The 57671-nt window shown below is 61.4% G+C and carries 51 protein-coding genes and 2 pseudogenes (2 of these 53 cut by a window edge); 36 read left to right on the forward strand and 17 right to left on the reverse strand.

The annotated features are described in order from the left end of the window. The 3 genes from ACFPN2_RS21640 to ACFPN2_RS21650 form a co-directional block, all read right to left on the reverse strand. Window positions 1-1517 carry the 5' portion of a protein kinase domain-containing protein gene (locus ACFPN2_RS21640; RefSeq protein ID WP_380600474.1) on the reverse strand. The gene continues 1048 nt to the left of window position 1, outside the view, so 1517 of the gene's 2565 nt are visible here — the first part of the coding sequence; the start codon lies at window positions 1515-1517; its stop codon lies off the left edge, out of view. Beyond that, window positions 1517-2158, reverse strand: a complete 642-nt coding sequence (locus ACFPN2_RS21645; protein ID WP_380600476.1) for a sigma-70 family RNA polymerase sigma factor — start codon at window positions 2156-2158, stop codon at window positions 1517-1519. The genes ACFPN2_RS21640 and ACFPN2_RS21645 overlap by 1 nt, the downstream gene beginning before the upstream one ends. 135 nt (window positions 2159-2293) lie before the next feature. Then, window positions 2294-3304 (reverse strand): aldolase/citrate lyase family protein, encoded by a 1011-nt coding sequence (locus ACFPN2_RS21650; RefSeq protein ID WP_380600478.1) that lies wholly within the window; start codon window positions 3302-3304, stop codon window positions 2294-2296. Between the two features lie 423 nt (window positions 3305-3727). On the opposite strand from ACFPN2_RS21650, the gene ACFPN2_RS21655 reads away from it, so the two are divergent. The 17 genes from ACFPN2_RS21655 to ACFPN2_RS21735 all read left to right on the forward strand — a co-directional run bounded on the left by ACFPN2_RS21655 (window position 3728) and on the right by ACFPN2_RS21735 (window position 25346). Beyond that, window positions 3728-6814: a TonB-dependent receptor plug domain-containing protein gene (locus ACFPN2_RS21655; protein WP_380600480.1), complete on the forward strand. Its 3087-nt coding sequence runs from the start codon at window positions 3728-3730 to the stop codon at window positions 6812-6814. Window positions 6815-6879: 65 nt separating this feature from the next. Continuing rightward, complete coding sequence (locus ACFPN2_RS21660; RefSeq protein WP_380600482.1) at window positions 6880-7848, forward strand: MBL fold metallo-hydrolase; 969 nt, start codon at window positions 6880-6882, stop codon at window positions 7846-7848. Window positions 7849-8104: 256 nt separating this feature from the next. Further along, entirely contained in the window at window positions 8105-9865 is a 1761-nt protein-coding gene (locus ACFPN2_RS21665) for a DUF1588 domain-containing protein (RefSeq protein WP_380600484.1), read from the forward strand. 24 nt (window positions 9866-9889) lie between these two features. After that, window positions 9890-11239 carry a DUF1552 domain-containing protein gene (locus ACFPN2_RS21670; RefSeq protein ID WP_380600486.1) on the forward strand — a complete coding sequence of 450 codons (1350 nt, stop codon included), beginning with the start codon at window positions 9890-9892 and terminating at the stop codon, window positions 11237-11239. A gap of 26 nt (window positions 11240-11265) precedes the next feature. Further along, complete coding sequence (locus ACFPN2_RS21675; RefSeq protein WP_380600488.1) at window positions 11266-12669, forward strand: COG4315 family predicted lipoprotein; 1404 nt, start codon at window positions 11266-11268, stop codon at window positions 12667-12669. Between the two features lie 26 nt (window positions 12670-12695). After that, on the forward strand, window positions 12696-13799 hold the full coding sequence (locus tag ACFPN2_RS21680) for a hypothetical protein (protein WP_380600490.1): 1104 nt from the start codon (window positions 12696-12698) through the stop codon (window positions 13797-13799). A gap of 161 nt (window positions 13800-13960) precedes the next feature. Beyond that, on the forward strand, window positions 13961-15238 hold the full coding sequence (locus tag ACFPN2_RS21685) for a thiamine pyrophosphate-dependent enzyme (protein ID WP_380600492.1): 1278 nt from the start codon (window positions 13961-13963) through the stop codon (window positions 15236-15238). A gap of 3 nt (window positions 15239-15241) precedes the next feature. After that, a complete protein-coding gene (locus tag ACFPN2_RS21690; protein ID WP_380600494.1) occupies window positions 15242-16255 on the forward strand; it encodes an alpha-ketoacid dehydrogenase subunit beta in 1014 nt (337 codons plus the stop codon). Window positions 16256-16259: 4 nt separating this feature from the next. Next, window positions 16260-17792 carry a dihydrolipoamide acetyltransferase family protein gene (locus tag ACFPN2_RS21695; protein WP_380600496.1) on the forward strand — a complete coding sequence of 511 codons (1533 nt, stop codon included), beginning with the start codon at window positions 16260-16262 and terminating at the stop codon, window positions 17790-17792. Window positions 17793-17796: 4 nt separating this feature from the next. Further along, on the forward strand, window positions 17797-19200 hold the full coding sequence (gene lpdA / locus ACFPN2_RS21700) for a dihydrolipoyl dehydrogenase (RefSeq protein WP_380600498.1): 1404 nt from the start codon (window positions 17797-17799) through the stop codon (window positions 19198-19200). A gap of 23 nt (window positions 19201-19223) precedes the next feature. Next, on the forward strand, window positions 19224-19697 hold the full coding sequence (locus ACFPN2_RS21705) for an Lrp/AsnC family transcriptional regulator (protein WP_380600500.1): 474 nt from the start codon (window positions 19224-19226) through the stop codon (window positions 19695-19697). A 273-nt stretch (window positions 19698-19970) separates the two neighbouring features. Next, window positions 19971-20441, forward strand: coding sequence for an Lrp/AsnC family transcriptional regulator (locus tag ACFPN2_RS21710; protein ID WP_116811970.1), 471 nt, complete (start codon window positions 19971-19973; stop codon window positions 20439-20441). Between the two features lie 229 nt (window positions 20442-20670). Continuing rightward, window positions 20671-21099, forward strand: coding sequence for a CHRD domain-containing protein (locus ACFPN2_RS21715; RefSeq protein WP_380600502.1), 429 nt, complete (start codon window positions 20671-20673; stop codon window positions 21097-21099). Between the two features lie 27 nt (window positions 21100-21126). After that, window positions 21127-22440, forward strand: coding sequence for a c-type cytochrome (locus tag ACFPN2_RS21720; RefSeq protein ID WP_380600504.1), 1314 nt, complete (start codon window positions 21127-21129; stop codon window positions 22438-22440). Window positions 22441-22536: 96 nt separating this feature from the next. Then, a complete protein-coding gene (locus tag ACFPN2_RS21725; RefSeq protein ID WP_380600506.1) occupies window positions 22537-24570 on the forward strand; it encodes a carbon starvation CstA family protein in 2034 nt (677 codons plus the stop codon). Beyond that, a complete protein-coding gene (locus ACFPN2_RS21730; protein ID WP_380600508.1) occupies window positions 24567-24797 on the forward strand; it encodes a hypothetical protein in 231 nt (76 codons plus the stop codon). Before ACFPN2_RS21725 ends, ACFPN2_RS21730 begins: the two co-directional genes overlap by 4 nt. Further along, a complete protein-coding gene (locus ACFPN2_RS21735) occupies window positions 24798-25346 on the forward strand; it encodes a hypothetical protein (RefSeq protein ID WP_380600510.1) in 549 nt (182 codons plus the stop codon). Here the strand turns inward: ACFPN2_RS21735 and ACFPN2_RS21740 are convergent, their stop codons facing one another. Beyond that, on the reverse strand, window positions 25347-26603 hold the full coding sequence (locus ACFPN2_RS21740; RefSeq protein WP_380600512.1) for a DUF418 domain-containing protein: 1257 nt from the start codon (window positions 26601-26603) through the stop codon (window positions 25347-25349). Window positions 26604-26608: 5 nt separating this feature from the next. Beyond that, window positions 26609-27781, reverse strand: a complete 1173-nt coding sequence (locus tag ACFPN2_RS21745) for an alpha/beta hydrolase (protein WP_380600514.1) — start codon at window positions 27779-27781, stop codon at window positions 26609-26611. A gap of 190 nt (window positions 27782-27971) precedes the next feature. Between ACFPN2_RS21745 and ACFPN2_RS21750 the strand changes: the two genes are divergently transcribed. The 4 genes from ACFPN2_RS21750 (at window position 27972) to ACFPN2_RS21765 (ending at window position 30698) form a co-directional block, all read left to right on the forward strand. Then, window positions 27972-28700: a PEP-CTERM sorting domain-containing protein gene (locus ACFPN2_RS21750; protein ID WP_380600516.1), complete on the forward strand. Its 729-nt coding sequence runs from the start codon at window positions 27972-27974 to the stop codon at window positions 28698-28700. 131 nt (window positions 28701-28831) lie between these two features. Next, window positions 28832-29479, forward strand: a complete 648-nt coding sequence (locus ACFPN2_RS21755) for a hypothetical protein (RefSeq protein WP_380600518.1) — start codon at window positions 28832-28834, stop codon at window positions 29477-29479. Between the two features lie 59 nt (window positions 29480-29538). Then, on the forward strand, window positions 29539-30216 hold the full coding sequence (locus tag ACFPN2_RS21760) for a hypothetical protein (protein WP_380600520.1): 678 nt from the start codon (window positions 29539-29541) through the stop codon (window positions 30214-30216). Between the two features lie 128 nt (window positions 30217-30344). Continuing rightward, entirely contained in the window at window positions 30345-30698 is a 354-nt protein-coding gene (locus ACFPN2_RS21765) for a DUF6152 family protein (protein ID WP_380600522.1), read from the forward strand. A gap of 193 nt (window positions 30699-30891) precedes the next feature. On the opposite strand, the gene ACFPN2_RS21770 is transcribed toward ACFPN2_RS21765, so the two are convergent. Next, window positions 30892-31140 (reverse strand): ribbon-helix-helix domain-containing protein, encoded by a 249-nt coding sequence (locus ACFPN2_RS21770; RefSeq protein ID WP_380600524.1) that lies wholly within the window; start codon window positions 31138-31140, stop codon window positions 30892-30894. Window positions 31141-31394: 254 nt separating this feature from the next. On the opposite strand from ACFPN2_RS21770, the gene ACFPN2_RS21775 reads away from it, so the two are divergent. Both ACFPN2_RS21775 and ACFPN2_RS21780 read left to right on the forward strand, forming a co-directional pair. Then, on the forward strand, window positions 31395-32825 hold the full coding sequence (locus tag ACFPN2_RS21775; protein ID WP_380600526.1) for an amidohydrolase family protein: 1431 nt from the start codon (window positions 31395-31397) through the stop codon (window positions 32823-32825). 142 nt (window positions 32826-32967) lie between these two features. Continuing rightward, window positions 32968-33720, forward strand: a complete 753-nt coding sequence (locus ACFPN2_RS21780) for a hypothetical protein (RefSeq protein ID WP_380600528.1) — start codon at window positions 32968-32970, stop codon at window positions 33718-33720. Between the two features lie 8 nt (window positions 33721-33728). Here ACFPN2_RS21780 and ACFPN2_RS21785 read toward each other — a convergent pair whose 3' ends face one another. The 3 genes from ACFPN2_RS21785 to ACFPN2_RS21795 all read right to left on the reverse strand — a co-directional run bounded on the left by ACFPN2_RS21785 (window position 33729) and on the right by ACFPN2_RS21795 (window position 38088). After that, entirely contained in the window at window positions 33729-34106 is a 378-nt protein-coding gene (locus tag ACFPN2_RS21785) for a hypothetical protein (protein ID WP_380600530.1), read from the reverse strand. A 68-nt stretch (window positions 34107-34174) separates the two neighbouring features. Then, entirely contained in the window at window positions 34175-34822 is a 648-nt protein-coding gene (locus ACFPN2_RS21790) for a response regulator (protein WP_380600532.1), read from the reverse strand. After that, entirely contained in the window at window positions 34819-38088 is a 3270-nt protein-coding gene (locus ACFPN2_RS21795) for a sensor histidine kinase (RefSeq protein WP_380600534.1), read from the reverse strand. The genes ACFPN2_RS21790 and ACFPN2_RS21795 overlap by 4 nt, the downstream gene beginning before the upstream one ends. Window positions 38089-38246: 158 nt before the next feature. Between ACFPN2_RS21795 and ACFPN2_RS21800 the strand changes: the two genes are divergently transcribed. The 4 genes from ACFPN2_RS21800 to ACFPN2_RS21815 are packed head-to-tail and all read left to right on the forward strand — an operon-like array spanning window position 38247 to window position 42551. Continuing rightward, on the forward strand, window positions 38247-39902 hold the full coding sequence (locus ACFPN2_RS21800; protein ID WP_380600536.1) for an SMP-30/gluconolactonase/LRE family protein: 1656 nt from the start codon (window positions 38247-38249) through the stop codon (window positions 39900-39902). Next, complete coding sequence (locus ACFPN2_RS21805; RefSeq protein ID WP_380600538.1) at window positions 39899-40750, forward strand: VOC family protein; 852 nt, start codon at window positions 39899-39901, stop codon at window positions 40748-40750. The genes ACFPN2_RS21800 and ACFPN2_RS21805 overlap by 4 nt, the downstream gene beginning before the upstream one ends. Beyond that, a complete protein-coding gene (locus tag ACFPN2_RS21810) occupies window positions 40747-42102 on the forward strand; it encodes an 8'-apo-carotenoid 13,14-cleaving dioxygenase (RefSeq protein WP_380600540.1) in 1356 nt (451 codons plus the stop codon). The genes ACFPN2_RS21805 and ACFPN2_RS21810 overlap by 4 nt, the downstream gene beginning before the upstream one ends. A gap of 20 nt (window positions 42103-42122) precedes the next feature. Further along, window positions 42123-42551, forward strand: coding sequence for a putative quinol monooxygenase (locus ACFPN2_RS21815; protein WP_380600542.1), 429 nt, complete (start codon window positions 42123-42125; stop codon window positions 42549-42551). Window positions 42552-42713: 162 nt separating this feature from the next. Here ACFPN2_RS21815 and ACFPN2_RS21820 read toward each other — a convergent pair. The 3 genes and pseudogenes from ACFPN2_RS21820 to ACFPN2_RS21830 form a co-directional block, all read right to left on the reverse strand. After that, window positions 42714-43190: pseudogene (locus ACFPN2_RS21820) on the reverse strand (NADP-dependent oxidoreductase); the annotation flags it as partial. A 71-nt stretch (window positions 43191-43261) separates the two neighbouring features. Further along, window positions 43262-43822: a PaaI family thioesterase gene (locus ACFPN2_RS21825; RefSeq protein WP_380600544.1), complete on the reverse strand. Its 561-nt coding sequence runs from the start codon at window positions 43820-43822 to the stop codon at window positions 43262-43264. Beyond that, a complete protein-coding gene (locus tag ACFPN2_RS21830; protein ID WP_380600889.1) occupies window positions 43819-44427 on the reverse strand; it encodes a TetR/AcrR family transcriptional regulator in 609 nt (202 codons plus the stop codon). The genes ACFPN2_RS21825 and ACFPN2_RS21830 overlap by 4 nt, the downstream gene beginning before the upstream one ends. A gap of 229 nt (window positions 44428-44656) precedes the next feature. On the opposite strand from ACFPN2_RS21830, the gene ACFPN2_RS21835 reads away from it, so the two are divergent. Further along, the gene (locus ACFPN2_RS21835) at window positions 44657-45445 is read left to right on the forward strand and encodes an SDR family NAD(P)-dependent oxidoreductase (RefSeq protein WP_380600546.1); all 789 of its coding nucleotides are present in this window, start codon (window positions 44657-44659) and stop codon (window positions 45443-45445) included. Between the two features lie 112 nt (window positions 45446-45557). Here the strand turns inward: ACFPN2_RS21835 and ACFPN2_RS21840 are convergent, their stop codons facing one another. Further along, window positions 45558-46031, reverse strand: coding sequence for an NUDIX hydrolase (locus tag ACFPN2_RS21840; protein WP_380600548.1), 474 nt, complete (start codon window positions 46029-46031; stop codon window positions 45558-45560). A 545-nt stretch (window positions 46032-46576) separates the two neighbouring features. On the opposite strand from ACFPN2_RS21840, the gene ACFPN2_RS21845 reads away from it, so the two are divergent. Beyond that, on the forward strand, window positions 46577-46963 hold the full coding sequence (locus ACFPN2_RS21845; protein ID WP_380600550.1) for a helix-turn-helix domain-containing protein: 387 nt from the start codon (window positions 46577-46579) through the stop codon (window positions 46961-46963). A 650-nt stretch (window positions 46964-47613) separates the two neighbouring features. On the opposite strand, the gene ACFPN2_RS21850 is transcribed toward ACFPN2_RS21845, so the two are convergent. The 4 genes from ACFPN2_RS21850 to ACFPN2_RS21865 form a co-directional block, all read right to left on the reverse strand. Further along, entirely contained in the window at window positions 47614-48045 is a 432-nt protein-coding gene (locus tag ACFPN2_RS21850; RefSeq protein WP_380600552.1) for a hypothetical protein, read from the reverse strand. Between the two features lie 156 nt (window positions 48046-48201). After that, window positions 48202-48729 (reverse strand): GNAT family N-acetyltransferase, encoded by a 528-nt coding sequence (locus ACFPN2_RS21855; RefSeq protein WP_380600554.1) that lies wholly within the window; start codon window positions 48727-48729, stop codon window positions 48202-48204. After that, entirely contained in the window at window positions 48730-49020 is a 291-nt protein-coding gene (locus ACFPN2_RS21860; protein WP_380600556.1) for a type II toxin-antitoxin system TacA family antitoxin, read from the reverse strand. Window positions 49021-49437: 417 nt separating this feature from the next. Further along, window positions 49438-49821, reverse strand: a complete 384-nt coding sequence (locus ACFPN2_RS21865; RefSeq protein WP_380600558.1) for a hypothetical protein — start codon at window positions 49819-49821, stop codon at window positions 49438-49440. Window positions 49822-49989: 168 nt separating this feature from the next. Here ACFPN2_RS21865 and ACFPN2_RS21870 point away from each other — a divergent pair. The 7 genes and pseudogenes from ACFPN2_RS21870 to ACFPN2_RS21900 all read left to right on the forward strand — a co-directional run. Then, a pseudogene (locus tag ACFPN2_RS21870) lies at window positions 49990-50503 on the forward strand (DUF3422 family protein). A gap of 274 nt (window positions 50504-50777) precedes the next feature. Continuing rightward, complete coding sequence (locus ACFPN2_RS21875) at window positions 50778-51551, forward strand: FadR/GntR family transcriptional regulator (RefSeq protein ID WP_380600560.1); 774 nt, start codon at window positions 50778-50780, stop codon at window positions 51549-51551. Then, the gene (locus tag ACFPN2_RS21880; RefSeq protein ID WP_380600562.1) at window positions 51548-52978 is read left to right on the forward strand and encodes an FAD-binding oxidoreductase; all 1431 of its coding nucleotides are present in this window, start codon (window positions 51548-51550) and stop codon (window positions 52976-52978) included. The genes ACFPN2_RS21875 and ACFPN2_RS21880 overlap by 4 nt, the downstream gene beginning before the upstream one ends. 434 nt (window positions 52979-53412) lie before the next feature. Next, window positions 53413-53880, forward strand: a complete 468-nt coding sequence (locus tag ACFPN2_RS21885; protein WP_380600564.1) for a MarR family winged helix-turn-helix transcriptional regulator — start codon at window positions 53413-53415, stop codon at window positions 53878-53880. A 400-nt stretch (window positions 53881-54280) separates the two neighbouring features. Next, window positions 54281-55522 carry a metal-dependent hydrolase family protein gene (locus ACFPN2_RS21890; RefSeq protein WP_380600566.1) on the forward strand — a complete coding sequence of 414 codons (1242 nt, stop codon included), beginning with the start codon at window positions 54281-54283 and terminating at the stop codon, window positions 55520-55522. Between the two features lie 12 nt (window positions 55523-55534). Beyond that, window positions 55535-56872, forward strand: coding sequence for a spinster family MFS transporter (locus ACFPN2_RS21895; RefSeq protein WP_380600568.1), 1338 nt, complete (start codon window positions 55535-55537; stop codon window positions 56870-56872). A 62-nt stretch (window positions 56873-56934) separates the two neighbouring features. Further along, on the forward strand, window positions 56935-57671 hold the beginning of the coding sequence (locus ACFPN2_RS21900) for a TonB-dependent receptor (protein ID WP_380600570.1). It continues 1435 nt past the right edge of the window; 737 of the gene's 2172 nt are visible here — the first part of the coding sequence; the start codon lies at window positions 56935-56937; its stop codon lies beyond the right edge, outside the window.

Below are 57671 nucleotides of genomic sequence, written 5' to 3' on the forward strand. Positions count from 1 at the left end.
TCGCCCATGTTGGCGCCACCCAAGCGGCCTTGGATGTCACCAATCTTCTCGTACGCACTCGCAAGATCGTGCCTGACCATCGGGTTATCGCTGGTCTCTTCCTTGGCGAGCTCCGATAAATGTTTCAGCGACGTATCGATCAATAGCTTCCGCGCCGTAATCGACCCCGGCAGATTCTCGATCGCGCCGTGCACCTCCGTCATATAACTATGCGCGAACTTCCGAACGATCTCGAAGTGACGCGCGGCACGCCAGCGTTCCACGTCGGCAAGATGCGCCAGCCACAGCGTGGTTGCAATTCCGCCCGTCATCGCAAGCACAAACAACGCGATCGCCGCCGTTGCGAGCCGATTGCGCAGCACGAACTTCTTGGCCCGATACGCCGCGCCATCGCTGTGCGCTCGAACCGGAAACCCCCGCAGATAACTCAACAAATCTTCCGAGAGCTGCTCGACCGACCCGTAGCGATCCTCCGGCGACTTCGCGATGGCCTTCAAGATGATGCTGTCGAGATCACCTTCGAGATGCCGCGCGAACTGACGGTAGCTCTCACCCGCGCGACGCGCCGTGACACTCGGCCGCTCCGGCACAACCTCGCACAGCTCTTTGATCTCCTCCGGCATCAACGCGCTGCGCATATGAAAGGGCAGACGTCCTGCGAGCAAGCGATAGAGCAACACGCCGAGTGAGTACACATCGCTTGCGGTCGTGATGGGCTCACCGAGCAGTTGCTCGGGACTCGCATAGTCCGGGGTCAGCGCAATGTAGCCGCTCGTGAAGCGATCGCCGCCGAGCCCGCCGACGCCCCCCAACGCCGGCGGCGGATTCAGCAACTTCGCGATCCCGAAGTCGAGCAGCTTCAGCACGCCGCGCTCGGTCACGAGCACGTTGTTACATTTTAAGTCCCCATGCACCATCAAGTGTTGATGCACGTAGTGCACAGCCCCGCACAGCGTGCGAACGAGATCGACCCGCTCGCGAATCCCGAGCTTGCGCTGCTCGCAGTACACATCGATCGGCTGTCCCTGGATGTACTCCATGACCAGATACGGCATGCCGTTCTCGGTCGTGCCGCCATCGACCAGGTGCGCGATGTGCGGATGATTCAGCTGCGCGAGGATTTGTCGCTCGGCCCGGAACCGTCGCAACAACGATTCCGAATCAAACCCGTGCCGTAAAAACTTGATTGCGACGTCTTTCTGATACTGATTATCGTCGCGAACCGCGCGATACACCTCGCTCATGCCACCGCGTTCGACTTCGCCGACGATCCGATACGGTCCGAAGCGACGACCGATCCAGTCGATGGGGGCCGAGGCGAGTCCCGCACGCTGAGCGGCGGGGCGTTCGATGAAGCTATCGGAACTCTCGTGCGCCTTCAGCAGTGCTTCGACATCGCGACGAAGCGCGACATCGTCTTCGCACGCCCGACGGATGAAGAGCTCACGCTCGCGCGCGGGCAGTTCCACCGCGGAAGTAAACACATCTTTGGCTCGGCGCCATTGCTCGGAGCGCATCAATGATTCTTTCCCAGCTCACAACGCAACCAGGCGCGGGCGTGCATCCACTCGCGTTTGACGGTGGCGTCCGAGATGCCCATGGCATCCGCGGTTTGTTCGATGGTGAGGCCGCCGAAGTAGCGCATCTCGACGATCTGCGCCTGGCGCGGATCGATCTCCTCGAGGCGTTGAAGCGCTTCATCGATCGCCGAGACATCTTCCTGGGTATGGCCATCCAGATGTTGAAGCGCGGTGGGCGTCGTGCGATCGAGCGGCAACCCGTCTTCCTCGGCCGATCCCGCCACCAGCTGATCGAGGCTGACCGGACGCGCGCCACCGCCGCGTTTATCTGCCAAGCGAGCGCGAGCGTGATCGACCAGAATCCCGCGCATGAGCCGGGAGGCCAAGGCAAAGAAATGTGAGCGTCCCTGCCAATCGACCGCCTGCTGATCGACGAGTCGTGCGAACGCCTCGTGTACGAGCGCGGTTTTCTGGATGGTGTGATCGGCCCGTTCGCGCCGTAGATAGCCTTGCGCGAGTCGGCGAAGGTCGTCGTAGAGCAGGGCGGTCAAGCGTGCCAAGGCATGCTCATCGCCCTGGTGCCATTGTACTAACAGCTGAGTGACTGGCTGAGTGTCGGTATTGTCGGTGTGGCTCATGCTGAGTATCGGCCCTGATCTCGGCTGAGCGACGGAGATTATCCCCCTTCCATGCCGTTGAACCTTGGCAGCAAGGGCATAGGCGATACTCCGGTGGCCGGATGCGACCACCGGAGCCTGTCGAGCGATAAAGCGTTAGCTGCGATCGGCCGCCTTGCGGCCGACCTCGATGGTCTTGAAGCCCGCCTCCCCCCAGTTCATCACGAACACGCTGAAGCCTTGGCGCATGCGCATTTCGATCTGATCCGGGGTGGTGGGAATGCCGCAGGGAACCTTGAATTCCTTGCAGGCGGACAGCACCGATTGAATCGCTCCTTCCCAAGCCTGTTCATCGACCACGCGCTTGCCATCGGCGCCGGTGGTGGAGAACACCTGACGCAGCGTGCCCGCGCCCGGCCACAGCACGCCGATGCCTTTGACGGCGGCGATGTCGCGGACGTGCTTCAAGCCTTCCTTGCTTTCGACCACGACCCAGTTGATCAATTCGCCGTTCGGGTTCAACGGCCACAGATCGGCCTTGGCGCGATACTGCTTTTCGTTCAAGCCCCAGTACTTCGGGGCCGAGCCCACCGAGTCCGCACGCGTGCCGCCCTGAGACGGATAACGCATCGCTGCGATCCCGCGCTTCACTTCCTCGGGACTCTCGACCCCGACGAACATGATGCCGCTCACGCCGAGATCCAACTGCTGACCGATGTGCTTGGCGGCGAGCTCCGGATCGGGTGCGATCTCGTGGATCTTCACGATCATCGGATAGGCGATGTGGGGGTAGGGCTTTTTGTCGAGATGATGTTCGGCGTTGAGCGCCTTTGCGAAGTCGGTGAAGACCGGCAGCGTCTCATCGAATTTGTACTCCATGCTGCCATCGAAAACGAAATCGGAGAGCTTGTAGCTCACGGTTTCTTTCGCAAGCTCCGCCGGTGATTTCTTTGGGCTGGGCGCATCGGCCGCGGCGCCCGGCGGCTTGCGATTGCTCGGCGCGTACAGCCCCATCACAGGCTTGCCTTGCTCGATCAATCCGATCACGGGATTCAAGCGTTGTGTCGGTGCATCGGCGAGCGTCGAGCTCGCCACGAGCGCGAGGCCGACGACGGATGCGGCTCGCAAGCAGTTGGAAATCGTTTGGGCCATCGACGTGGAAGGCATGATCTTAAAATCCCCCGAACGAACGCGCGCGTTCGTGATGACATGGGTGTCGGTTATCGATGAGCGCACCACTCGTGTGCGCTCGTCTTCAAAGTAGCGCGTCGTCGCGCTCGACTTCAACCGCTTTGAATACGACTTCCCTGTGGCGAAAACGCCGCGCGCGAGTGCTCCCTGCAAAGGGGCGCAAACTAATGTCGTCAACTTGCGCCTTTGCGCTCGATTCATGCTGCGACCCCGAGTGCCGGTACACATTATCAGTAAATTCCTGCGACCCGACGCGCGTAGGATGTCCCGCGAAATGAGGCATCAGGCGAGCTCAAAGCCGGCTGCTTCATCTACGTGACTCATCAGCTGCGAGCTCGCCGGAGTTCTCCGATGCAAGCGACGCAGGAGAATAATTTTCCTAAAAGGGGGAATATGACGATGAACGATCGAAGCGCAGCACGTTCGGGCGAGCGCCCGGTGTCGGCAGCCGTGAGACGGGCATTGGGACCGGCGAGCGCGTTGCTCGCGCTGACCAGTTTCGTTGCATTCAACGCAATGGCGCAGGAGACCGCCGAGCAGGTTGCTCAGGCCGGTCCGTCGCCTGCGCCTCAAACCGATACGGGCGCGACCTCCGCACCGGCGGGTAGCGATACGCTCGAAGCGATCACCGTGACCGGTTCGCGCATCGCGCGTGCCGACGGTTATGAAGCACCGACGCCGGTGTCCGTGCTGGGCGCGGAAGATTTGAACAAGATGGCGACGACGACGATCGCCGACTCCGTGAACCGCTTGCCCGCGTTCACGAACAGCCAGACGCCGCGTAATCGCTCCTCGAACATCAGCTCCGGCACCGCCGGCACGAACCTCTTGAACCTGCGCGGCTTGGGTGCCAACCGCACGCTGGTGCTCCAGGACGGCAAGCGCATGGTCGGCTCCTCGATTGCCACCGGCACGCTGTCGGGCGCGGTGGACGTCAACATGATCCCAAGCGGCCTCGTGCAGCGAGTGGACGTGGTGACGGGCGGCGCCTCGGCGGTGTATGGCTCGGACGCGCTCGCGGGCGTGGTGAACTTCGTTCTGGATAAGGACTTCACCGGCGTCAAGACCAACGTCGATTACGGCATGACCTCGGCGGGCGATGGCGAGAACTACAAGTTCACCGTCACCGCAGGCACGAAGCTTGCTGATGATCGTCTGCACCTGTTGTTCAGCGGCGAGTACGCCAACGACGAAGGCATCATCGGCAACGATCGCAGCTGGGCGGATGATTCGTTCCAGTTGATGACCAACCCGAACGCCTCGCAGGCGGGCCAGCCTTCGCTGCTCACGGTGCATAACGCGGGTGTCGCGAACGGCACGTACGGCGGTCTGACGTTGAGCTGTCAGCGCATCACCCCGTACGTCGATCTCGTGACCGGCCAGCCGGGCAATCGGCTCGCAACCATGCCCGGCGCGTGCGGCCTGCGTGGCACGCAGTTCGTGACCGGCGGTGAGGCGATCCCGTTCCAGTTCGGTAATCTCGTGAACGGTCCGACCATGTCGGGTGGCGATTGGGAAGCCTCGCGCGTCGATCGCGCGACGACCATCGCTCTGCCGCTCGAGCGTAAGACGCTGTTCGGCCGCGCAAGCTACGACTTGACCGATAACGTCACGGCCTTCGTCGACTTGCAGTATGGCAAGACCTGGTCGCACAACGAGCAGGTGGTGCCGATCCTGAACAACGGCGGCAGCGTGTTCGTCTATCAGGACAACGCGTTCCTCTCGCAGGATATCCGGAACGTGATGGCAGCCAACAACATCGACGCCATCGAAATCGGCACGTTCAACGGCGACATGCACTACCTGCAGGGTATCAACGAGCGTGAGATGAAGCGCGGCGTGCTCGGCTTCGAAGGCAACTTCGATCTGGGCGGCAAAGAGTGGAACTGGGATGCGTCCTACGTCCATGGCGAGCAGAACATCGTCTCCTGGACGCCGACCAACCGCGTCAACTCGCGCTATCTCGCGGCGATCAACTCCCGCGTCGATACGGCCACCGGCAACATCGTTTGCGGCGCGCGTGATCGCTTCCTGAACATCGTCGTCGATCCGGCGTGCCGTGCCTACAACCCGATGGGTCTGGGCGTGAACTCGCCGCAAGCCATCGACTACGTCACCGAAACCGGTCACTCGGATATCACGCTGAAGCAGCAGGTCATCGCGGCCAGCATGAGCGGCGAGCCGTTCGAGAACTGGGCCGGCCCCGTCTCGACCGCCTTCGGTGTCGAGCATCGCAAGGAGTCGGCGGACGGCTCGGTGAGCGCGCTGGACCAGGCGAGCGCGTTCTTCGCAGGTAACTACAAGGCGACGGTGGGTGAGTACACCGTGAACGAAGGTTTCTTCGAAACCGTCGTGCCTTTGTTGAAGGACGTGCCGGGCGCCGATGTGCTCGACTTCAACGGTGCCGTTCGTTACACGGACTACAGCGAGTCTGGCGCCGTGACCACCTGGAAGGCGGGCCTCGTGTGGTCGCCGCTCGAGGACATGCGCTTCCGCGTCACCAAGTCGCGTGACATTCGCGCGCCGGGCTTGGGCGAGCTGTTCAACAAGGGCGCCGGTGGCACGGGTAACAACACGGACCTCGCGCCGGGCATGGTGGATGCACAGGGTCGGCAGCTGCAATATTTCATGCAGAGCCAGACCATCGGCAACCGGAATCTCAAGCCCGAAGAAGCCGACACGACGGGTATCGGCGTGGTGCTGACGCCGCGCTTCCTGCCGGGCTTCACCATGTCTGTGGACTACTACAAGATCGAAGTCGACGGCACGATCTACGCGCGCAGCACGCGTGAAATCATCGAGGGTTGCTACAACAACGCCGATGCGCAGCTGTGCTCGCAGATCCATCGCAATGACGCGGGCTTCATCGATGTGGTCACGAGCTACCCCGAAAACATCGTGGGTGAGACGGCGAGCGGCATCGACGTGGATGCCACGTACCGTCTGCCGGTCGGCCCTGGCGACCTGACGCTGCGTGCGATGGGCACGTTCGTCGATAAGTTGGAGACGACCACCGCGACCGGTCTCAAGATCGATGGCAAGGGCGTGAACTCGGACGATGCGGGCATTGGCCTCGGTGCCAACCTCTCGGGTCCGAAGTATCGCTTCCTGCTCTCGGCAGGTTACGACTGGAATCCGGTGTCCGTGACGTTGACGATGCGCGGGATCAGCTCGGGTGTGTACAACAACGCCTTCTATGAGTGCCAGATCGGCAGCTGCCCGACCTCGGCGGAGCTCACGGCGATGGGTTACACCAACTCGATCAACGATAACCACATCGCATCGGCTCACTACTTCGACCTGGGCGTGAACTACAAGCTCGAGGATCTGGGTGAGGTGTACTTCGTGGTTGAGAACCTGACCAATGAGGATCCGGCGAAGGTTGCGGGTGGCCGCGGCGCGGGCTTCTATCAGGGTCAGTCGAACGTGACGCTGTACGATCGCTTCGGAACCATGTTCCACGGCGGCGTGCGCTTCAAGTTCTAAAAACACCAAGTAAGAAACGCGAGCGGGGCGGGCCCAACGCAGGCCCGCCCCCTTGGGGGATGACGATGAGAGTAGCGACCGTGCTCGCGCCCATCATGCTGGCATTGGCCGGGACGCTCGTGTCTGCCATCGCCAGCGCCGACGCGCCCGTCGAGCCGCCGCATTCGGCGGATATTTCCAAACGCAATCTCACACCCAAAGATTTCCCACGCTGGCAACAGCTCGAAGCCAACGTGTATGCCTATGAAGGGCTGCATTCCCCGGACAAGCAGGGCTCGATCGTCAACACGGTCAGCCTGATCGTGGTCACGGGCGATGGCGTCGTGGTCGTGGACGGGCAGGGCGATGTGGCCCAAACCCAGCTCATGATCGAGAACATCAAGAAGTTAACCTCCGAGCCCATTAAATATGTGGTGATCGCCTCCGATCACACGGACCACGTCGGCGGCAATGCCGCCTTCAAAGCGGCCTATCCCAACGTGGTCTTCATCGCATCCCCAGCCTCGAAACAGCACCTGGCGAAAGATCCCAATCCGCCAACGATGCTGGTCTCCGAGCAGCGATCGCTGCGGCTCGGGGCCGCCCAAATCGAAATTCTGAATCTGGGTCGTGCCCACACCGGCGGCGACCTGGTCGCCTGGCTGCCCCAGGTCGGTGTGCTGTTCCTGGGTGAAATCTATTTAAGAGATGTCTTCCCGGCGATGCGCTCTGCCTATCCTACCGAGTGGCTGGCCACGATCCGAAAGTCGGTGTATTTGAATGCCACCTGGGTGATTCCGGGGCATGGATTCATCGACGATGCGCCCATCATGAAGCGCGAGTTGGACGAGGCGAGGCAGGCCTTGGCTTATGTCATCGAGGAGGCGAAACGCTTGCGTGCTGCGGGCTACGCCTGCGAATCTGCCGCGAACTGCCCGGCCGCGGACCATGCGAACTGGGGCCCTTATAAGGACTGGGCTCTGCGCAGTTCGCAGGCGCCGCTCGCCATCGCTCGGGTCTACCTCGAGCTCGACGGCAAGCTGCCGGAGACCTGAAGGGGTGCGCACCGCTCTGTGGAACTCCAGCCCCGGGAATGCGGTCCAACGCGCGCCAGCTGACAGCCTCGTAATGTGCCTCCGAAATCCAGGGTAAACGCCTGACACCGGACGGAAAATTTCCATATTCGCGGTCAAAAAAACAAAGTTCATGTAGCGCCTTAGGCGTACATTCTGACTAGCAGATAGAACAGGTCTAGCTCGAGCACTGAACTGGATACCGTTCCATCGCTGATGATTGAGAGGGGGACGTTGAGTGAAGTCATGTATCCGTGCGATGGGCACCGTGGCCCTGACCAGCCTGCTGTTGGCCGGCTGTGCGAGCAAGGACGAGCCCGAGAATCCAGGCACGCCGCCGCGCGTGCGTATCATCACCACCCAGCAGTATTTGAATACGGTCGCGAACGTGTTCGGCTCGAGCGTGAGCATGGACATGAAGTTCCCGCCGCTGCGTCGAACGGATGGTCTGCTCTCGAACGGCGCCGCGTTGGCCGGCGTAACCGCGGGCAAGATCGAAACGTTCCAGCGTGCCGCGAGCAGCATCGCCGCCCAAGTCGTCGCGCCCGAGCGTCGTAACTACCTCATTCCGTGCACGCCCGCCGATGAGAAGAAATCCGATCCCGAGTGCGCCAAACAGTTCTTCGCGCAGACCGGCCGTCTCCTGCATCGTCAGAAGCTCAGCGATGAGCAGCTCAACAAGTACGTGACGGAAGCCAATCAGGCGGCCGATCAGCTGAAAGACTTCTACGCCGGCGTCGAGCTCACGCTGGAATCGATGCTGATCAGCCCCGATGTGCTCTTCATCGTCGAGTCGAGCGATGAGAAGCCGAACAAGCAGGGCACCCGTAAGCTCGATGCGTATTCGCTCGCCTCGCGCTTGTCCTTCTTCCTGTGGAACGCCGGTCCCGATGACATGGTGCTCACCGCCGCCGAGAAGGGCGATCTCGACAGCGAGCGGGGCATGCAGAAGGTTGTGGACGCGATGCTCGAGAGCCCGCGCTTGGAGGACGGCATGCGCGCGTTCTTCGATGACATGCTGGGCTTCGATGACTTCGATGCGCTCTCGAAGGATCCGACGGTGTATCCGTTCTTCACGGGAGCAACGGCCGCCGATGCACGCGAGCAGACGATGCGCACGATCGTCGATCACCTGATTCACAAGCAGGAGGACTATCGCGAGCTGTACACGACGCGCGAGACCTTCATGTCGCCGGCGCTCGCGCCGCTGTATCAAATCCCGGCCTCGCGAGGCTGGACGGAATATACGTTCCCCGAGGACAGCCCGCGTCAGGGGCTCTTGACTCAGGTGAGCTTCGTCGCGCTTCGTGCCCACCCGGGCCGCAGCTCGCCGACGCTGCGGGGACGCGCGCTGCGCGAACGCATCCTGTGCCAGGTCGTGCCGCCGCCGCCGCCGAACGTGGACTTCGGCAAGTTGAACAACCCGGACGCGCACTACAAGACCCAGCGTGAGCGCGTCGCCGTGCACCTGGAAGATCCTGCGTGCGCCGGCTGCCACAAGATCACCGACCCGATGGGCCTCGCGCTCGAGAGCTTCGATGGCGCGGGCCGCTTCCGTACGGCGGAGAACGGCGCGACCATCGACACGAACGGCGAGCTCGATGGTGTGCACTTCACCGATGTCGTGGGCTTAGGCAAAGCGCTGCATGACAATCCGGCGCTGCCGAGCTGCCTCGTCGATCGTCTCTACAGCTACGGCTCGGGCGGCGCGGCCAAGCCCTCTGACCGGCCGCTGCTCAAGTACTACACGGCCGAGTTCCAGAAAGCCGGCTACAAGCTCCCCGATGTGTTGCGCACGATCGTGATGTCCGATGCCTTCCAGCACGTGACGGAGGCGAAGAAGGTGAACACGAGCGAAGGCCGCGCGCCGACCGAGGAAATCGTCATCGAAGAGACGTTGCCGATGGTGCCGCCTGCGACCACGACCACGGTCGACGCCACGACGCCTGCGACGCAAGTACAAACGACCGCGGCCCTGACCGGCCACGACCAGCATTGATTGCGGCTTCCGGAGAGATCACACATGAGCAAGTTGACCAGACGGACAGTTTTGCGCGGTATGGTCGGTGGCGCCGCGGTGAACGTCGCGCTCCCGTTGTTGAATTGCATGCTCAACACCAATGGCACCGCGCTCGCCGATGGCAAGCCCATGCCGGTGCGCTTCGGCACCTGGGGGTGGGGCCTGGGCATGAACTCTAGCGTCTTCGTGCCGAAGAAGTACGGCGCCGATTTCGATCTGCCCGAAGAGATCAGTGCGCTCGAGCCGATCAAGAAGCACATCAACTTGATCACCAACACGCAAGCGTTCCGCGACAACTATCAGAACCTGTGTCATTACACCGGTTGGGTCATCGCCCGCACGGGCTCAGCGCCGAAGGACACCAAGGACATTCCGGGTGAGACCATCGATGTCACGATCGCGAACCAGATCGGTGGCGGCACGCGCTTCAAGTCGCTGACCGCGACCGCGACCGGCGACGTGCGTAACACCTACAGCTACGAGAACAGCAACACGCCGAACTCGCCCGAGTGGTCGCCGTTGCAGTTCTATACCCGCCTGTTCGGCCCCGACTTCCCGGATCCGAATGCCAAGACGTTCAATCCCGACCCGCGCATCATGGTGCGTCGGAGCGTGCTCTCGGGCGTGATGGATCAGACCAAGAGCCTGATGCAGACCGTGCCGGCCGATGATCGGGCGCGCTTGGATCAGTACTTCACGGGCCTGCGTCATCTGGAGCAGCAGTTCCAGCAGCGTTTGGAGAAGCCCGAGCCGATCGAGGCGTGCGTGCGCCCGGGTGAGATCACGGTCGATCCGGCCATGGGTCAGGAAGCCGAGGCCATCGCGATTCGTCACAAGATGATGACGGAGCTCTTGGTGATGGCGCTTGCGTGCGATCAGACGCGCGTCTTCAACATGGCTTACACCAACGCGAACTCCTCGACCATCAAGCCGGGCTACGAGAAGCCGCACCACACGACGACGCACGAAGAGCCGGTCGACATGCACGTCGGCTATCAGCCGACCGCCTCGTGGTTCACGCGTCGTGCGATGGAGTCGTGGGCGTACTTCGTCGATGCCTTCACCAAGGTGAAGGAGGGCAACGGCACGCTGCTCGATAACGTGTTCATCATGGCGACGACCGACCACGGTTACGCCCGTGTGCACAGCCTCGATCACATTCCGATCTTCACGGCCGGCCGCTGCGGCGGCGCTGTACGGACCGGTCTGCACATCGATGGCAAGGGCACCACGGGCTGTCGCGTCGGCTACACGGCGCTGAAGCTCATGGGCGTGGACAAGCCGTCGTGGGGCGTGAACAGCAACAACACTTCGCAGGAAGTCGGCGAGATCCTCGTATCTCGCATGAGCTAACGCGCGAGGCTTGGGGGATAGACGAGATGAATAGACTTCGATGGTTGTTGTCGGCGGCGCTCATGGTCGCCGCCGGCGCGAGCCAGACGACGCAGGCCGCAAGCGGCCCGTACTGGCAGACGAAAGACTCGAAGGATCAGGAATCGTATGTGAAGGTGCCGATGCCGCCGGGCATCCAGGTGATCGAGACCGAGCTCGAAGGCCCGGTGTTCGCAACCGCCGAGGGCAAGACGATCTACACCTGGCCGCTCGGTAATCTTCGTAACGGCAACGCGGGCGATCGTCGCAACAGCGGCGTTGCGACCTGCGATGACACGATCTACAAAGAAACGACTGGCTACATGAGCCCGTATCCGCCGGGCTTCCTGTTGCCCGAACTTGAGACGCGCAAGAGCTGCGAACAGCTGTGGCCTGCGGTGCTTGCGCCGGCGGATGCGAAGCCCGTCGGCAAATGGACGATCGCCAAGCGCAAGAACGGTCAGAGCCAGTGGGCGTACGATGGCTATCCGGTGTACACCTCGAGCCTCGATAAGAAAGCGGGCGATGTGTACGGCGGCACCAATGCGTTGAACGGCGGTGCCCAGGGCATCGTGCGTCAGCCGATTGGTCCGCCGCCCGATGTGCCGCCCGAGCTCGACGTGGTGCCGTTTCGCACCGGTCACATGATCACGACTTACAAAGGCTTCTCGGTGTATGCCTCGGACGCCGATGCGCCCGGCAAATCCAACTGCACGGGCAAGTGCTTATCGGATTGGGATCCGGTGACGGCGCCGCAGACTGCGAAGACCAAGGGCGATTGGAGCGTGGTCGAGCGCTCGCCCGGTATCAAACAATGGGCCTATCGCGGTCAGCCGCTCTACACCTACGTGCACGAGAAGAAGGCGCGTGCGGTGACGGGCAGCGACATTCCGGGCTGGCACAACGTCTATACGCAGCGTGCGTTGCTCCCGCCGGCGGAGTTCACGGTGCAGGACTCGCGCATCGGTCAGGTGCTCGCGGATAAGGAGGGCAAGACGATCTATCTGTATCAGTGCAACGACGATGCGATGGATCAGCAGACCTGCGATCACCCGGATTCCCCGCAGGTGTATCGCATGGCCATCTGCGGCAACTTCGATGCGACGGTGTGTAACGCGACCTTCCCGTACGTGAAGGCCTCGGCCGGTGCGAAGAGCGAGAGCAGCCTGTGGACGGTCGTCACGATCGATCCCAAGACGGGCAAGTGGGCAAAGCCAAGCGATGCCGGCGCCATGCAAGTGTGGGCCTATCGTGGCCGCCCCGTGTACACCTATGGCGAGGACCTGAAGGCCGGTGATGCCAATGGCGACAACTACGGCGAGTTCAACGGTCAACGCAATGGCTTCCGGGCGTTCTGGGTGCGAGACGACTATCGCAACAACAACCTCGGCCGCACGGCGAACGATCGCTGATCGGTTCGGCGAGACTAGGAGCTGATATGAAGAGCAATGCTGTTCGGATGATGAGCATCGCCGGCTCGCTGCTGGCCGCCTCGGTCACCGTGGCCTTAGGCACGGCGAGCGCGCAGCCCGCGCCGCTGCAGGAAGGCGGCGGTGCGTTGAAAGATCGCCGCATCGGTTACGTGATGACCCACAAGTATTGGGCCGTGTACGAGACTGAAGGCGCGAAGACCGAATGCCCGCAAGGCTTCAACGATGGGCCGCGCGAGCAGTTCAAGAAGCTCTACGACGATGGCAAGAAACGCAGCATCGTCGAGGCGCAGTTAAAGCGCGAAGGCGAGCAGTGGCATCCGACGACGGCGCCGGAATCGTTTGTCTTCAAAGAGGCGCAGGGCAATGTTTCTTATGGCCTGAACCTCGATGGCAAGGTCGGCCCCGAAGACTTCGTAAGCCCCGAGGGCGAGAAGGGCATCGATAATCAGCTGTATCGCGTGATCGGCTGCATCGGCCACTACCGCACCATGGGCACGATCAATCACTTCGAAAATCTGTTCATGCGCAGCTACGACGATGCCCGCATCGTCATCGAGCTCACCGAAGTGGACGATCTGAAGAATGACGATTCCGTCGTGGTCACGACCTATCGTGGCAGCGATGGGCTCTTGCAGGATGCGACCGGCGAAGGCTTCATTCCCGGCGGCACGCAGCGCGTCGATCTGCGTTGGGGCAAGGAATATGTGAGCAAGTTGAAAGGCAAGATCGTCGATGGCGTGCTCATCACCGAGCCTGCCGATCGCGTGATGTTGCCGTGGGGCGTGACGTTCGGCACCAGCGGCTATCACGTGTTCCGCGGCTTCGAATTGAAGCTGAAGCTCGATCCGGAAGCGGCCGAAGGCTTGATGGCCGGCTTCGTCGATGTGAAGGCCTTCAATCATCACCTGAATACTTCTTGGTCGACGCATCATCACAGCTACGGTCAGCTCTCCTCGCCCTCGCAGTTCAAGGCGATGAGCCGTCTCGCCGATGGCTATCCCGATCCCAAAACCGGCAAAAACACCGCGATTTCCTCGGCCGTGAAAGTGAAGTTCACGCAGGTGTATGTGCAGCAGCCGGAACAGAAGGAACTGGTGTCGCAGCAGTAAGATTGAGGGTGCGCAGGAATTTTCACACCTGCGCACCCATGCTTGCCACGATCATGCGCAGAGGCGGGTTCGAGGCGCGAATTTGGCGAAGAAATAACCGCGATGCGCTCGCTAGACTGCCCCAATACAAGTAGACAACAAACGTTGTTTAGGGGGCCGTCATGCTGCATTCACCCCGCCTGGATCGTCAGGCGGTGGCGCTCAGACCGGCGCGCAACGCGCCACTGACGCTCAGAATTCCCGAGCCCGCCGCACGTCCTGGCGAGCCGGTCAACTTCAGTAAACTGCGTCTCTCGGCGCCAGGCGCGGTGCGCCGGCCGTCGCTCGATGCCGAGCCTCGTTCCATTCACGATCTCGCCTATGAGCTGATTCGCGTGCTCGATGACGAAGGCCGCGCGGTGGGCCCGTGGGTGCCGGAGCTCTCGAGCGCGACGCTGCTCGCAGGTCTTCGCACGATGATGCTCACTCGCGTGTTCGATGAGCGCATGTATCGCGCGCAGCGTCAGGGCAAATGTTCCTTCTACGTTCGCAGCACCGGCGAGGAAGCGGTGGCGGTGGCGCAGGCCTTGGCGCTGGACAGCGCCGATATGCTCTTTGGCAGCTATCGTTCGCAGGGTCTCTTGATCGCGCGCGGTTATCCGATCCTGAAGATGATGGGGCAGGTGTATTCCAACGTGCTCGATCCGTTGCTCGGCCGGCAGATGCCGGTGATGTATTCGAGCCGCGAGCACAACTACTTCACGGTCTCCGGCAACCTAGGCACGCAGTTCATTCAAGCGGTCGGTTGGGCCATGGGCTCGGCCTTGAGTGGCGATACGCGGATCGCCGCGAGCTGGATCGGCGATGGCACGACGGCGGAAGGCGATTTCCACTATGCGCTGACGTTTGCGTCCGTCTACCGCGCGCCGGTCATTCTCAATGTCGTCAACAACCAGTGGGCGATCTCCTCGTTCCAGGGCATCGCAGGCGGCGATGAAGCGCCGTTCGCGGCCCGGGCCGTGGGCTATGGGCTGCCAGCGCTGCGTGTCGATGGCAACGATTTCCTCGCCGTGTATGCCGCGACGAAGTGGGCGGCTCAACGCGCCCGTGCCAATCAGGGCGCGACGATGATCGAGCTGTTCACCTATCGCGCCGAAGCCCATTCGACCAGCGACGATCCGAGCCGGTATCGCCCGGCGGATGAAGGCGCCAAGTGGCCGCTCGGCGATCCCATCGCGAGATTGAAGCAGCACCTGATCGTGCGCGGCGAGTGGAGCGAGGAGAAACATGCGGCGCTTCAGGAGGAAGTGACGCAGGAAGTGCGCAACATTCAGAAGGAAGCGGAGGCGAGCGGCGTGCATGGAAACAACCAAACGCCCAGCCCCAAGACGATGTTCGAAGGCGTGTTCAAGGAGCCCGATCCGCGGCTGCTGAAGCAGCGCCAGGAGGCGGGATTTTAGATCATGGCGACGATGAACATGATTCAGGCCCTGAACTCGGCCATGGTCACGATGATGACCCGCGATCCCAAGGTGGTCGTGTTCGGCGAGGACGTGGGCTACTTCGGCGGCGTGTTCCGCGCCACCGATGGATTGCAAAAGAAATTTGGCAAGCACCGTTGTTTCGATACACCGATCGCCGAGGGCGGCATCGTCGGTGCGGCCATCGGCATGGGGGCTTACGGCATGCGCCCGGTGGTGGAGATCCAGTTCGCGGATTACATCTACCCGGCATTCGATCAGCTGACCTCCGAGGCGGCGCGCATTCGGTATCGCTCCGCGGGTGATTTCAGCGTGCCCATGGTCGTGCGGACGCCATACGGCGGCGGCATCTTCGGTGGGCAGACGCACAGTCAGAGTCCGGAAGGACTGTTCACGCATGTCGTGGGCTTGAAGGTCGTGATTCCGTCGACGCCGTACGATGCGAAGGGCCTCCTGATCAGTTCGATCGAGGACGATGATCCGGTGATTTTCATGGAGCCCAAACGGCTTTACACCGGGCCTTTCGATGGTCGTCACGATATCGCGGTGAAGCCTTGGGGTTCGCATCCGGCCGCTGAGGTGCCGGAGGATTATTACCGCGTGCCTCTGGGTAAGGCGTCGATCGTGCGTCCAGGTGAGGATGTCACCATCCTTGCGTATGGCACGATGGTTCACGTCGCGCTCGCGGCGGCAGCTGAGAGTGGGGTCGATGCGGAGATCATCGATCTGCGCAGTCTGATTCCGCTCGATGTGGATACGATCATGAGCTCGGTCCATAAGACGGGCCGCTGCATCGTCGTTCACGAGGCGACCAAGACGAGCGGGTTCGGCGCGGAGCTTGCGGCGCTCGTTCAGCGCGAATGTTTCTATCAGCTGGAGTCACCGGTCGAACGGGTCACGGGTTGGGATATTCCTTATCCGCACGCGTTCGAGTGGCAGTACTTCCCAGGCCCTGCGCGCGTGGCAGCCGCCATGCGCCAGGCGATGGAGGCATAAGGCGATGGGACAGTACAGCTTCAAACTTCCCGACGTCGGCGAAGGCACGGCTGAGGCGGAGATCGGTGAGTGGCGCGTGAAAGTCGGCGATCGGGTCGAAGAGGATCAGCCGCTCGTCGATATGATGACGGACAAGGCGACGGTTGAATTGACCTCGCCGGTCGCGGGCATCGTGCAGAGTATCGCGGGCAAGGCGGGCGAGAAGGCCGCGGTGGGGTCGGTGCTCGTCGTGCTCGAGACCGCCGGCGCGGCGTCTGATCAAAACAAACAATCGGCAGCATCTCAGCAGCCCGTCGAACATGCCGCCGCCGTCGCCACTGTGGCCCAAGCGAGCGCCGAGCAGCGTCGCACCGGCACAGGTCCGGTCGCGCTGGCGACCACCTCTGGTAAACCAAACATCAGTGGCCAAGCCGCCTCCGGCGCCGCGCATGCGCTATCGCGCAGCGCGGATTCGGGAGCGGGCGGCGCTCATGGCACCGGTCACAGCGATTCCGGCGCGAGTACGAGTCGGAACGCCGACTCGAAATCGAGTGCAGCCGCAGGCGCTAGCCGTAGCGGCGACTCAGCGGCGAACGCCGTCTCCGGCTTCAGCCGCACGCAGGGCTTAGATACTCAGCCGCGTCGTGGTGAACGGCCGGCGGCGTCGCCGGCGGTGCGGCGGCGAGCGGAAGAGCTCGGCATCAAGCTGCAGTTCGTGCGCGGCACGGGCCCAACGGGGCGCATTCTGCACGCCGATCTCGACACCTATCTCGCCCAAGAATCCGGCGAGAACGGCCCCTCTCGAATCGGCCACGCCGAACTCGCGCCGGGCGGCAACCACTATCTCTACAGCAAACTCTCGGGCGGCGAAGACATCCCCGTCATCGGCCTGCGCCGGCAGATCGCCGAGCGCATGCAGGCGGCGAAACGTCACATTCCTCATTTCACGTATGTGGAAGAAGTCGACGTGACCGAGCTCGAGGAACTGCGCGCTCATTTGAACGCCACGAGAGCGAAGGATCAGCCGAAACTCACGTTACTTCCTTTCCTCATGCGTGCACTCGTCCGAGTGCTTCGTGAGTTCCCGCAAATGAATGCAACGTACGACGACGAAGCCGGCGTCATTCATCGTAGCGCCCCGGTGCACATTGGCATGGCGGTCCAAACCGCGCGTGGCCTCTTGGTCGCGGTCATCAAACACGCCGAATCCCGCGACCTCTGGGACTGCGCGAGCGAAGTGGGCCAACTCGCAACCGTCACCCGTGACGGCAAAGCCTCCCGCGAACAACTCACCGGCTCGACGATCACGATCACGAGCCTGGGTCCCTTGGGCGGCGTCTCTGCGACGCCGGTCATCAATCGTCCCGAGGTTGCGATCATCGGTCCGAACAAGATCGTCGAGCGCCCGGTCGTGCGTGACGGTCAGATCGTGATTCGCAAGATGATGAATCTGTCGTCCTCGTTCGACCATCGCGTCATCGACGGCGCCGAAGCCGCCGAGTTCATTCAACGGCTGCGCTCGGTGCTCGAGCAGCCCGCCACCATTTTCGTCCGGTGATCTCATGAGCGAAGCAATCAAGACCCGGTTGTTGGTCGTAGGCGGCGGGCCCGGGGGCTACGTCACCGCGCTTCGGGCCGCGCAGTTGGGCGTGCAGGTTACGCTCGTGGAAGCAGATCGGTTGGGCGGCACGTGCCTGATCCGCGGCTGCATACCCTCGAAGGCGATGATCCACGCGGCGGAGAAATTCACGACCGTGCGGGAGGCCGCGAAGCAGGGCGGCACGCTCGGCATTTCCTTGAGCTCCCCGCCGACCTTGAATCTCGCCGAGACCATCAAGTGGAAAGACGGCGTCGTCAATCGTCTGAACGAAGGCGTCGCAGGCTTGCTCAAGCGCGCGAAGGTGCAGGTGATCTCCGGCTGGGCGAACTTCGTCGACGCCAAGTCCTGTGTCGTGCAAACGACCGGCGGGCAGATCAGCATCACGGCCGAACATGTCGTGCTCGCGACGGGCTCGGAGCCCGTGGCATTGCCGGGCTTGCCGTTCGGTGGGCCGATCATTTCTTCGACCGAAGCGCTGGCCTTGCAGACGCTGCCTCGCAGCCTCGCTGTCATTGGCGCGGGCTACATCGGCCTCGAGCTCGGTTCTGCATTCCGGAAGATGGGCGTCGAGGTCACCATCGTCGAAGCGCAGGATCGCATCCTGCCGCTCTATGACAGCGCATTGGTGAAACCGGTCGCGCGGTGGCTCGACAAGAATGGCGTGCCGGTGCATCTGGGCGCGACCGTCATCGGCTTCGAGGCCGGCTCGTTGTTCGCGAAGACACAGGATGGCCGCTCGCTGGCATTGAAGGCCGAGCAAGTGTTGGTCACCGTCGGCCGCCGACCGCGCACGCAAGGCTGGGGCCTGGAAAATATGGGTGTCGATATGAGCGGGCGGTTCGTGCACGTTGACGATCAGTGCCGCACCTCGATGCGCAACGTGTGGGCCATCGGCGATTTGGTTGGCGAGCCCATGCTCGAGCACAAAGCGGCAGCCCAGGGCGAGATGGTCGCCGAGCTCATCGCGGGTCATCGTCGTCGCTTCGATCCGGTTGCGATCCCGGCCGTGTGCTTCACCGAGCCTGAAATCATCAGCGTGGGCTTATCGCCGAGCGATGCCGGCGCGGGTGACATCGAGGTGATCACCTCGCAATTCCCGTTCGCCGCCAACGGCCGGGCGTTGTCGATGGAAGCGGGCGAGGCGGGCGGGTTCGTCCGCATCGTGGCACGCAAGCACGATCGGCGCTTGCTGGGCATTCAAGCGGTCGGCGCGCATGTCTCCGAGCTGTCCGGCGAGTTTGCCCTCGCGCTCGAAATGGGCGCGACGCTCGAGGATGTGGCGGGAGTGATCCATGCCCATCCGACCTTGTCCGAGGCATTTTTTGAGGCGTCGCTGGCCGGTCTCGGCCACGCACTGCATGTTTAATGGCTGCTGAGGAACGTAGCGCCATGAGCAACGGCGGTCTGGACAAAATCGACTACAAGATTCTCTCGGTCCTGCAACAGGACGCATCGCTCTCGGCGGCGGAGGTCGCCGAAGCGGTCGGCCTGTCGCAGTCGCCGTGCTGGCGGCGGATTCAGCGACTCAAGGACGACGGCTACATCACCAAGATCGTGGCGCTGCTCGACCGACAGAAACTGGGCTTGCGGGCGCAGCTGTTCGTGCAGGTCAAGGTCATGAAGAACGACCGCGCGAGTTTGGCTGAGTTTTCCGAGGCGATCCGTGCGTTTCCGGAAGTCATGGAGTGCCACGTGGTGCTCGGCGTCTTCGACTTCCTATTGCGCGTGGTGGCCAAAGACATGGACGCCTACGAGACCTTCTACTTCGAAAAACTCTCCCGCGTGCCGCACATTCTCGAGGTCACCTCCTATGTCGCGGCCTCGGAAATAAAAACCACGACTGCCTGGCCGTTGCATATCTAGCAACGAACTTTTCCTTGAACCGCAACACCGCCGCGCCTTGCGCGGCGGGCGTGTTCGTCCAATTGCTGAAACCTTCTTCATAAATTCCCTAGAACGTCGTTAGCGTCTTGCAACTGTCGCTGTTTGCGTGCATCACTACGCCACCAAAGTCGCCGAGGTTGATAAGTAAACGCAACGAACACGCCCACCGCGGAAAATCGTCCTAAGACATGCCTTGTGGAAGGTAGCGCCCGACCAGCACATACGGGCACGCCGAGAGTATTGAGAGGGGGAATGATGGAAGGTCTGGACAAGATCGATCTGAAAATCTTGCGTGCGCTTCAGGAGGACGCCTCGCACTCAGCCGCCGAAATCGCAGACTCGGTCGGGCTGTCACAATCGCCGTGTTACCGGCGCATCCAACGCCTGAAGGAAGAAGGCTACATCACGAGAATCGTGGCGATGCTCGATCGCCGCAAGCTGAACCTGCTCACGCAACTGTTCGTGCAGGTGAAGGTCATCCGCAACGACCAGCAGAGCCTGCAGGAATTCACCGAATACATTCGTAGCTTCCCCGAAGTGCTCGAATGTCACGTGATCCTCGGGGCCTATGATTTCCTGCTGCGCGTGGTCGTGCGCGACATGGAAGCTTACGAGAAGTTTTATTTCGGCAAGCTCTCCACCGTGCCCAACATCCGCGAGGTGAATTCTTTCGTGGCTGCCTGGGAAGTGAAGTCGACGACCTCGCTGCCGCTGAAGATCTGAAAGGACGCATGCGCGCCGCCGCCAGCTCCGTGCCTCACGCATACATCATGCGCAAGGCGCGAGCTGGGGACGCATTTCCGCGAAGTTCCTGTCCTGCCGCAGGAGTAGGCTTTTCCCGGTAATGAACGGTACCGCTCGACGGTACCGTCGCAGTAGCCTGCAAGGGCCTGCAGCCTGCAAGGGCCTGCAGCCTGCAAGGCGCACAAAGCAACATGCTTTAGGGGGATTTATGAGTAAGAATCGAGCCGGGAAGATTTTCGGTAGCTCATTGCTCGCGATGGGCATTCTTGCAGTGAGCCTGACGGCGCACGGCGAAGAGGTGAAAGTCACGCTCACGGGCGCCGAAGAAGTGCCTGCCGTGACGACGCAAGCGAAGGGCGAGGGCACGATCACGATCGCCAAGGACGGATCGGTCACCGGCCTCGTGAAGACCACAGGTATCGAAGGCGTCGCCGCTCACATCCATCTGGCAGAAGCCGGCAAGAACGGACCGCCCGTGATCACGCTCACCAAGGGGGCCGACGGTGCCTGGTCGACGCCTGAAGGCGCGAAGCTCACCGAAGAGCAATACAAGGCCTTCAAGGCCGGCCAGCTTTACGTCAACGTCCATAGCGCCGCTCACAAGGGCGGTGAGATCCGGGCCCAGTTGAAACCGTAACCGCCAGGCGCCGGACCTAAATAACAAATGACGACATTGAACTGTGCAGGCGGCCGACGCTCACGCGTCGCCGCCACCTGGGTAACGCTCGGTCTCACATTCGGTGTGGGCTTCGTTGCAGCTCTTTCGATTGCGGATGACACCAAGGCGGACAGCACCGCCGCAAGCCCGGGCGATCAAGGCAACTCGCTCGTCGAGCGCGGTCGCTATCTCGCCCGCGCCGGCAACTGCGTGAGCTGTCACACCGCGCCCGGCGGAAAGGCGTTTGCCGGCGGCCTCGCCTTCGAGACGCCGTTTGGAAAGCTCTATTCAACGAATATCACGCCCGATCCGGACACCGGCATCGGTAAATGGACGGAAGCGCAGTTCGCTCGTGCCGTGCGCGAAGGCGTGCGGGCCGACGGCGCGCATCTGTACCCCGCGTTCCCCTATACCGCTTACACGAAGCTCACCGATGAGGACGTGGCAGCGTTGTATGCGTACCTGAAGATCGTGAAGCCGGTGAACAACAAGGCACCGGAGAACGAGATGGGCTTCCCGTTCAACCAGCGCTGGGCGCTCGGCCTCTGGAAGACGATGTTCTTCGACGAAGGCCGCTTCCAGCCCAACGCCGCGCAATCGCCTGAGTGGAATCGTGGCGCGTATCTCGTCGAAGGTCTCGGTCACTGCTCGGCTTGTCACTCGCCCCGTAATTTCATGGGCGCGGAGAAGACCAGCATGGCGTATACCGGCGGTGAATACACCGACAAGGTCATGACGGGCGATGTGCGTCCGTGGTCGGCCCCGAATCTCACCAATGCGAAGAACGGTCTTGCGCCCTGGCCGGTCGAAGAGGTCGCCGCCTATTTGAAGACCGGCCGCAATTCGTTCAGCGAAACGCATGGACCGATGAACGAAGTCATCATGAACAGCACGCGTCACCTGACGGAGGCGGACACGCTGGCCATGGCCACGTATCTGAAGAGCCTGCCTGCGAACGAAGGCAACGTCGGCAAGCCCGCCGGCGAAGCTGTGATGAAGTCAGGGCAAGCGCTCTACAACCTTCACTGCGGCACCTGCCATCAGCCCACCGGTCTCGGCGCGTTGAGCGGGGATGCCGGCGCGAAACTGGTCGGCAATCCGATGGTGCAGGCGAGCAATCCGGCCTCGCTCATCAACGTCATTCTCTACGGGCCGCATCTTGCGAAGCTGCCGGAACCCAAGCGCTGGAAGGACATGCCGGGTAACTTCGGCGAGAAACTCGCCGATGAAGAAGTCGCGCACATTGCAAGCTATATGCGCAACGCCTGGGGCAATGTCGGTGGCGAAGTGACCGAAGCGCAAGTGGCCAAGCAGCGCTAGGGACTTGCGTCCAGCAGCCTAAGAAACATCGGAATAGATGCGGATGAAATCTCGAGTCGCGGCGCGCAGCGCCCGCGACTCGGTGGCGGGGGTTGAATGAAAAAACTGGGTTGGCTGCTGGTCGCCGTCGTGGGCGCATTCGCCATCGGAGGCCTCGCGGTTCATCGCGGCGAGTCCATCAACGCGATGTGGCTCATCGTCGCGGCCGCGTGCGTCTACGCCATCGGCTATCGTCTCTACAGCGCCTGGGTTGCGGCCTCGGTGCTCGTGCTCGATGCCTCTCGCGTCACACCCGCGGTACGGCTCAATGACGGCCGCGACTACGTGCCGACCAACAAATGGATCGTGTTCGGTCATCACTTCGCCGCGATCGCAGGCCCGGGCCCCCTGATCGGTCCGACGCTCGCCGCGCAGTTCGGCTACCTGCCCGGCACGATCTGGATTCTGGTCGGTGCGGTGCTCGGTGGCTGCGTGCAGGACATGACCGTGCTGTTCTTATCGACGCGTCGTAACGGTCGCAGTCTCGGACAGATGGCGAAAGATGAGATGGGCCCGGTCGGCGGGTTCGCCGCGATGATCGGCACGCTCGTCATCATGGTGATCCTGATTGCCGTGCTCGGCCTCGTGGTGGTCAATGCCATGCGCCACAGCCCCTGGGGCACCTCGACCGTGTTCGCGACCATTCCGATTGCGCTCTTGGTCGGTATTTACATGAAGGACATCCGTCCCGGTCGCGTGCTGGAGGCCTCGATCATCGGTGTCGCGCTGTTGCTGCTCGCGGTGGGCGGCGGCGGGTGGGTCGACAGTCATCCGACGATTCGTCAGTTCTTCGATCTCGATGCGCTGACGCTCGCTTGGTTCGTGATCGGCTACGGTTTCATCGCCGCGGTGTTGCCGGTGTGGTTGTTGCTCGCGCCGCGTGACTATCTCTCGACGTTTCTGAAGCTCGGCACGGTGACGCTGCTTGCGATCTCGGTGATCGTGATGCGCCCGGAAATTCACATGCCGGCGCTGACGAAGTTCATCGACGGCTCGGGTCCCATCTTTGGCGGTGCGCTGTTTCCGTTCGTGTTCATCACCATCGCGTGCGGCGCCATCTCGGGCTTTCATGCGCTGGTCTCGAGCGGCACGACGCCCAAGCTCATCACCAATGAAGCCGATGTGCGCCTGATCGGCTACGGCAGCATGATGCTCGAGTCCGCGGTCGCCATCATGGCGATGATCGCGGCGACGCTGCTCGAACCGGGTATTTTCTTCGCGATCAACAGCGGCCCGGGCGCCGTGGGGGCAACCCCAGAGGCGGCGGTCGCGACCATCACGAGCTGGGGCTTCCCAGTGACGGTGGATCAGATGGCGTTCCTTGCCAAAGAAATGGGCGAGTCGACCTTGTTTGCTCGCACCGGCGGCGCGCCGTCGCTCGCGGTCGGCATGGCGAGTATTTTCTCCTCGACCTTCGGCCAAAGCATGATGGCGCTGTGGTACCACTTCGCGATCATGTTCGAGGCCGTGTTCATTCTCACGACGCTGGATGCCGGCACGCGCGTGGGCCGCTTCATGCTCCAGGATGCGCTGGGCCACCTCTGGCCGAAGCTCGGTCAAACGTCGTGGTATCCGTCGGTGCTGATCTCGAGCGCACTGGTCGTGGCAGGTTGGGGTTACTTCTTGTATATCGGCGTGATCGATCCGAACGGCGGCATCAACATTCTGTGGCCGTTGTTCGGTATTTCCAATCAGCTGCTCGCCGGCATCGCCCTGTGTATCTGCACGGGCATCCTGGTAAAGCAGGGTAAACTGAAATACGCGTGGGTGACGGGGGTGCCATTGGCGTGGCTGACACTCGTCACCACCGTGGCGACCTGGCAAAAGGTCGTGTCCGATGATGTGAGAATTGGCTTCCTGGCCGCTGCCGATCAAATCGCATCGAAACTGGCTGCTGGCACCTTGACCGCCGAACAGGCCGCGGTCGCGCCACAGCTGATCTTCAACCAACGCCTCGATGCCGTGCTGGCCATCGTGCTGACGCTGATTCTCTGGATCGTGATCGCCGATACCGCGCGCGTGTGCATGCGAGTCGTTCAAGGCTTGCCGGTGCCGCCCAGCTCGGAGGCGCCGGCTCGAGGAGCGGCATGATCAATCCCACCCTTCGTAGATCGTTTCCGACCAACACCTGGTCAACCGAGGAAATTCGTCAGTTGCGACAGCTGGCCGTGGCCGGGGCGTCGCTCGACACGATTTGTGGCACGTTGCGCCGGACGCGCTCAGCGATTAGAAACAAGGCGACGATGCATGGCATCTCGCTCAAGCGGTGCGGGGAGAGTCTGTCCTCGTCGCTTACGACGCACGAGCACGTTGCATAGATGAAGCGCACGCTCGCCGTATGGATCTCGGTGGCGATAGCCTCTGCGGCTCAAGCGGCGGAGTCGCCGCCGCTCGAGATCAATGCGTGCGAGCTGCTGACCTCGGCCGAGATCAGCGCCGCCGTCGGCTTGCCCGTCGATCACGGCCGTCGCCAGGACGAGGGCATGTCGCGCGACGGACAATACTCATCGACCTGTTTCTGGACCATTGAGCCCGGCAAGGCGCCCGATCAAAACGCGCCCGCCCGAGGACGGCGCTTCGTGATTTTGAACGCGCAGCGCTGGCCCGCCGGTCGCGACATGGCGAAGAAGTTTCTGCAGGCGTTTCACGAGTCCGCAGACAAAGGCGTCATCGCGAACCAGCCCCAGCCGCGCAAGTTTGGTGACGAGGCCTTGTGGTGGGGCGACGGCCTTGCGGTTCGTAAGGGCGATGTGAGCTTTGGCCTTTCAGTCTTCATCCCTAAGCGCGACGCCGCTCGCACCAGCGTGCTCGAAGAGAAACTGGCGCCGCACGTGCTACGGCGCCTGGATCGACAGAGCGCGATCTGATCAGGTCCGTGACTCAAGCGCAGGCTTGGCCATCGCTGGAGGCTTCCCTCGGGTGAGCGCTCGCCACAGCCATTCGAGCGGCCCGTACGCGTGATGCTCGAGCCACGGCTTCGACCAAAGCAACAACGCGGCCCAGATCAGCGGCACGATGAGATAGCACTGCCAGCGCGACAGCTCACCGTACAGTCCCAATCCGTAGCCATGGAAGAGCAGCACGCAGATGACGCTCATGGCGATGTAGTTGGTGAAGGCCATGCGACCCACGGCGATTAACCGATCGGCGAGCCATCGGGCCGCGCCCGACTGCATGAACAGCACCACGAGCGAGGCATGCGCGAGCACGAGCCACGGTCGGAGTAACGACAGGTGCAAGGCTTCAGTGATGTGCAGCGTGATGGGGGAGAAGCGATCCGCGTCGTTCCACAGGATCAAGGGAATGTGGAGCGGCACGCAGATCACAAAACCCCAGAGCGCGATTCGTTGGTAGGTTCGCCTCGACCAGGCGCCCGAAAAGAAGCCCAGCCGGAAGAGCGCCATGCCAAAGGCAATGAGCGCCAGGGTATCCGTCATCGCAAGCGGATGGGCTTCGGTGAGAATGTAGATCGTGACGGGTGCGCGTGTTTTGAACGCGTCGATATAACTGCCGCGGTAGCCGTCGAGCTGAGTCTGCGGCGGAAAGAACGTCATTTCTTCCTGCACCGTTTGCCACTCTTGCTGGATGCTCGCCGGTGCGTTGGGCTCATTGGCGGCGGCTTCCAACTGTCGCAGGCCGGTGTAGGTCCACGTGGCGAGCGCCAACTTCAGCGCAAGCAATAGGATACCGGTCGTGATCAACGCGCGAACCGACCAGCGCCAGGCGACGAACGCGATCATGCCCGCGACGGCATAGAGCACCAGGATGTCGCCGTACCAGATGAACCACACGTGGATCATCCCAAACACGAGCAACCAGAACATACGCGCGTAATGAATGCGCGCCGGGCTGTCACCGGATTTGAGCGCACGCTCGGCAATGAGCACGGTGCTCGCGCCGAACATCATCGTGAAGAGGCCTCGCATCTTGCCGTCGAAGAGCGCGTAGTTGATGGCCCAGGTCGCGAAGTTCACGCCCTCGGAGCCGCCGTAGTAGTAGGGGTCGTAGTAGGCCCAACCGGGCATCGCGAGATCGACGATGTTCATCAGCAGAATGCCGAGCACCGCGACGCCCCGGATGGCATCGAGCGTGTTGATCCGATCGGCGCCGATGGCTGTTGTCATGGGCATCACTCCCGATCGCTTGCGGCTTGGCGAAGGAGGGCGGCACGACTGCGAATCGCCGTGCCGAAGAGTCGCGCGGTGTCGATGGAAGCACGTTCCGCGTCGGGCACGACCGCCGACCATTGCAGGAAGCCATGCGCGAGCGTCGGATAGTTTAGATACATCGCGGGAACGCCTGCTTTCGTCAGTCGCTGCGTCAGGCGGCGCGACGAATCACGCAGCATGTCGAAGCCCGCCGAGACCGCGATGGTCGCGGGCATGCCGACGAAACTTGCGCCGTTCAGTTCCTTCGTGGCTCGTTTCAACAGATCGCCGGGAAAGACCGTCTCGATCATGAAGTCGCGGAACGTTTCATCGAGGCCGTAGCCTCGATCGAACAGTCGATACGACTCATCGCTCGTCGAGAAGTCGCTCGAGGTGTAGTAGAGCAATTGATAGGCCGGCGTCGGGCGCTTCGCCGCGAGTTGTCGCAAAGAGATATTGAGAGAGATGTGCCCGCCGGCGCTGTCGCCACCGACGGCAACCAGGTTTGGTTCGCTGCCGAGGCTCTTCGCGTGGGCCCGTGCCCAGAGGAAGGCATCCTCGCCATCGTCGTTCGAGGCCGGCCAGAGATGTTCCGGGGACAACCGATACTCGACCGAGACGACGATGGCGCGGGCTTCGTTCGCGACCAATCGGGCGAATCGATCGGTCGCCTCGATGCCGCTGTAGAGCCAGCCGCCGCCATGGAAATACACCAAGAGGGGCAGCGGCTCATCGGTGTCGGTTTTCGGCGTGTAAATGCGAACGGGGATCGAACCGCCGCGGCCGTCGATCTTGCGATCTTCCACGGTGTGCATCGGCGCGGTGACCTTCGTGAACAGCGCCCATTCGCGCGTGAGTCGTTCGCGGGTTGCGATTCGCGCTTGCGGATCGAGGAAGGTCGCAAGCCCGCGTTTAACCTGCTCGGGCGTGCGTCGGCGGCGCTCTTCGAAGTAGTACTGCTGCTTGGGATCGAGCCGTTGCCCGTCGATCACCTCTCGCGGTCCCGCGAGCGATTGCAGGAACCAGCTTTCCGGGCGAGACATTAGCTCGAAGCGCTTCTGCTCCTCGGGCGTCGGCCGGAAGTCATCTTCCGGTTGAGCCGCGCCGGTGAGAGCCACCATGGCCAGGACGACGATGCCGAGTCGCTCGATCATTCTTATTAGCCCCGTGCGTAAGCGTCACGTGACGTTGTATCGGATCGGCGGCATCGCGGGAGTTGACTAAACCGGCCGTGTCGGTGCCGGGGTGGCACCACTGCCCATCGCCACGATCCCTGGCACGCGGTGCCGCGGAGTACATAGAAGTCACCCCGTGCGACGGAAATTCGCTCATAAGGATCGAACAATGACTAGCAAATCGTGGCTTGCGATGTCCGGGCTTTGCCTGCTGCTCGCGATGTCAGCGGCGCAGCCTCATCCGATCACTATCGACGCGAGCTCCTATGCACCGGGCGCCGTCGTCGGCGGTGCGTACGAGGGCATCACGCTTTCTCACGTGACGTTCACCGAGACTGGCCTGCAGACGAGTGCGGTGTATGCCCTGGGCTGCACCCCGGAAACGCGGGGCTGCGATGCGCAGGGGACGGCGATGTTCGGTTGGCAGAAGGCCAATGGCAAAGCGTTTACGTCCTGGAACTCGAGCGCCGGGCTCATCAGCGACTGTCTGCAGCAGCATCACGCCGATTGTTATTCACAGCCTCAGCACCTGTTGGAAGTGACATTCGATCGCGCCACGGATTTCATTCAATTCGATGCCACGCAGGTGACGGACTCGCCGTGGGCCTGGGCGTTCGATGCAGCTGGGAATCTCTTGCCACTGACGCCTACGCTTACAATCGATTCGCTGCTCGGTCATCAGTCGCTGCGACTGACCTCGAACGAGGGAAACATCAGCCGGGTCTTGCTCGCCGGCAACGACGGCTATTCGATCGTCAACCGCATCAGCTACAACGGCGCGGCCGCGACCGCTGCGCCCACGACGACCGTGCCGGAGCCTGAGACGCTGGCGCTGATGATGATCGGACTCATCGGTGTAGCGGTGACCACTCGCCTGCGCCGGCGCACTCACAAATAGTCGCCGCCGTTTACATAACCTCGCTGTGATGCAGCTGTCCGGCAAGCTAGAGGCTTGTCCGGACAAGTGTTTTTGTGGCTGGCATCGAAGTTGCTGTAGTAGCGCCGCCTATCACACAGAAGGAAGGACCTATGACCAACGGATCTTGGGTTGCAATGAGTGCTTTGCTGGGACTCATGGCGACTGCAGCGGCGCACGCCGATTTCACAACCCTTGACGCGGATCCCTATGCGGCGGGCACCGATGTCAGCAATATCTCCGATCACGTCACGCTCTCTCGCCTCACCTGGGCCAATGGGGCCTACCAGTCTTCCCCTGTCACTTCCGCGAGCTGTGGAACGGGGGTCAACCCGTTCTGTAACTCACTCGGCGTGGCCTCTTTCGGAAGCTATACCGTGGATAACATGACCACGGTCCAGACTTGCCTCGTAGACCCCACCTACGCGGGCTGCGCGAGCCCGGCTCAGCACATTCTGGAACTGACCTTCGATACCGAGACGGATTTCGTCCAGTTCGACGCCACCTACCGAAACAATAATCCCGTCTTTCTCGCCTTCGACGCCGCCGGCAACGTTGTGACATTGACCACGCAGGTGACCTACCTGTCGACCTTCACCGGGAGCAATCTGTTCGGCCATCAGCTCCTGACCCTCACGTCCGCGAGCGCCAATATCAAACGTCTCTGGATCGCGGGCGATAGCGGACGTAGCTCGTTGGTCAACATCATCGACTTCCAGCGTCCCGCGACGACGTGCCCGGTCGAGGAACCCTCGCAGTGAGGGTGGGCGCCGCCCACGTCTGCTCAATCGATTAACGATGCTTTAAAAGGAACGAAACCATGACCAACGGATCTTGGGTTGCTGTGAGTGCGCTGATCGGACTCATGGCGACTGCATCGGCACACGCCGATATCACGACCATCGACGCGGATCTCTATTCAGTGGGGACCGATATCAGCAATGTCTTCGAGCACGTCACGCTCTCTCATATCACCTGGGCCAACGGGGGCTATGTGTCCACGCCCGTCTACCCCTCGAGCTGTGGGACAGCGCCCAACTCATTCTGTGACGGGCTCCGCCTGGCCGCATTCGCCTGGCCGACCGCCACGGGCTATAGCAGAAACTGGACCTCGGATAGCAATACCACCATCCAGACTTGCCTGACGAATCCCGCTTTTTCTCGCTGCTCGAGTATTCCGCAACACATTCTGGAACTGAGCTTCGATTCGGAGACGGATTTCATCCAGTTCGATTCCACGTACGGTAACGACCGGCCCAACGTCCTGGCGTTCGACGCCGCCGGCAACATCGTGACCATCACCAAGACGATCACCTACCTCCAGAACTATACCGCCAGCACCCAGTACGGCCATCAGTCGATGACCGTGACGTCCTCGACCGCCAATATCAAACGCCTCTGGATCGCGGGCACGGGCGAAGGTTACGCGACCGTCAACGTCGTGAGCTTCAAGCGTCCGGCCACGCCGCCGTGCCCGGTCGAGGAGCCCACGGAATAATCGATCGGCTGATGATGTAACTTTGCGCGGCGTGCAGGTTTCTCCGGCACGCCGCGCTTCTGGCGTCCACGATGCGGATGAGTATGATCGTAGCCACTGACCCATATCCATCGCACTGAGGACGACCCATGAATCGCACACGAGGATTGTTCTGGGCCGCGGCGTGCACTGTCGCATTCGCCGGCACCGCGCTCGCTCATCATGGTTGGACGGGCTACACCGAGGAGCTGCAAAAACTCTCGGGCACGATCGAGCAATCGAGCTACGCCAATCCGCACGGCTCCCTTCAGCTGAAGACCGCCGACAAAACCTGGGAAGTGGTCCTTGCGCCGCCCTCGCGAATGACCAATCGCGGCCTCACCGAAGCGATGCTCAAAGTGGGGACGACCGCAACGGTCGAAGGCTATCGAAGCAAGTCCGATGAGAAAGAACTGCGCGCCGAGCGGATCTCGGTCGCGGGGAAGACGGTCGAGCTGAGATAACGACTCGAGTTACGGAACAGTTCATGGGCATATCTCGAGGAGCCCGCGTCCTGATGGCGGCCGATATAACTCTATACTCGCTCGAGCGCATCGATAAAACCGAGCGCAGCGTCCAGAGCTCTCGCTCAGGTGTTAATTGATCGCCTCGTCCGGATCCTGATTGCCAGTTCCCGTGGGACGACGGTTTTGGCCATTACCGACGAGCGCCGGGTTTGCTTGCTCTGACTTTCTTGCGCAGGCCCTCGAAATAGGCGCTATCGACCCGCTTGGTCAGCGCTGACGACGCACCGTCGAGTAGTAGATTGCGCAACTGCAGGCGATCCTGTTCCTTGTATATCAGCTCGCGGACGTATTCGCTGCTCGTGCCGTAGCCACGTTGATTGACCTGCTCCTCGACGAAATCCTTGAGCGAATCTGGCAAGGAGATGTTTATCGTAGCCATACGCCCATCATCGCCGCCTCGGCAAAGTTTGGCAAACTCGCCGATTGGCTCACAGAGCAGGGAACCACCGAAACTGGGCAACGGGTGCAGTCGTTTGCGATCTCGCTGATCCGGTTCCACGGATCATCTGGTCTGTGGCGCTGCTGACGTCGCCACTTCAGCAACTCTTATAACGCACATTAGTGTTATTAGTGGCGCTCGTGCGAGTCCTCCCTAGAATCGAGCGAGGGGATGACAAGATAAGGAAGAGACGAATGCTCGCTTGGTTGCGTCGATTGATGTGTGTGGTGCCGCTGATCGCGACGACCGTTGTCGCACAGGACGGCGGGCCGGAGGCCCGGCCCATCTACAACCGCGATCAGTGGCTACCGCATTCGGTGCCGACTTCCGATGACGGACTGCGCATTCCCGTGCCAGCCGACTTCAACGCACCCAAAGGCTCGTTCGTCTTGCTCGGCGGCCGTTTGTTCGATGGCACCGGGGCACCAGCGAGACCCGCGACGATCGTGGTCCAGGGCAAATCGATCACGGCGATCCTGAATCCGGGAGAACGCAACTGGCCCGCGGATGCGGTGGTTTACGACGTGACGGGGAAGACCGTGATGCCCGGTCTCATCGATCTGCACACGCATCTCACGTTCGTCGATACCGGCGACCTGACCCTCTACACGAATGGAAACACCAGCGGCGCCGAATCCGTGATGCGCGGATTGCGCCGGATGGCGATCCATTTGCAGGCCGGTGTCACGAGCGTGCGCGACGTAGCCTCTCATGGCGACTCGCCGTTCGTGTTGAAGCGCCTGCAGGCCTCGGGTGAAATCCAGGGTCCACGCATCTTCACCGCCGGCCAATTGATCACGGGCATCGGTGGGCACGGCGCGTTGCACGCGATGACCCCGAACTATCCGGAAGTGCCCAACGGCAATCTCAACTCCATGGTTCGTATCGCGACCGGTCCCGATCAGTGGCGCGAGGCGGTGCGGATTCAGTTCGCGAAGGGCGCCGACTTGATCAAGCTCGCAAGCGAATACACCCAGGAAGAGGTCACCGCTGCGGTCGATGAGGCGCATTCGTTGGGTATGCCGGTGACCGTCGATGCCGAGACGCAATACATCGACATGGCGATCAAAGCGGGCGTCGACTCCATCGAGCATCCGTTGCCACGCAGTGACAAGGCTATCGCGCTCATGGCCAAGCGAGGTGTCGCTTCAGTGCCGACGCTCGTCACCTATCGCATCATTCAACGGAACAGCGGCGGCTACTTCGGCTCCACCTCGCGAAGGTTCGAGCTCAACGAAGATACGATCGTGGCGATGGCTAGGAAGATGCGCCAGGCGAAGGTAAAGATGGGCATCGGCCTCGATCTCATCATCAGCTCGCCCGAGTACATGCCCGGCGCCTATATCGACGAGCTCGAATCCTTCACGCAGATTGGCTTCACGAAGGCAGAGGCACTGGTCGCGGCGACCAAGACGAGCGCCGAGATTCTGCACATGGGTGATCGCCTCGGCACGATCGAGACGGGCAAGCTTGCCGACATCATCGTCGTCGACGGCAATCCCGATGAGGATTTCAACGCCTTTCGCAAGGTGCGCACCGCCTTCGTGAATGGCCGACTGATGCTGCAGGAAGGCCGCATCTACACGCCGGCCCATGAAGAAGTGCCACTGCCCGTGCGGAAGTGACTAGAAACGAGTGAAGTGAGGATTGGGGTGCGAACTGCGCCCCATTTCGCTCATTTCGCCGAGTTCTGCGGCTTGAGAACTGTGAGCTGCTGAGGCAACCTCCGATCCCGCAAATTCAAACGCACGGATTGGGGAGATCAGCATGAAGATCGGCGGACTTCGGCACCTATGCATCATCGGTACCTTGGCTCTTGCAGGCTGCGCGTCAGCGCCGACCGGCCCGAAGTTCGGGGAGATGGTGCTGCCCCAGCCGCCGCAGGATAAAGCCGTGATGGTGGTCTATCGTGAGTACGCCGAGCCGACCAAGCTGGCTGCGAAGATCGATGTGGATGGCACGCAAGTCTTCGCAATCCCGCAGCAGGGGTTTGCGCATGCACTCGTCGATCCCGGCAAACATCAACTCGCGATCCGTTGGCCGGCGGCGAGCGGCACGCCCGGGTGGCAGGGGGATGCCGAATGGGAAGCGGGGCAGACGTACTACTACCAACTGCGCGGCACGTCCGGTCACGGCTGGTACTTCAAATCCAGCCTCGAACCCACCGCCAAAGGCCTGGCTCAGGCAACGTTGAAAGACTGTTGCCGACTGATCACGGAAATGAAAGCCGATGCGACGCTCGCGACCGCCCAACCGCAAGCACCTGCGTCCCGACGGTCGATCGATCTGGCCAACATCCGGCAGGAGATGCGCGAGAGTGAGGTCATCATCGCGATCGGCTCACCGGATCATGTGTCTTCCGAATCGACCGGGAAGAGGGGGATTCCGTTCTACTTTGGCAGCGACACCCGCCGCGTGTCCTGGTCCTACACGGGTGTCGGCTATGTCGTGTTCTCACGCAACGAATACAACGGTGAGTTACGCGTCGTGGAGACCAAAGCGGACGCCAACGCGCCGTGACATCGAGGTCAACGCGAACGCCCGAGATCGATACGCTTGCGCCCATAGCGACGAGCGTCCAGGGACAAGGATCCCGGGCCGAGCATCACCAGACTGATATCGGTGATCGCAAGCGTCAGGTGGGTCCATTCGAACGTTTCGCCGGAGAACGCAAGGACGCCTTGTAGAACGGCCTGACTCGAGGCGGCGAGCGGCGTCCAGAATCCGAGGAGTATGGAGAGCGCCGTTGCACAGCTGAGCAGCGTGGTCCCGAAAGCCGCATCGACTTGCGCTCCCCATAATTTGGCGCCGCCGATGAGCAACGGTGGCGTGCCACAGCTCAATCGCAGCAGCAACAGTCCGCATCCTGGCCAGCCGTTGGGAAAAGTGGAAAATAAACGTTGCATCGGTGTCTCACGGCCGAGATTACTCGTCTTCGCCGTCGCGTGAGATCCCCGAACTGGGAGTGGTCCGATTATCCCTTCGAGGGAAAGGGACTGGCGAGAATGCCCCGGCTCATCGCCAAGGTCACGGCATGCGTGCGATCGTTGGCGCCCAGTTTCGCAATGATGCGCTTCAGGTGCGCCTTGGCGGTTTCTTCCGTGATGAACAGGCGGGCGCCGATTTCCTTGTTGGAGTTGCCGACCGCGACCAGGGTCAACACTTCGATCTCGCGATCCGAGAGCGTGTCTTCGCCAAGATGAGCGGCAAGCTCGGAGGCCACCTGGGGATGAATGCGCTTTTGGCCCGCGTGGGCCGCGCGAATGGTATCGATCAATTCTTTTCGGACCAGTCCCTTGAGGACGTAGGAGTACGCGCCCGCTTTGAGGGCGCGCTGAGCCAGCGCGTCTCCGCCATAGGTCGTCAGCATGATGATCTTTGCGGTGGGGAATTCGCTGCGGATGGCGATCAGCGCGTCGATGCCGCTGGTCTCCGGCATCTGGATGTCGAGCAGCGTCACGTCAGGACGCACGGCGCGAAACTGCTCGATCGTTTCGCGCCCGGTCGCAGCCTCTGCCACGAGTTGCATGTCGCGTTGAGTGCCGATCAACGAAGCGATTCCCTCGCGCAGCAACGGGTGATCGTCGGCGGCCAGAATCCGGATCGGGGCGTCGGTGCTCATGATCGTTTCCAGAGTGCGCTGAGTCTGAACCACGAGCGATGCGTCCCGGCACGTGGGTACGCGATCGGTGCGGGAATCGACAGCTCGATTTCGGTGCCGGCGTTGAGCTCGCTCCATACATCCAGTCGAGCACCAAGCGCCTCTGCTCGCTCACGCATCCCTTGCAGTCCCCAATGACCTGCACGCTGTGCTTCGTGCACCACATTCGCATCGATGCCGACGCCGTCGTCGCGGAGTCGCAGGACGAATGCGTTCTCGCCGTAGTGTAGCTCGGCCTCGATGTGACGTGCCTGAGAATGCTGAGCGGCATTTCGCAGGGCTTCACGAGCGATGCGGTAGACCTCGTCTCGAACGAGCGGCGCGATGGGCCGCGCCGCGCCTTCCACTACGACCCGGAATGAGTGCGATCCCAGCCCATCGTCGCAGAGCTCCTGGCCCAGCGCCGTTAGCGCATCGGATAGGTCACTTGCAACCGGGGCGTTGGAGCGCAGATCGTGCACGGCCGAGCGAGCCTCAGCGATGGCGCGATCGCCGTGATCGAGAGATTTTTCGAGCAGCGCTGCCGCCTCGGGCGTGCGATCCGGCAACAACGCATGCACGGCCTGCAATCGAAAGATCAAGCCTTGAAAGCTTTGGAGCAACGAATCGTGCAGCTCGCGTGCGATGCGCGTTCGCTCGCTCACGCGCTCTTCCAGCCGAATATCGAAGCCATGTGCGATCTGTCGAATGCGCAGAATATAAAGGGCGCGGATGACTGCCAGCCCCAAGAGCACCAGCAAGCCTCTGAACCACCACGTTCCCCACCACGGCGGTCGTATCTCGATGGCGACCTCGGCACCCGGTTCGCCCCACGAGCCACGGCTGGTCGCGGCTTGTACCTGAAACCGGTATTGGCCGGGCGGCAACCGGGTGTAACTGGCAAACCGTCGATCGCTGCCGACTTCGTGCCAGCTGTTTTCCAGTCCGGCGAGCCGATGACGATACCGGTTCGTCGACGGGCTGCGAAACCCGAGCGCGGCGAACTCGATCGAGAAGCTCGATTGCGAGTGTGACAAGGTGATGGCGCTCGTATAGTCGATCGCACGAGATAACAGCGAGCTCGAGCCCGGTGTCACAGAAACATCGGCGAGCTGGAAACCGGTGAGCGCCACCGGAAGCGGCGAGTCGATTTCGCGCAGGTTCTCCGGCCGGAATGCGACTGCGCCGGCAAAGCCCCCGAAGAACATGTCTCCCGAGGCGCCCCGGTAACACGCGCTGAAGCCCGTGAAATCCAGCCCCGGCAGTCCGTCTGCGGGTGAGTAATTCTTGAAAACTCGGCGCTCGCGGTTTAGACGCGACAGGCCCGCACTCGTTCCGAGCCAGAGTTGTCCCGAGGCATCCTCGAACGCGCAGCTGACGGCGTTGCTCGGCAGCCCGTCGCGTTCGCTGTAATACCGGCTCGTACCTGTTTCGATGTCATGGCGAAACAGTCCATTGCCAGTTCCAGCCCACAACGCGCCAACGCGATCGATGTACAGCGACAGCACGCGCTTGTAGAGCAGCGGGCTTTCGTTCGCGGGCTGCAGCTGTACCCGCGTGAAGTGGCCGGTGTCGGGATTGAACTGCTGTACGCCGTCGCCGTCGGCATCCGTCCAGAGTATGCCGCGCGCGTCCTCAACGATCGAGCGATAGACATGTTGTGTCTCCGGTTTGCCATGCCGATAGGTGACAAAGGTCTGGGTGGCGGGATCGAACTGGTTCAAGCCATCGTAGGTGCCGATCCAGAGTTGCTTGCGGGAATCGGTGAACAGACGAATGACCCGGTTGTCGCTCAAGCTGGTCGGATCTTTGCTGTCGTGACGAAAGGCCTGCAGACGATGGGTGGTCGTATCGAGTCGATACAATCCCTGGCCGCCGGTCCCGACCCACAGCGCGTCGGAGGAGGGATCGTCGATGATGGCCAGGACATCGGCCGCAATCCCCTGGCCCGGGATGTCGAAATGAGTGAGTTGGCCGCTGCTGCGGTCCAGTCGATTGAGCGCGCCGGTCGTGCCCATCCACAGGATGCCGTGACGATCCTCATAGATGACATTGACCAGCGTCTCGCCCAGATTGTTTGGATTGCGAACATCGGTCGGTAGCTTGGTGAAGGGCGACGGGCTGCGGGTGAAGAAACCGGGTTCGGTCGCGCCGAAGCCCGTCCAGATGTGACCTTCGCGATCTTCGAGCAACGTCGTGATGCGGTTCTCGGTGAGACTTTCGATGTTGGTCGGATCGTTGCGATAGCGCGTGAGCCGTTGCCGCGACCGGTCGAACTTCAGCAGGCCATCGGCGACCGTTCCGACCCAAAGCGTTCCCTCCTGGTCTTCGAGCATCGACGTGACGCCGGTTAATGGCAGCCCGGGGACTTCCTTATCAGCGAAGGAGTAGCGCACGAGGCGCTGTGTGCGGCGATCCAGAATCGCAAGTCCCGGGCCCGATTCGCCCAGGATCCAAAACGTTCCTGCCCGATCTTCATAAAACTTCAGCGATCGGGTTTCGGGGATCGGCACGCGCAGCGTGACCCGCGCGCTGCGGGGATCGAACCGATCGAGTCCCGCTGCGGTTGCCACCCAGAAGGCACCGGCTCGATCCTCGCCGCTGAACTTGATCACGCTGCTGCTCAGGCTGTTGGCGTTTGCGGCCTCGTGCACGAAGCGCCGTACGAGACCGCTCTGTGGATCGAGACGGTACAGCCCGTATCCCGTGGACAACCATAGATGGCCTTCACGGTCCTCGCTAATGTGACGTACATCGCCGCTCGTGTGTGCGGCTGCCGACTGCTCGAGTCGATAGTGCACGAACGTTTCAGTCACCGGATCGTAGCGGTCGACCGAGTAGGCACACCCGACCCACAGGTGTCCGGCGCGGTCTTTGAAGAGTGCTGTGATGTGGACATCGCACAGACTCTCCGGATCGGCCGGATCGTTTTTGAACACTCGGAACTGATAGCCGTCGTAGCGATTGAGACCGTACTGCGTCCCGAACCAGAGAAAGCCACGACCGTCCTGAACGATGTGGGTCACGCGCTGTTGTGAGAGTCCCTGGGCGCGTGACAAGCGCACGAAGCGGAGGTCATCTCCCTCGGTCACACCGAGTTGGACAATCTGCGGATCGATCTGCGCCACGGCAGGGCCGGAGGAGAGATCGGCGTAGCACGTCGTAGTCACGATCGCACAGAGCGCCATGACGGTGAGCGCAAGCCGCCGCAGGCGACGTGGAAGCCACTGATGAATCGTCGGGCTCATGAGGACGCGATAGTACCGACGCCGCCAGTCCTGTGAGAAGCGCGAAGCAATCCCTTGTACCCGAAAGGGGAGCAGACGATGGCTCCTTCGTAGGGATGCACGACCTTTGCCGCTGATCGATCATAGCGCTCGCACGTCGGTGCTGGGGGAGGGACGAGGTGAGCGCTTTGACCGTTCGAAGACTCGCGGGCGCCGCGGGACTCTTGTTGGCGGCAGTCGCAGCCTATCTATGCTTCTGGCCCGTGCCTGCGGAGCCTGTGGCATGGCTCGCACCGACCCCGCCCGGTTACACCGGCGTTCATGCGTCGAACACGCGCCTGTCGGGTCTGCACACCATCGACATCGGCAATGAATTCGGTCCGGAGCACATCGTCCTCGGACCCGACGACAAACTCTACGCGGCGATGACCAGCGGCAATCTGATGCGAATGGACCCGGACGGCGCGCATCAAGAGATCTTTGCGAACACCCAGGGGCGCGTCCTCGGCTTTGACTTTGACCATGAGGGGCGGATGGTCGCCGCCGATGCGATGCGCGGTCTGCTCATGATCGATGCCGATCGGCGCGTGAGCGTGTTGACCGATCACGTGAGTTCGGATGACCCCGTGCGTTACGCCAACTCCGTCGTCGTGGCGCGCGACGGAACCGTTTTTTTCACCGATGCGTCCGGGCGCTTTGCGCCAGCAAAGTGGGGCGGCACTCTGGAGGCGAGCGTGCTCGACATTCTGGAGCAGGCCGCCTCCGGTCGGGTGCTTGCGTATGATCCTGCGAGCGCGAGCACGCAAGTTGTGGCCCATGGGTTCTCGTTTGCGAACGGCATCGCGCTATCGTCCGATGGGCGAAGCTTGTTCGTCGCCGAAACCGGTCGCTATCGCATCTGGAAAATCCCGAGCGACGCACGAGATCTGGATATTCGAAGCGATCCCGCTCAGGCGACGGTGCTGTTCGATAATCTGCCCGGTTACCCCGACAATCTGATGCGAGGGCGCGATGGTCGCATCTGGGCGGGTCTCTTCAGACCGCGCAATCCCGCGGCAGACAGTCTGTCGCAAAAACCTTTCATGCGAAAAGTGCTGCTGCGGCTGCCGAGCGCTTGGTTACCGGTCGGCAAACCGTATGCACATGTCTTTGCCTTTGATGAGAGCGGTCAGGTCACCGAGGACCTGCAGGATCCCACCGGTGCGTATTCTGAAACCACGGGTGCCACGGAGGTAGGCGACCGTCTCTACATTCACAGTTTGCACGCACCTGTCCTCGGGTGGGTTGCATATGCGCCGCCTAAGAGCCTCGCAACATCTGACGCTTCGCTCGAGGACATCTACGTTCTGCGTAGCATTCGCGAACAGCAGGCGCCTGTCAGCGACGGATGCGCTTCATCGAAGACGGGCTTCGATCCCTTTCCGGCCGACGCCGAACGTTCGTTTTCTTTCTGGAGCGTCGAGACGCGACTGGAAGATGGAAGAATCATCGATGCGAGGAGCAAGCGCGTCGCCGAACTGCGCGGCTGCTTCGGTCCGACGCGAGACCGCGCGCGGCAAAACTTCTACGCCGAGATTCAGCTGCGCGAGATCTCCTTTCGTGGCAAGGGTGAGTGTCTGGCGCTCATGGTCGACTTTCCCGCCACCGGCCTGTTCCCCGTTCGCTGTCAGCTCATTCTGAGCGACTTGCCCGCGCCGTTTGTTGGCGGACTGCTGACGACCAACACCATGACGAGCGGCACACCCTTCGGCGGAGAGACCGAGCCACCCGGCTACACCCAAGCCTCGATTGCCACGATCCGTTTATGGAAAGAAGGCGCCAGGAGATCCTTATGAGCGAACACAAACATTCCGATGAAACAGACATCCAGCGCCGAGGCATCCTGCAAGGCGCAGGATTAGCGATCGCGGGCGGACTGCTGGCGTCGTCCGTAACCTCGACAAATGCCGAGGCGGACGATCGACCAACCAGCACTGTCCCGCGCAACGATCGGCCGCTCGCCGCGAGATTGCAGGGCGTGCAGCACTTTGGTCTCACGGTTCAGAACATGGATCGAGCGTTCACGTTCTACACCGAAGTTCTCGGCGGAACCGAGGTGATGCGCGATGGCGACTTCCAGGGTGAGCGCATCCACAACACCTTGCTGACCGATCAGGAGATCGAGGCGCGCGTGCGCAAGGTTAATCCGCGCACGATGGGCATTCCGGATTTGAGAAGCGGCGCGCAGCGTCTGGACGTGCGCTTCATTCAATTCGACAACGTCGTGATCGAGCTCCTGCAATACCGCGACGCGGAGCAGCCCGCGGGCAGCGGCGCGGCCTTCGCCGAACCTCTCGATCACATGAGTCCCGCGTTCCCACGGATGATGCACATCTGCTTTCACATTCGGGACGATGTCGATTTCAACAAGTTCATCGCCGATCTCGAGGCGGAGTCGGGCCGGCGCGGCATGACGCAGGTCAGAGCGAATCGGGTGCTCACCGTTCGCTCGGAAAAGGAGCGGGCGGCCGCGCCGAGAGAGGCCAACAGCAACGGCATCACCGAAGGCAAGTCGAACGGTTGGCGGTTGATCTATTGCAAAGGCCCGGAAGGCGAACAGCTGGAGTTCGTGCAGGCGCTTGGGCCGGTGAAACAAACATTCGACAGCGCCTTGCAGGCGCATCGAAGGAAGGTGGCACAGTGAACGCCGTGATGGGCGCGAATCCTTACCTCACCGGCGTTCACACGCCGATGCGGGAGGAGCTGACGCTCGAGGATCTGCCGGTCACGGGCGCGATCCCGCCCGCCTTCGACGGACGTTACTTACGAATGGGGCCGAACCCCAGAGCGCCCAAGCCCGACAAATATCACTGGTTCTCGGGCGACGGCATGATCCATGGCATCCGGATCGAGAACGGTCGCGCGCGTTGGTATCGCAATCGCTGGATCCGCTCGACCTCGGTGAGCAAGGCGCTCGGCGAGCCACGAGTCGAAGGGCCGCGTAACACCTTCGACACCGTCAATACCAACGTCGTCCACTTCGCCGGCAAGACACTCGGGCTGGTCGAGGCCGGCAGCACGCCCGTCGAGATCGGCGAAACGCTCGAGACGCTGCGTTACACCGATTTCGGTGGCACGCTCCACGGCAGCTTCACTGCCCATCCCCATGTGGATCCGCTGACCGGTGAGATGCACGGCATTTGTTACGACGCGGCCCGCTGGCGCTCGATTCGCTACGTGGTCGTCAAGCCCGATGGCAAGGTCCGGCGCGAGGTGACGATCCCGGTCAAGCACGGTCCGATGATTCACGATTCCGCGTTCACGCAGCGCTTCGCAATCATTCTGGATTTGCCGGTCACGTTCTCACTGTGGGCAGGGATGACGGGCCAGACGTTTCCCTATCGCTGGCGGCAGTCACATCCGGCACGGATTGGGCTGTTGCCGCGGGAGGGCGATGCGAAAGACATCCTCTGGTGTCCGATCGATCCTTGCTACATTTTCCATGCGGTGAACAGCTACGACGCGAGCGATGGCAAGGTCATCCTGGATGTGATCGTCCACGACCGCATGTTTTCTCGAATCAAAGCCGGACCCGATTCGCAACGCTGCGGTCTGGAACGCTGGACCCTGGACCCGACGACACGGCGGGTCGAGCGTGTCGTTCTAGATCCAGCGCCGCAAGAGTTTCCACGGCCGGATGAGCGACGCCTCGGTCAGCCCTATCGCTATGCTTACACCATGGCGATGACGGGATGGTTTCTCGGCTCGGCGCTCTACAAACATGACTTGAACGCCGGCACGCGTCAGGTTCATGACTTCGGCCCGCAGCGCCATCCTTGTGAGTTCATGTTCGTGCCTGCGCATGCGAAGGCGGGCGAGGACGAAGGCTGGCTCGTCGGCTTCGTCATCGATGCCATGGCGAATGCAACTGAGCTCGTCATCCTCGATGCGCGAAACTTTACCGCCGCGCCTCAGGCCAGCATCCGGATTCCGCACATTGTGCCGCCGGGATTCCACGGCAACTGGGTGCAGAATCAAGCCGCCTTCCGAATGTGACGTTGCTCGAGAGGTCTGTCATGCGTCGCTCATTGTCTATTTTTATTCTGTTGTTCACGCTGATTGCCGCCGCCGCAAACGGTGAGCCTGCGACCAACCAGCGAGGAAGTGCCATGCGCTATAGCGAAATCCCCGACGGTGCCTATGCGGTCGTGGCTCAAGTGCGTGCGAAGCCGGGCAAGGAACGCGAGCTACGAGAAATCACACTCAAGCTGGTCACTCAGGTCCGTGCCGAGCCGAACAACCTCGTCTATTTCCTGCACGAGGATCGCGAAACGCCGGGACATTTTGTGTTCTACGAGATCTTCCTGAGCCAGGCCGATTTCGAAGCCCACAACGCGACTCCTCATGTGCAGTCCTGGTTCGCGAGGTTGCCCGAACTGGCCGATGGGGGCGTGCAAGTGGTGCGGATGGAAATCCTTGGCAATAGAACGGAGGCACGGCGGTGAGGGCTCGAGCGCACACGCGTAGTTTGTGTGCGGTCGGGCCTCGCGACTCACGGCAGTCGAATGAGCTCGCCTGCCGCCTTGTCATAGCAATGACGTCGACGGCTCGATTAGAGAACGGTGCCGTACGAGCGCAGCGTGAACTCGAGTAGGCGGATGCGATCTGGTACCCACGCCCCCGGAGCCTGCCTGAATGAAGACTTTCTGCCCCTTCTTCAGTTTGGCTTTCTCGACCAGTGCCTGCCACGCCGTCAAGCCCACTAGCGGGATGGACGCGGCTTCTTCCATCGAGAGGCCCTTGGGCTGGAGCGCAAGTGACGCCTCCTTGACCGGGACGAACTCCGCGAACGTGCCGATCCGAAAATCATCAGGCCGCGCATAGACGGCGTCGCCCGGCGTGAACTGCCGCACGAGCGGGCCGACCTTGACCACCACCCCGGCCACATCGTGACCCAGGACGCAGGGCAGGCGATAGGGCAGGATGAGCTTGAATTCTCCATCCCTGATCTTGGAGTCCAGCAGATTCACGCCCGCAGCGTGGACCTCCACCAAGACCTCGTCATCAAGCAGCTGCGGTGTCGGCATGTCTGCCGACCGTAACGCGCGCTTTTTTTCATAGCGCTCCAGAACAAATGCTTTCATGGCTTTTTCCAGGCTTGTGATCGGCCCAGCATTGGCATACCTGTGCCGTTGTCCGCTCGAGGAACTGGCCTTCAGGCTTGGCCATGAGAACTCTCCCGAGCAGTTGCAGGATGATCGAAAATGAGACACGTCGTAGTGGCGTGCGCGTAGAGCTTGCCGTCGGGGCCGACGATCCGGCCCTCGGCCGTGGCGACCTGGCGTCCCGCGTGGATCACCTTTCCCTCAGCGCGCACCAGCGGCACCCGGTCGTTCAAAGGGCGCACCATGTTGATTTTCAGCTCCAGCGTCGTGAAGGCTTTGCCCGCGGGCAAAGTCGAATGCACGGCACATCCCACCGCCGAGTCGAGCAGCGTGGCGAACCAACCGCCGTGTACAGTACCCAGCGGGTTGTAATGCCTGCGCTGCGGTCGGCCCTGGAAAACCGCAGCACCGGGCTCGACGTGAATCGGCACAAAATCAAGCGTGTCGCCGATCGGAGCAGGCGGCAACTCTCCGGCGAAAATCGCTTCGAACATCTCCATGCCCGTCCGACCGGCGATCTGTTCTTGCGGGGCGGCGTCAGCATCTCTCAAACGAGCGCGAACTGCTCTTTCTTCCGCGTCCCAACGGGTAACGACCTGCTGAACATTCATCGGCGACTCCTTGGCTGAACGTTAGTTGGTTGCTGTGCTGAGAGTGACGCGAGGATTTGTTTGCGGCAGACCTTCAGAATCTCGTCCGACAGCGAGGAGTCATCCGGACAGGAGCGCGACAACACCACCGCGCCAACCGCGTGGGCAAGCATGTCGATCATCTTTGCTCGCACGCTGCGCTGATCCACATGGCCCGGCGTGGCGGCGCCTTCGCGTCCAAGGGTTGCCAGCATGTTTTCGATCCCCGCCGCGAAGGTCGCCTTGACCTCCTCTGATTGACGCGTAGCGTCCCCGCAGAGAGCCGCCATCGTGCAGCCCGCGCTGCGGGCGTCCCGATGCTTGCGGGACAGATAGCGCTTGAAGAACTCGGCGGCCTCCAAGCCCTCGCTACTTGCCAGGGACTGCGAGAGCCCGCTCGCTGCCGCTTCGGCCATCAATTCGGCCTTGGAGCGAAAGTGTCTGTAGAACCCGCCATGGGTGAAGCCTGCGGCCGCCATCAGATCCGCCACGCCCACGCCGTCGTAGCCACGCTCACGAAACAGGGTAGAGGCCGTCTCGACAATGCGTGCCCGATTCGCCTGTGCCTGCGCTTTGGTGACTCTCATATCCACATGCCTCTTTCTCAACGCAAAAACCAGGTCGCCAATATACATTGATGTCGATCATCATCAAAGTGCTTGACCTCTTAGATGATGATCGTCATCCTGACCGTGGGTGGTGGCCGGGCAGCGGCCGGCCTGCTCATCTCCGAGGCCACGTCCACAGGCGCGGCTGCGTTGCGCATCTCTGCATGAATTCACCTGATTCCCGACCCCCAATCACGAGAGCTAACACATGACCACCCGTTCCATAGTCCTCATTACTGGCGCTTCTTCTGGTATTGGCGCCACCTACGCCGAGCGCTTCGCGCGTCGCGGACACGACCTGGTGCTGGTTGCCCGCGACAAAGCACGACTGGAAACGCTTGCGGCGCGACTGCGCGAAGAGCACAGGGTCGCAATCGATATTCTCCAGGCCGATCTCACTCAGCCCAAGGATTTGGCCGCCGTTGAGATGCGCCTGCGCGATGACTCCAGAATAGGGATTCTCATCAACAATGCCGGGGCGGCCCACTCCGGCAGCTTCATCGAGCAGGCGACCGACGATGTCGCTCGAATCGTCGCGCTCAACACAACCGCGCTCGTCCGACTCGCCAATGCAATCGCTCCGCGGCTTGCGCAAGCCGGCGAAGGCGCAATCGTCAATATCAGCTCAGTGGTTGGATTGGCGCCGGAATTCGGCATGTCGGTCTACGGTGCAACGAAGGCCTTCGCACTGTTCCTCTCCCAGGGGTTGAGCTTGGAGCTTTCGCCCAAGGGCGTTTATGTGCAGGCGGTACTCCCTGCGGGTACTCGCACGGAGATCTGGGAGCGTGCAGGCATAGACGTCAATGCGCTCCCCGACTTGATGGAAGTAGGCGAATTGGTAGATGCAGCGCTGGTTGGTTTCGACCGCCGCGAGCTCGTGACCATCCCGCCGTTGCACGACGCCACGTGCTGGAACGCCCTGGATGCTGCACGGCTAGCCCTCGTCTCAAACATCAGGCAGGCGCATGTCGCAGATCGATATCGAGGGGCCGCATGAAGTAGAAGGCAAACCTTTGGAATTGCCCTTCGAGCGGCTGTCCCATTCACGTACTTGGCTCACTCAAGCAGGCTCATCCTCGTGAACGACACGCCCCCATGGGGCGTGGTCCTCACAGCAACTGAAGCTCCCGAGGCGGACTGACCGGGCCGGTCACATACTCCTTTGTTGAACGAAGGCCGTCCTTCAGGCCCCGGTACGTGACGAGGTCGTGGGCTTCCTCGTACGTGCACCAACGATACTCAGCATGTTCCGCAGGGCTGAGTTCAACGCCTTCTGCACTCACTTCCGCTGCGTAGACGGCGATGATCTGAATGCAGTCGAATCGGCGGTTGTAGATGGTGTAGACATGCTCGGCCGCCCAGACACTCTTCGGCTCGAGACCGAACTCTCGCAAGCGTCGCGCGATTGCCGGAACGATCCGCTCCGATGGCTTGGTGATATCACTCGCCACTTGCCAGAAACGTCCACCGTTGAACCAACGATCCGCTTTCTCCTGCGACGTGTGAAGGAGCAGGTATTCAACGCTGCGGGAAGGGGTTCGTCGGAATACCCACACGTCGAACACGTTTGATTGAAGCTCCATGGGTCCCTCGTGCGGACAACTTCCAGCGCTCTGCCGCCTTGGGAGGTGATCATCGCCGAAAATGGTGTCCGGGCGAAAGAACAAATGACGGAGAAGCGATACACGTTGTTCCTGCGGTGACGGTGCGGATTCGCGTGCGATGAAAATCTGGGATTCGATCGTGCCGTTCCGTACAGTGAACGACGACGGCTCCTTTATGCGTGACGCTTGCTTCAATCAAGTTGGGCCGCCGAGGTGAGGATCTCCGGTCCCTGAAAATGAGGGGAGACCGGCGGGACGCATTCAAGAATGGCGCTCTCCAGCCGTACAACGCCTGCGAGTCCGGGTCAACTGGCGGCAGGGGCTGCTCCGGCGGGGAACGGCCCGAGTTCCCGGCGGGGACGGCATGCTTATCGGCATCCCGGCGTTGGGTCCTGGCAGTTCTCCAGCAGCTGTCGTAGAACTGTCGTACGACATGCGTACCGGCACCGCCGGTTGTTCGTCGGTCATTCCGTTCGCTCTACCTATCCTTTTCAGGTCTTCGCAAATACAGGCACGACCATCCAATGAGAGTGAATGCTGAGCTGATACTGCGGATGAGGAAAGACAAGGCGTGGTCTCAAGAGGAGCTGGCAATTGCAGCCGGCCTGAACTTGAGAACGATTCAGCGAATCGAGAAGGAGGCAACCGCTTCGCTGCAATCGATGAAAGCGCTGGCGTCGGCATTCGCCGTGAATATCCGTGATCTCGAACAGGAGGAATCTGCAATGCTGAGTGAATTGGTGGGTAAAGAAGTCTGGATCGTGATGGGAATTACGGTTATCGACCCGCGCTTTAACGATAGCCTCAAGGGAAAAATCGTCGAGATCAACGATTCATGGCTGAAGCTGGTGCAAAAGGACAAATCCATCTATATCAACCTCAGCCAGATCAAACGGATCGTCCCGGAATAGTCAGGCCGCTGACGCCGAGACGAATCGGAGTTCCCGGTCGTCGGCGCGGCTCGGAAAGTCATGCGGGTAATTTCGAGGACGCTGTCCCTGGGGTGCCGATGAGAGTCCGTGTGAGGTGATATCAACCGGCGGGAGGTCTGCGCCTCTCGATCTGATACATGATTAGCAACTTTTTGTCCGGGGGCGTACGCTGGCCAGCTCGCAACCGTGGCACTGATACAATCACAGATGGTTCCCCAACCGAATGCCGCACGTCTCCCGCCGCCCTCGATGGTCGACGTGGCCGCCTGTGGGGAGCGCGAACCCGCGGTCTTCATGCAGGCGTTCGATGATCACGGTGCGCTGTGGGCGGGGACTGGAGCGGTGCCAGTGCACATAGAGACGAGCCGAGCATCAAATCACCTTGAGATTTGGCTGGTCGGCTCTTTTACATGGATGCACGATGGACCTTCACCCAAGGTTGCGACGATCAAGGTCATTGGATGGTCCCCCAACAGTGACTACCTTCTGACTCCTGCAGATTCAGAGACTCGTTGTCACGGCAAGGGAACATCCGTCACTGTGAGGATTCCCGCTCGAATTCTCGCTTGATGCTGGGGTTGACGGCCGCCTTCGAGGGGACACTCGATGGTCTGCGTGTGATGGCAGTGCTAGGCATTCTGGACCGAGTGAATGACTTTGTACCCGAGAGTGCGAGCGTTTGGCGTGTCGAAGTACGCTGAGATCTGAACATGGCCTACAGCAGAGATGACATACCCCGAAATCGACCTGTAAGCGGCTTTAGGTCGCGAAGCGTCTTCCTCCGGCAGCTCGTAAGTCAGTCGGACTAGCTCTGCAGTACGCTCAATCTGTTGATCGCTCCGAAGAGCGCTCGCCGTTTCGAGGATGGATGTTAGGCGATCGTCTGTGGATTCACCGCCGTCATTCCCCCAGATTGCGATCCAGAAGGTAAGCTCAGGTTTCCAGAGCACGAGGCTTCCATCCTCAATTCGCCGATTGAAGTGCTCGGGCAGCACGACCGTCCATTCGTCAGTCATCTGATAACTGCCCGTCACGATCGGATAATCAGGATGCAGGTTCATGACAGTTCCAGTGCCTAACTCGTTTTCGCCAATTGAAGCGTGTACCGACTAACATCGCTGCTGTAGATAACCTCGGAGTGTCATAGCGCACAAGTTACTACTGCGCAAAGCAATGGTGATGTGCAATAGGAGCAGTTATGACGGCGGCCATTCGTGTCAACCAGATTGCAGAAGCAGGCGGGCGGTTTCGATTGGCATCAGCATTGTTCGTTCGCCCAGCGGGCAGCGAAGGAAACCGTGCCGCTCGTAGAACGCCACGGCGTCGTCATCAATGGCGTGGGTGATCACTGCTCGTGCTCCTGCCGTATCGGCGGCACTGAGACACCGACGTAATGCGTCGATCAACAGGTCCGTACCCAATCCGCGCTTTTGATGGGTCACGTCAACGGCGAGGCGACCGATGAGCAACAGCGGCACCTCATCCGGCATTCCCCGGCGCAACTTGGCGTTGGGCAACCCTGATTGGTGCGCCATCGCGGTCGGACTAGCGTAATAACCGATCACTCGGCCTGGTGCGTCGTTGGCGCAGACGACGTATGTGCGAGCGGACAAGCCCTCGCTGGCAAGTGCCCGTTCGCGCAGCCATGCATCGAGCGAATCGTGCTTGCCGTTGCGGAACTCGGAAAGATCGTGTTGCGGCGTGGGTCGTTCAGGCGCCGGCACGGCGCTGCGCTTTGCCGACACTCAGCGTTCCCATGCCGGCTTACGGCTCATGCGTGTTCGCACAGCTTTATCCGGCTTGGCCGGCGCGTCGAGCATCGCGAGAAACGCGCTGTAGGCTTCGTCGTCCAGGGTAATCAGCCGTTGATCCAAAATGGTCTCTTCGGCGCGAGTGCGGGCACTCTCCAGCATGAACTCGGAAAGCTTCTGGCCGCGAAGAGCGGCAGCGAGATTGAGCATGGCTTTGGTCGCAGCAGAGGCTCTGATTTGTATCAGATCGTCTCTTTTGACTGGGGCGGAACTATTGGACTTCATGATTCCTCCGACGGCGGGCGTCAGATATTGCAGCGATCGATAAGCTGATCCGCTGTAATGACGTTGTCAATACATAGATCATCAGCCGAGCACGATGATCGGCAGGCAAAGGCAGAGAACCCTCTACACGCTGTTCCTGAGTATTCGTGCGTGTTCGGGTGAGATGATCCGAAACGACCTGTCTACGGGGGGGGGGCGTCCGGCTGATGCCTTCGGGGTTTGGGAGCTAAAAACATTCGAAAGCTCTTGTATCTGAGTGCGACTTCCGCCGCATGAAGCAAACTACAACGTTACGCAGCCTAGCCACGAACGGCGGCGTTGTGAGGCAAGTTCCAGAAGGTATGAATCGTGAGGTCGCACTATTAGGAGTAAATCGCACGCGTCGAGTTTGTTACTAACCGCACGCATGAACCGTCGCTACGCTCGAATCAATTCGCCGCCCGCGGCTTGCCACTCGTGTTGCAGGTAAGCCGTGTCGGCATCGTTGCGGGCTTGCACGCCGATCAACACGCCGCCCTGACGAATCTGCGATTCGTATTCTTCGACACGTCCTTTGGGAATGCCCCAGTTCGTGAGCGTGGTGATCAAGCCACCGGCGATTGTCACCGCGCCACCTGCGGCCAACGCCACAGCGATCGGGCCCGCGAGCACCAAACCCGGAAGCAACGCCGCTGATCCGATGGCGGCGAGGGCAGGGGCAATGGTTGCCGCCGTTCCACCCGCAGGCCCGCCGAGTTTCGCCGCCGCCGGTTGTTTCTTTTCCGTGCTGTGCGCGGCTTTGTCAGCCAGCTCGCTTTCCACCTGATCGACATTGAGAGTTCGATCATCCGTTCGAGCAGCCGGTCTTCTATGAGTTACCGCAGGACTGGATCGAGTCGCTGCCCGGCCAGACGATTCGGGCCACGCGGGTTGCCGTTGTGGGGCCGCTCGATGCGATTGTCGTCTCAGCAACTGCAGACGTTCTTCAACATGGAAGAGGCAGTGTGTTGCGATGTGCTCGGTAGGCGGGCACGAATCTGGTCGAACTTTCGCGTCCATCCCGATGGCTTCGGTCGGTTGCTGATCCACGATCGCGCCTGCGCCAGTGCCGGTGACACTGCGCGCCTGGTCCAGCGGCTGCAGGAGCTCGGCAACTACCGAAACAGGGTGCTGCTGGCACTGCCGGTCGCGCAATCGCTTTCACCTGCATCGTCGAAAATGGAGACGACGCTTGCCTCTCTGACTCGCGATATAGCGCGGGGCGCCGCCGATGATGAACAGTTGTTCCATGAATTGTCGCGCTTGTCCGCTGAGCTCGCACGCTTGATTGAGGATACTCGCTATCGAATGACGGCGACGCGCGCCTATGCGCAATTGGTGGGCGCCGGGGTATCAAACGCTCACTGACTTTACCGAGCCTCGATTGACGCCGGCGGTTCGAACCTGCGAGTCGTTCGAACAGCGGCTGGAGGATCTGTCGTCGGTAAGGTACTCGCGCACGTGATCCTGGTGGATGTAAATCTCGCGCTAGGCATTGTGGCGCCGGTGGTGGTAGCGGCGGTCTGGCTGGGCATTCGAGCGGTACGCAGATTCTAGGATCCGAGCGGATTGGTGATGGTGCGGACATTGCCGGCTATCGACGGATACTTTCTATCCTGTTGGATAGGTCGGGGTCGAGTTCTGCTGTGACGGCCCTGAAATCCCGAGAACCGCGGCAAACCTGTTTGACAGGTCGGAGACGCCGCTGCTAGATTCGCCTAACTTCAGAGGGGGGATCTGTGGGCATACTTCATTCCGTGCCGATGTCGCAGCGACCGACATTGTCCGCGCAAGTGGCCCGGCACCTGTTGGATCTGATCTCCCGCGAGAGTCTCAAGCCGGGCGATGCTGTGCCCAGCGAAGTGCAGATCTGCAAGCAGTTGTCCGTGAGCCGCGGCAGCGTGCGAGAGGCTTACCGGACGTTGGCCGCACTGGGCATCCTCGAAATCGAAAGCGGCCGCCGACCGCGCCTGCAACCGATGAGTGCACATGTGCTCGCGCAAGTGTTTGGTTATGCGCTCAACACGGCCCAGGTCAACGCCACTCATGTCATCGAAACGCGCCGTGCTATTGAAGTGCAGGGCGCTCAGCTTGCCGCACGCCATGTCACTGAGGCTCAGAAGCGCGTGTTGCAGGAACTCGTCCAGCAAATGCGCTCCGCGCTCAGCGATCGTGATCATGCGCGCCGCATGGCAGCCGACATGGCCATTCACACGACACTGGCCGAGGCTAGTCTCAATCCACTCAATTCATTGTTGCTGACCGCGTTGCGAGCGCCGCTCGAGCAGCTGATGCATATAGATCTCGGCAGTCGCCGCAGCGAATCCGAGTTGATGCGTATCGTCGATGCGCATGAGGCCATCGTCGAGCGCGTCTGTTCGGGCGATGCGGTCGGCGCCGGGGCTGCGATGGCAATGCACTTCGATCTATCGGTCGCCTCTATATCGCGCATCGAACAAGCGTTGCAGGCGACTGATGCGCCCTCGCAGCTTACCGAGGGCGCGCGGCCATGAGCGTGTCACAGCGAGCCCAATCATCGAGCAAGTACGACACGCCGGATGCGAAAGCGCGGGTGGCGAAGGCAATCGAACAACTTCGTCCCGTGTTCGCCGAGCGACTGAGCGTCGGAGTCTCCGTTCGCGAGCAGCACGGTCGTGGCGAAGCGTTCGCGCAGAGCTATTTGCCCGACGCGGTGATTTGGCCTCTGAGCACGGCCGAAGTCAGTCAGGTCGTCAAAGTCTGCAATGAGTGGCGGGTGCCGGTGATTGCGTTCGGCGCGGGGACGTCGCTTGAAGGTCATGTCAGTGCGCCGTATGGCGGCATTTGTCTCGACCTTGCTCGCATTAATCGAGTGTTGGAAGTGCGTGCCGACGACGGTGACTGCGTCGTGCAACCCGGCATCACACGGGAAGAGCTCAATGCGCAGCTCCGCGATACGGGATTTTATTTTCCCATCGATCCAGGCGCGAACGCGTCGATCGGCGGCATGATTGCCACGCGCGCTTCGGGTACCAACACGATTCGATATGGAACGATCGCGCAGAACGTGATGGCGCTCGAAGTCGTGCTGGCCAATGGTGAGATCGTTCGTTGCGGCAATCGCGCGCGTAAGTCATCCGCGGGTTACGACCTCGTTCGGTTGTTTACCGGATCGGAAGGCACGCTCGGCATCGTCACTGAGGCGACTTTGCGTCTGCACGGTCGGCCTGAGGCGGTCGGTAGCAGCATTTGTTCATTTCCGGATCTGCGCGGCGCCGTCGACACGGTCATGGAGCTGATCCAGACCGGCGCCCCCGTGTCGCGCCTCGAACTTCTCGATGAGTTGCAGGTGCGCGCCTGCAATGCGTACTCGAAGCTGTCGCTCCCCGAGCAGCCGACGTTGTTCATGGAGTTCATGGGCACTGAGGCGGCCGTGACCGAGCAGTTCGAACGTGCGGTCGATATCGTCAAATCTCACGGCGCCGCGGGCCTCGAGTGGGCATTCGATGAGCAGCGTCGCGCGGCGTTATGGAAGGCCCGGCATGCGGCATATTTCGCGGCGCGTGCATTGAGGCCGGCTGCAGATTGCATCGTTGCCGATGTTTGCGTCCCGATCTCGCATCTGGCCGACTGCGTCGCGAAAGCGCGTGCGCAGATCGATGCGGAAGGATTGGTTGCACCGATCCTGGGACATGTGGGCGACGGCAACTTTCACGTATTGTTTCTAATCGATCCGAACAGTGACGACGAGCGAGCACGCATGGATCGTGTTTACGACTCCATGATCGAAACCGCGCACCGTCTCGGAGGCACGTGCACAGGGGAGCACGGCATCGGCATGGGAAAGCGCGACAAGTTGATTGCCGAGTTCGGCTCGTCCGTGGTCGATCTCATGCGCAGAGTCAAAGAGGCGTGGGACCCGAACGGAATTCTGAATCCAGGAAAAGTGTTCGACCTGTAGTAGGTCAGTCTCAATTGGGAAATCATGCGACCGATACAAAGCCGGACCGGGTCCGGAGGGGATCAGAGGTTTTCCATGGCCTTGACGCTTCTCTGCTGCTTATATAGCCTTTAGTTCGAGCAACAATGAATATCAGGCTCTACCGCTGGTCCGCCGCGGCGGCACGGTTTCCTCACCTGCTATGAGCGCGTCTTGGCATCTCGGCAATTGTGAAATGAATGCCGGATCGGTCCATCATTGGAAGCGGTGGGCCAGCTGTTGCCACAATGCCATGCTCCTTTCAAGCCGAATCCACTACTTACGTCGCGCTTATGGGCCATAAACTCCGTCGAGGACAGGTTACTTTTGCTCGCCATCCGGCGCGAAGGGGCAGGTCGTCGGCCACCATGTCGAGCAAAGGTTTGGACTCGCCAGGCAAAAGAGTATCGGAAAGCTTGGACGACAAGCTCGACACTCATGCGCTAGCGATGGTGAGCTTCATTTACAACCGCGTAGTGGCGGGCGCCGCCGGTGCCTTGCGCAAGCGGCTCAAGTTGAGCGTGACCGAAGCCAGGATCGCCCTTCATGTCGGCGCGAGCGATTCAGTGACTGCAGCCGAGCTGGTCCGTATCATGGGCCTCGATAAAGCAGCGATCAGTCGCGGAACGGCCCGTCTCATCGAGCTGGGGCTGATCAAGTCTGAGCCCGACCCTCAGCATGCGGCGCGCAACATACTCTCAGTCACCAAGTCGGGGCGCATCTGCTACGAAGCGATCGCCAATTTTACTTTCGCGCGCGAGGAGTATCTTCTGAGCGTGCTGAGTGCCGGCGAGCAAAAGCAATTCCTCGAGAGTCTGCGTAAAGTCCTGAAGAACGTCGAACCGACCAACGAACGGGCGCGGGCGGGCGACTTCTGGGATTGAATCCCTGCCGAGCTTTCGAGTGACAAACGGCCGACAGCAAGATCGCGCCGTTCCGTTTCAAAAAACTATGACGGCCACGCTGAAACCTCCGTGGTGGCGTCCCTCGAGCGACGCCTCGTCACCTATTTGAAGGTGATGTAAGCGGTCACGGTAGTGACCGCTCCCGTCCGGTAGCCGGCACAGCTCTTCTTCCAGCATCTCGTCTCGATTACGCCTGTGATGGCCTGCGGGATCACGGGCGAAATGCATGTCCCTCCGACGCGTTCACGATTCCGGACGACGGCTACCGCTCGCCGAGGGTTGACATCTCAACCCTCGACATGGAATATCGCAGGCGTCTGGGGGACGCTGGCCTCATTTCTTGGAATCGCAGAGGCTGGCCAAGGGCGCAACGGTAACCATGGCACAAATAATTTTGGAGAACGCGCGGATATTCGACGGCGTGTCGGCGGATTGCGCCGAGGGCATGTCGGTGCTGGTCGAAGGTGGCACGATCCGTGAGGTTGCCGATCGCTCGATCAAAGCCGATGGCGCTCTCCGGATCGATGTCGCCGGCAAGACGCTGATGCCCGGCCTGATCGATCTGCACATTCATTCCTATTTCTCGGATCTCAACGCCAAGGTCGTCGACAGCCGTGATGCGCCTTACCGGACGGCGCACGCGGTCAAGAAGCTTGGCCATGCGCTGGATTGCGGTTTCACTACGGTGCGCGATATCGGCGGCGGCGATTTTTCTTTGGCCTCGGCAATTGCCGACGGGCTGATCCGCGGTCCTCGCTTTTTTTACGCAGGCAAGGTTCTGTCGATGACGGGCGGGCACGTCGACTATCGGACGCCCAATGAGCAGCACCATACGCACGGCTATTGTTCGTGCGGTTCGATGAACTGGGGCGGCGTCGTGGTCGATGGCGTCGATGAGTGCATCAAGGCGGCGCGCGAGGAGCTGCGGCGGGGAGCCCATTGCATCAAAATTACCGCGTCGGGCGGCGTGATGTCGCCGAGCGACCCGATGTGGATGAATCAGTTTCGCGAGGATGAGATCCGCGCGATCGTCAACGAATGCGCCGAGCGCCGAACCTATGTATCGGCGCATTGCCATCCGATCAGTGCCATCCGCCGTTCGATCGAGTTCGGCGTCCGCTGCATCGAGCATGCGACTCTGATCGATGCCGAGACTGCTGTGTTCGTTGCCGAGCGGGGCGCTTACGTCGTGCCGACGATGTCCGTCATCTTCGTCAGCATGGAGGTCGGTGCGAAGCTCGGCATGGCACCCGAGAGCATGGCCAAGCTCAAGATCGCCGCGGATTCGGCAATCGAAGGTCTCCAGCATATGCGCGATGCCGGGGTGAAGGTGGGCTACGGCACCGACCTGCTCGGTTCGACCTACGATCAGCAATGTCGCGAATTCACGCTTCGGTCGGAAGTCTTCACGCCGCTCGAGATGCTGCGTCAGGCCACGTCGATGGGCGCAGAGATTCTGATGCAGGAAGGCAGGCTCGGCTGCGTCAGGCCCGAAGCCCATGCCGACCTGATCGTCGTCGATGGCGATCCGTTGAAAGATATCGGGCTGCTCGCAGCCGATGGCCGCAAGCTCGATCTGATCATGCGCGCCGGCGAGATCGTAAAGAACAGACTGAATTGAGACGCGACGACGATGAGTGCGGTCGAAGAGATTTCATCACGCCCGGGCTTGCCGGCCGCAGCGCAGGCGGCCGACCGAACACCCGAACATCCTTGGCAGCTGTTCTCGTCCCGGCAGCGCTGGACGATGCTCGCCGTGCTGTTCCTGGTCTCGACGGTCAGCAATGTCGATCGCCAGATCATGACCGTCGCGATCGAGCCGATCAAAGCCGAGTTTCACGCCACCGATACTCAGATGGGCTTGCTGACCGGTATCGCTTTCGCTTTGTTCTATGCAACGCTCGGCCTGCCGATCGCCCGCTGGGCCGATCGCGGCAATCGCAAGCTGATCATTACGATCTCGATCACCTTCTGGAGCATCATGACCGCGATCTGCGGGACGGTGCAGAATTTTGCGCAGATGTTCTTTGCCCGCCTCGCGGTCGGCGGCGGGGAAGCGGGCGCGTTGCCGACCTCGCAAAGTTTGATCGCCGATTATTTTCCGCCGGAGCTGCGGGGCAGGGCGATCGGAATCTTCGCCATGGCGGGAGTGGCCGGCTATGCGGCGGCGTTGATCGGCGGGGCGCAGATCGCCAGCCGGTTCGGTTGGCGGGTCATGTTCGTGACCTTCGGCTTATCCAGCTTACTGATCGCGGTCGTCGCCAGCCTGGGTTTACGCGAGCCCCGCCACATGCTGTCACGGCGCGCAGATCCGGCTGCCGGTGAACGGCTCGGTCCATCGATTGCTGCGCTCATCGGCAAGCCCAGCTTCCTGTGGCAAATCTGGGGTGGCGTGTTCTTCGGCATCGTCAGTTACGGCGCGCTCATCTTCGTCGTGTCTCATCTGGTTCGCAGTTTCCAGTTGCCGTTGGCTCAGGCAGGAACGATTTACGGCTCGATCTCAACCGTCACTGCGATCGTCGGCGCCCTCGCTGGCGGTTATCTGACCGATCGGCTGGGGCGCCGCAGCCCCGCGGCGGTGCCCTCGCTGACCGGATGGCTGATGATCGCGGCGCTGCCGTTCTTTCTCATCGCGATGCTCAGCCATGATCTCACCCTCTTCGTCGTCTGCGCGCTGATCGGCGGATGCCTGGTGTTCGGCGCGGGCCCATCGCTGTTCGCGGGGATTCATATCGTCTGCGGATCGCCACGGCGCGCGACGGCGATAGCGCTGCTGTATTTCATGATGAACTCGATCGGCCTGGGCGGCGGACCGGCGTTGACTGGCTTGCTCAGCGACACTTTCGGTGCGCACGAAGGGTCGGCGATGGGCCTGCGCATCGCGATGCTGATCTCTTTTACAGCGCTGCTGCCCGGTGGAGTCTGCTTTCTACTCGCCGGTCGCACGATGAAGGCGGATGCAGAGCGCTGATGCATGCGCACCGTGTGGCAATCAATTATTCCGTCTCATCCACTGAGCACGGGGGGAACAAAATGAAGACCTGCATTAAAACGATACTGTTGATGGGAACGATTGCGCCGCTACCGGGGATGGCAAGCGCGCAAGCTGTGGAGCCGGCGGAGCAGGACGAGCGAGTTACATCGCCGCCCGCTTCGGCAGTGACAGAGGACGGTGGGACCTTGACCGAGGTCGTCGTGACCGCGAGAAAGCGCTCGGAACGATTGAACGAGATTCCGGCGACGATCGATGTCTTCTCTGCGAGCGATCTTGCGCCCGTGGGAAATTTCACGCTCAACGATCTGTCGAGCAAGCTTCCAAATTTCTTCATCGCCTCGCCGCGTGCCACGCGTATCTCCGTGACGATGCGCGGCCTCGGCGTGCCGGGAGTCGGGCTGTATATCGATGGCGTCTACCAGCCTAACGACGTCGCGTTTTCGATTCCGCTGTTCGATGTGGAACGTGTGGAGGTTCTCAAGGGACCCCAAGGCACGCTCTACGGTCGAAATGCTTACTCGGGCGCCATCAGCTATGTCACGCGTGCGCCTACGAATGTCTTCGAGGGCGAGGTCAATGCGGAGCTCGGCAATGGCGACACGCAGCGCGGTTCGGCGACCGTCGCGGGACCGATCGTCGAGGATCTGATCACTGCGCGCGTTTCGGGCTCGATGCAGCGACGCTCGGGCTTCCGCAATTTTTCCGATGGGAGCGATGCCGATCGCGACGATTTTGACGCGTTCAGCGGCCGTGTGACGATCACGCCGACGAACAG

It is taken from the genome of Steroidobacter flavus, from assembly GCF_042651805.1.
In the GTDB taxonomy this organism is placed as follows: domain Bacteria; phylum Pseudomonadota; class Gammaproteobacteria; order Steroidobacterales; family Steroidobacteraceae; genus Steroidobacter; species Steroidobacter flavus.

Coding starts and splice junctions, on each gene's coding strand:
- ACFPN2_RS21740 (WP_380600512.1), bottom strand. CDS start 26,603: ATGACAACAGCCATCGGCGCCGATCGGATCAACACGCTCGATGCCATC.
- ACFPN2_RS21790 (WP_380600532.1), bottom strand. CDS start 34,822: ATGAGCACCGACGCCCCGATCCGGATTCTGGCCGCCGACGATCACCCG.
- ACFPN2_RS21755 (WP_380600518.1), top strand. CDS start 28,832: ATGACCAACGGATCTTGGGTTGCAATGAGTGCTTTGCTGGGACTCATG.
- ACFPN2_RS21880 (WP_380600562.1), top strand. CDS start 51,548: ATGAGCGTGTCACAGCGAGCCCAATCATCGAGCAAGTACGACACGCCG.
- ACFPN2_RS21705 (WP_380600500.1), top strand. CDS start 19,224: ATGAGCAACGGCGGTCTGGACAAAATCGACTACAAGATTCTCTCGGTC.
- ACFPN2_RS21815 (WP_380600542.1), top strand. CDS start 42,123: ATGCGTCGCTCATTGTCTATTTTTATTCTGTTGTTCACGCTGATTGCC.
- ACFPN2_RS21805 (WP_380600538.1), top strand. CDS start 39,899: ATGAGCGAACACAAACATTCCGATGAAACAGACATCCAGCGCCGAGGC.
- ACFPN2_RS21795 (WP_380600534.1), bottom strand. CDS start 38,088: ATGAGCCCGACGATTCATCAGTGGCTTCCACGTCGCCTGCGGCGGCTT.
- ACFPN2_RS21745 (WP_380600514.1), bottom strand. CDS start 27,781: ATGATCGAGCGACTCGGCATCGTCGTCCTGGCCATGGTGGCTCTCACC.
- ACFPN2_RS21890 (WP_380600566.1), top strand. CDS start 54,281: ATGGCACAAATAATTTTGGAGAACGCGCGGATATTCGACGGCGTGTCG.
- ACFPN2_RS21840 (WP_380600548.1), bottom strand. CDS start 46,031: ATGGAGCTTCAATCAAACGTGTTCGACGTGTGGGTATTCCGACGAACC.
- ACFPN2_RS21725 (WP_380600506.1), top strand. CDS start 22,537: ATGAAAAAACTGGGTTGGCTGCTGGTCGCCGTCGTGGGCGCATTCGCC.
- ACFPN2_RS21715 (WP_380600502.1), top strand. CDS start 20,671: ATGAGTAAGAATCGAGCCGGGAAGATTTTCGGTAGCTCATTGCTCGCG.
- ACFPN2_RS21650 (WP_380600478.1), bottom strand. CDS start 3,304: ATGCCTTCCACGTCGATGGCCCAAACGATTTCCAACTGCTTGCGAGCC.
- ACFPN2_RS21735 (WP_380600510.1), top strand. CDS start 24,798: ATGAAGCGCACGCTCGCCGTATGGATCTCGGTGGCGATAGCCTCTGCG.
- ACFPN2_RS21825 (WP_380600544.1), bottom strand. CDS start 43,822: ATGAATGTTCAGCAGGTCGTTACCCGTTGGGACGCGGAAGAAAGAGCA.
- ACFPN2_RS21655 (WP_380600480.1), top strand. CDS start 3,728: ATGAACGATCGAAGCGCAGCACGTTCGGGCGAGCGCCCGGTGTCGGCA.
- ACFPN2_RS21760 (WP_380600520.1), top strand. CDS start 29,539: ATGACCAACGGATCTTGGGTTGCTGTGAGTGCGCTGATCGGACTCATG.
- ACFPN2_RS21775 (WP_380600526.1), top strand. CDS start 31,395: ATGCTCGCTTGGTTGCGTCGATTGATGTGTGTGGTGCCGCTGATCGCG.
- ACFPN2_RS21835 (WP_380600546.1), top strand. CDS start 44,657: ATGACCACCCGTTCCATAGTCCTCATTACTGGCGCTTCTTCTGGTATT.
- ACFPN2_RS21830 (WP_380600889.1), bottom strand. CDS start 44,427: ATGAGAGTCACCAAAGCGCAGGCACAGGCGAATCGGGCACGCATTGTC.
- ACFPN2_RS21675 (WP_380600488.1), top strand. CDS start 11,266: ATGAATAGACTTCGATGGTTGTTGTCGGCGGCGCTCATGGTCGCCGCC.
- ACFPN2_RS21845 (WP_380600550.1), top strand. CDS start 46,577: ATGAGAGTGAATGCTGAGCTGATACTGCGGATGAGGAAAGACAAGGCG.
- ACFPN2_RS21720 (WP_380600504.1), top strand. CDS start 21,127: ATGACGACATTGAACTGTGCAGGCGGCCGACGCTCACGCGTCGCCGCC.
- ACFPN2_RS21670 (WP_380600486.1), top strand. CDS start 9,890: ATGAGCAAGTTGACCAGACGGACAGTTTTGCGCGGTATGGTCGGTGGC.
- ACFPN2_RS21765 (WP_380600522.1), top strand. CDS start 30,345: ATGAATCGCACACGAGGATTGTTCTGGGCCGCGGCGTGCACTGTCGCA.
- ACFPN2_RS21660 (WP_380600482.1), top strand. CDS start 6,880: ATGAGAGTAGCGACCGTGCTCGCGCCCATCATGCTGGCATTGGCCGGG.
- ACFPN2_RS21780 (WP_380600528.1), top strand. CDS start 32,968: ATGAAGATCGGCGGACTTCGGCACCTATGCATCATCGGTACCTTGGCT.
- ACFPN2_RS21685 (WP_380600492.1), top strand. CDS start 13,961: ATGCTGCATTCACCCCGCCTGGATCGTCAGGCGGTGGCGCTCAGACCG.
- ACFPN2_RS21695 (WP_380600496.1), top strand. CDS start 16,260: ATGGGACAGTACAGCTTCAAACTTCCCGACGTCGGCGAAGGCACGGCT.
- ACFPN2_RS21895 (WP_380600568.1), top strand. CDS start 55,535: ATGAGTGCGGTCGAAGAGATTTCATCACGCCCGGGCTTGCCGGCCGCA.
- ACFPN2_RS21645 (WP_380600476.1), bottom strand. CDS start 2,158: ATGAGCCACACCGACAATACCGACACTCAGCCAGTCACTCAGCTGTTA.
- lpdA (WP_380600498.1), top strand. CDS start 17,797: ATGAGCGAAGCAATCAAGACCCGGTTGTTGGTCGTAGGCGGCGGGCCC.
- ACFPN2_RS21730 (WP_380600508.1), top strand. CDS start 24,567: ATGATCAATCCCACCCTTCGTAGATCGTTTCCGACCAACACCTGGTCA.
- ACFPN2_RS21850 (WP_380600552.1), bottom strand. CDS start 48,045: ATGAACCTGCATCCTGATTATCCGATCGTGACGGGCAGTTATCAGATG.
- ACFPN2_RS21750 (WP_380600516.1), top strand. CDS start 27,972: ATGACTAGCAAATCGTGGCTTGCGATGTCCGGGCTTTGCCTGCTGCTC.
- ACFPN2_RS21770 (WP_380600524.1), bottom strand. CDS start 31,140: ATGGCTACGATAAACATCTCCTTGCCAGATTCGCTCAAGGATTTCGTC.
- ACFPN2_RS21690 (WP_380600494.1), top strand. CDS start 15,242: ATGGCGACGATGAACATGATTCAGGCCCTGAACTCGGCCATGGTCACG.
- ACFPN2_RS21710 (WP_116811970.1), top strand. CDS start 19,971: ATGATGGAAGGTCTGGACAAGATCGATCTGAAAATCTTGCGTGCGCTT.
- ACFPN2_RS21680 (WP_380600490.1), top strand. CDS start 12,696: ATGAAGAGCAATGCTGTTCGGATGATGAGCATCGCCGGCTCGCTGCTG.
- ACFPN2_RS21785 (WP_380600530.1), bottom strand. CDS start 34,106: ATGCAACGTTTATTTTCCACTTTTCCCAACGGCTGGCCAGGATGCGGA.
- ACFPN2_RS21860 (WP_380600556.1), bottom strand. CDS start 49,020: ATGAAGTCCAATAGTTCCGCCCCAGTCAAAAGAGACGATCTGATACAA.